Genomic DNA, 57,671 nt, shown 5'->3' on the forward strand with positions numbered 1-57,671 from the left:
CTAAATTTGCGTTATGGCTCGGAGTTGTACTTGCCGTTGTTGGCATCGTCCTATTATTTTTCATTTCCAGTCTAACAGCGTTTGTAGGTTTTCTAGGACTGTTTCTTTATTTAGTTCCTTATACGATGTGGACGAAAAGAAAAACCATCTATAATACAGAAGTTGGCAGCTTATCAGGCGCCATTGCACCATTAATTGGCTGGGCTGCCATCGCACCTGAGCTTATCCATCCCGTTTCCATCGGGTTATTTATGTTAATGTTTCTATGGCAGCCCCCACATTTCTATGCGATCGCGATAAGAAGGTTAGAAGATTACAAAAACGCAAAAGTACCGATGCTACCGGTGATTAAAGGCATCCGCCGTACAAAAGTTCATACGTTCATTTATTTGGTACTATTACTTGCCTCTTCTTTCCTATTTTTATCATTCAGTAAAATTGTTGCCTTCGCCATGTTTGGACTAACTCTTGCTTGGATAATCATAGGATTTATCAGCTTTCGTAAAGTGGAGGACTATAAATGGGGAACAATGATGTTTGTTTTTTCTCTCAATCATTTAACCATCCTATTTTCCCTGTTAATTATAGTTTCATTTATCTAAACGAGTTCACAAATGGATAATATAGTCAAAAGGGGATTTATAAATGAATAATCACACATCCAGTAAAAAAAATTATACAGGCATCGTTGTAACGCTTACGATCGTGATTAATGGGTTAATTGCCCTGCTTTTCTTTATGCCGAAGTTTGATCAATTCAGTCATTTAGAGGTAACATTTTTGCCCTTGCTGAATGCTGTCCTGAATAGCTTCACATTCATCTTTTTACTAGCAGCGCTGATTATGATTAAACAGCGAAACATTAAAGCACATAAACGCTTTGTGTTGGCTGCTTTTACAACAACCTTTTTCTTCTTGCTCTCGTACCTTACCTACCATGCGATTGCTGAATCGACGCACTTTGGGGCAGATGGATTTATTATGTATCTATATTACTTTATTTTAATTTCACATATATTACTATCCATTGCCATTGTTCCACTAGCCTTAATTACTCTATTCCGTGGTTTGACCCGGCAAGATGAACGTCATAAAAAAATCGCCCGCTGGACAATGCCCATCTGGTTATATGTAAGCCTAACAGGGGTTATTGTTTATTTAATGATCTCGCCTTATTATTGAAAAAGGGATTTTTCAAGTCCATGGGCACGGACCGGTCAGTGACTAAATTTTCAAATGTGCAAATATGGACTGATTTCGCAATTAAGCGAAATTATGTGCAATTATTCCAAATAGAATGCAATAGACATTTTCGTGCAATTAAGTTTTTGTAAAAAAGTATTGAATCGATAAAGTGAAAAAGGTATAATAAAAATTGTCGATTCAGACGGGGCATTAGCTCAGCTGGGAGAGCGCTACACTGGCAGTGTAGAGGTCAGCGGTTCGAGCCCGCTATGCTCCACTAATACAGAAATGTTTAAAGCCCTTGCTATGCAGGGGTTTTCCTTATGTAACTCATTAACGCAATACATGTAAAAAACCACTTGTCGACGAATTGTTGACCAAAAATCACCTTAGCGGGTACTTCAAAATCTATTTATAGTGAAAACAAGCTGATCACCTATTAGATATAGGTGATCAGCTTGTTTGATTTATATTCCTTCCCCTTATTAAAGTTAACTTTCAGCAGTCACAAGTAAAATCAGAAGGCTTTATCATTAAGCATTCACCGGTTCACGAGTCCGGCTATCGCCATTCGTTGTCATTAAAGTAACTACAATCAATACGATAATAGCGACCGGAACCGCTATAACAACACTGTTGATTTCAAACGGTTTTTGCAAAATAACTTCCCACGTTAATGTTGTAACAACACCTGCAAGCATGGATGAAATCCCGCCAGCTGCATTCACGCGTTTCCAGAAGAATACGGCGAGCAACGCTGGGGTTAAACCGGCTCCATAAACTGTGTAGGCATACATTTGTACACTAAGTACTGTTGGGAAGTAGCTGATTAATAGATAAGAGAAAACGCCGAGTGCTACGATAAAGATTCTTGTCATGCTTAGTAGTTTTTTATCGGAAGCCTCTTTATTAATATAATTTCCGTAAATATCATACGTTAAGTTTGTTGCAGCTGACAATAAATAAGAGTTTCCTGTCGTAATGATAAAGGACGCTGCAGAGGCTAGCAAGATTCCGCCAATCACTGTAGGCATTGCAAGCGTTGTTGCCATTAATGCCATGCCTGGATCAATATTCGGGAAGATGGAACGAGAGGCAAACGCAATAATCGAGATCGATGGCGAAATGATAATCATGGCGATTAGCCAACCGATTTGTCCCTTTTTAGCTGAACTATCCCCTTTAGATGATGCCAAACGTTGATACATGTTTTGGTCACCTAGCAGTAGAAATAGAGATGGCAGCAGGAAACCCAACAGTTGAATCGTTGTTAGTCCGCCAGTCGCTGTCATGTGAGACTCAGGCACATTAGCAACTATGTCTCCCCAGCCGCCTGCTACTGCGATGATCGTTGGTACGGTGATAATAAGTCCTCCCACCATTAGGAACCCACTAATTGCATCGGTTTGGGATACAGAACGAAGCCCGCCAACCATTGCTAGGAAGATAATCATAATACCGCCAAGCAAGGTTCCTAGTTCCACTGACATCCCTGTTGTTAAGTTTAAAATAAATCCGAAACCTTTCATTTGGTAAGAAACAATACCCACATAGGCAAGAATAATAATCACACTTGCAAGGTTCCGTGATTTACGGCCATATTTGGCTTGAAGAATGCCGGAAACCGTAAATTTGCCGAATTCGCGGATTTTTGGTGCGATAACATAAAGAATGATGATACCAATTAAAGTAGGAAGCATCAAAAATAGTGCCGGCCATATTCCATAGCTGAAGGCCATTGATGTTTCTCCGCCAGAAATACTCCCACTACCTGTCCATGTAGCAAGCAGAGTTCCCATTAAAACAAACGGTCCTAAACTTTTCCCCGCCAGAACGAAGTCTTCACTTCCTGATATTTTTTTCGACATAAAGATTCCAATTGCGATCATTACAACGGCGTAAAGTCCAATATACCAAAGTAACGTTGGATCATTTTGTAATTCCATAACTATACACTCAACTCCCAAGATAATAAAATTGAATTCGTACATGCTAGTCTAGACCATTATTTACGATTATTTTTCGTGTTATGTGAGCTCTGTAAACACAACGTATTCTAACCTAACATACTTTTAAAGATTGTGAAAATAGCTATCTCATTCGCAAAAATATCATATTTATCGGTTTTTTAGTATGTAAATATTTTCACAAAGTGTTGTAACACTTTGATCACATAGGTTCCAGAAATAGCGTAACTCTTGGGAAATTTCTAATAAATTTCTAAAAGACTCTTAAAAGTCGCAAAAAATTAAGTCCAAAGACCTAAAAAAGCCTGCTAGCTTTTATAAAGCTAGCAGGCTAATATTTATTAAATTAATGCTTTAACACGTTGTTTAATTAAATTCATCAGTAACGTCTTCCCATCACCTGTTCCAATCGATTCAGGGTGGAATTGGACCCCTTCGATCGGTAAATCAGTATGGCGAATCCCCATAATTTCACCTTCTACAGTGGCAGCCACCACTTCAAAGCACTCCGGCAATCCGTCAAGGTCAACGATCAGTGAATGGTAGCGCATGGCTTCCATCGGATTACTTAAGTCTTGATAAATCCCTTGTCCGTCATGATGGATTTGTGACGACTTTCCATGCATCAACTTATCGGCCCGAATGACTTTTCCACCAAAGCTTTGGGCAAGTGCCTGGTGACCAAGACAGACCCCAAATATCGGTATTCGGGTTTTGTAGTAGTCAATAACATCCATCGTGATACCTGTCTCATCTGGTGAACAAGGTCCAGGTGACAGAAAAAGCAGATCCGGCTTTAACCGTTCAATTTCTTCTATCGTCACCTCATTATTGCGTCGTACGACAATGTCTTCCCCAAGCTCTCCTAAATATTGAACGAGGTTATATGTGAATGAATCATAATGATCGATCATGTAAATCAACTCAGCTCAGCTCCTCTTCACTCATCTTCTTAACTCTTTACTTCACAAGCTCGTGGACTTCTTGATAGAAGCGATCCAATGCTTCCGCTTCGGCTCCATTTTCAAGTTCTTCAAGCTTGTCTTCAATTAACCTTATGATTTTACTTCCGATAATCACTCCATCTGCATGCTCACGTACGAGTTTTACATGTTGATTCGTCGAAATCCCGAATCCTACAGCCACAGGCACAGAACTGTGCTCTTTTACTTTTTTAATAAAAGTCAGTACATCTGCAGACATGTCATTTCGTTCACCTGTTACCCCAAGGGTCGATACACAATAAAGAAAGCCTTTCGCATCCTCAGCAATTTGCTTGATGCGTGTATCGGAGTTTGGGGCCACTAGTGAGATAAATTCAACATTACGATCAGCAGCAAGCTTCCGTATCTCCTCGCTTTCTTCATATGGGAGATCAGGAATAAGAACACCTTCTGCCCCATTTTCATCAAGCAACTCAAAGAAACGCTGGTAGCCTAGCTGCAGAACAGGATTAAAATAAGTGAAAATTACGACAGGAATCTCTACACCCGCACGTCGCAGCTGAGGCACAAGTTTAATGGCCTTCGTCAACGACATGTCATTTTTTAAGGCACGTTTTGCTGCTCGTTGAATCGTAGGACCGTCTGCTAGTGGATCAGAATAAGGAATTCCAAGTTCAAGCACGTCCGCACCCGCTTCTTGCAAACGCAAAGCAAACTCAATCGTAAGCTCAGGGCTTGGGTCGCCAGCTACAATAAAAGGAATAAACAAATCGTCCGTTTTCGTTAGTTTTCCTTGGAATGATGTCTTCGTCAGCATGTTATTTCTCCTCCTGAAAGTGCTCCATTAATGTGGACATATCTTTATCTCCGCGGCCGGAAAGGTTGATTAAAATCGTTTGATCCGAACTCATTTCTCCGGCTTCCTTAAAAGCTTGTGCCAACGCATGGGCACTTTCAATCGCGGGAATGATTCCTTCTTGTTCCGTCAAAAGTTTCAAAGCATCTAGTGCTTCCTGGTCTGTAATCGACTCATACCTCACCCGTTTCGTTTGGAAAAGATGGGCATGTTCAGGCCCAATCCCTGGATAGTCAAGCCCTGCTGAGATGGAATAAGGCTCGGTAATTTGTCCATTTTCATCCTGCATTAAATACGTTAGTGAACCGTGAATCACACCAGGATTCCCTTTGGTCAATGTAGCTGCATGCTCAGGCGTATCAATGCCTTTCCCTGCAGCTTCCACGCCGATCAATTCAGGCGAACCTTCGAGGAAAGGATAGAACATCCCCATCGCATTGCTTCCCCCGCCAACACAGGCATAAATGCGGTCAGGCATGTTCGTTTCCACTTCTAAAAACTGCTGTTTTGATTCATCGCCTATCACACGCTGGAAATCCCTAACCATTTTTGGATACGGATGCGGTCCGACGACAGAGCCGATTAAGTAGAAGTGATCCTCACAATTCGCAACCCAGTAGCGAATCGCTTCATTAGTTGCATCCTTCAATGTGCCATTCCCGCTTGAAACCGGAATCACTTTCGCTCCAAGCAGCTTCATACGGAATACATTCAGCTCTTGACGACGGATATCTTCTTCCCCCATATAAACCTGGCATTCGAGTCCGAACTTAGCTGCTACTGTGGCCGAGGCAACACCATGTTGACCCGCTCCTGTTTCAGCGATGATTTTCTTTTTGCCCATTCTCTTAGCCAAAAGCCCTTGACCAATCGCATTGTTCATTTTATGGGCACCTGTATGATTTAGATCTTCACGTTTTAAATAAATTTTAGCGCCGCCTAAATGTTCCGTCATTTGATCAGCAAAGCTTAAGGAAGTAGGGCGTCCGGCATATTCCTTCAGTACATTATGATACTCTTGAACGAAATCAGGATCACCCATTGCTTTCGTCAGCTCTTCTTCCAGCTCTTGTAATGGTCCCATCAACGTCTCTGGAACATACTTGCCTCCAAAATCCCCAAATCGGCCTTTAACGTCCGGAAAAACTTGCAACATGATGCCCCACCTCTTTCATTACGGCTTGAATTTTATTAATATCCTTCTGTTCATTCGTTTCAATTCCACTTGATACATCGATTCCTTCTGGCTCATGTGTCATCAGCTGATCGATATTCTCAGGTTTAATCCCGCCTGCGATGAAACAAGATACATTTTGGTCGCTAGCCATTTCCTTATAACTTTGGATCGCATCCCAATCAAACTGAATGCCAGTTCCACCGTAGGCACCGTCTACTTTCGAATCGATGACGTAGCCATCTGCTACTCCTTGAAAAAGATCCATCTGCTCTCCCCCGTTTGCTTGATGATGAATCACCTTCCAAACGGGCAGCCCGAAGGATTCTTTGATCTTTAACACTTCAGAAACGGTCTCATTGCCATGAAGTTGTATGACATCAAGCGGCGCAAACGCCAACACTTCATCCAGCTGGTCAATAGAAGGATCGACAAAGACACCGACGAGCTTCTGCTTTGGCCTGACCCTACTAATCCACCTGCCGACCTGCTCCGGCCGCACGTAACGCTTTGTCTTATTAACGAAAATAAAACCGAGGTGTGTGGCTGATGAGGAGGCCGTTTTTTCAACATCACTAAGAGACCGATTCCCGCAAAATTTCACTAACGGTTCATACATCACACATTCACCCCATTCATCAGCTTTCCAACTGCTTGTTTAATATTGTCCTGGCGCATGAGGGACTCACCTACTAATACCGCTTCCGCACCATAACTTGCGACCTGCTTCATATCGTCATGAGTGAAAATTCCACTTTCAGAAACGAGCAGCGACTCCTTTGGAACAAGCTCCGCCATCCGCCTCGTTTGCTCAAGTGATGTTTCAAACGTGTGCAAGTTACGATTATTAATCCCTACCATCTCTGGGGTAAACTCCTTCAACAATCCTTCGAGCGTTTCCTCACTATGCACCTCAACTAGCACTTCTAGTCCCGCTTCATATGCCTGCGAATAAAGTTCATGTAATTTGCTCGCTTCCATCGCTTCCCCAATTAACAAAATGGCATCAGCCCCAATTAACTGACTTTCAGCGACCTGAACCGGGTCGATAATGAAATCCTTCCTCATCACCGGTACATTCACAGACTTTTTAATATCAGTCAAGAAATCACGATGTCCTTGGAAGAAATGCTGATCCGTAAGCACGGAAATTGCCTGCACACCCGCATCTGAATACTGCCTCCCGACCATCACGTGGTTAAAATCATCCCGAATAATCCCTTTTGAAGGAGAGGCTTTCTTCACCTCAGCAATCAACCCTGCAGCATAAGGAGACTGTTTCAAGGAGTGATAGAATGATTGCTTTGTTACTTGCGCTTGCTCTGGCAAGTATATCGTTTCAATTTCTTGTTTTTTGATAGCTAAAATGGTTTCAAGCATACTGACGATTCTCCTCTTCTCCCTGAATCGATGCGAAATACGTTTGTACGCTTCCGCTCTTAATCGCATCTTGAACACGTTTTACGCCGTCCGTTAAGTCGGAAGCTTTTCCTGCCACATACAGACCTGCTGCAGCGTTCATCGTTACGATGGTCATGGCACTCTCATTGGCTTCGCCTATGATGACTTGCTTAATTAAATCGGCACTTTGTTGACTATCAGTAATTTGAATATCCTCAAGCTTTCCTCTTGATAAGCCGAGTTCTTCAGGTGTAATCGTAAACCTATGAACCTCACCATCTTTTAACTCAACTAAGTCAGTGACACCCGTCATGGTGATTTCATCCAATCCATCCCTGCCGGTAGCCAATAACACGTGCTTAGAGCCTAGCTTGTTTAGCGTTTCTGCCATCTTTTCAGCGTAGGCCGTATCATAAATGCCAATGAGCTGACGCTTGGCGTTCGCCGGATTGGCCATGGGACCTAGGAGGTTAAAAACCGTGCGAAAACCTAGTTCTTGCCGTGCTGGCACAGCGTGCTTCATCGCCTGATGATAGTTTGGGGCGAACAAAAAGGTCATCCCTTTTTCCGAAATCGCCTTGGCTCCCTGCTCCGGGGTCGTATCAATCGGGATGCCTAAAGCTTCTAACACATCAGCACTGCCGCTTTTTGACGACACTTTACGGTTGCCGTGCTTAGCGACTTTCACATCCAGTGCTGCTAATATGATCGAAACGGCTGTCGATATGTTAAAGGTGGAGCTGCTGTCGCCCCCTGTTCCGCATGTATCAACGATGTCATTTTGCTCTAACTCGAGTTCCGTCATGTTCGCGCGCATCGCCCGGACGAAGCCAGTCATTTCCTCAACGGACTCTCCTCTGTGACGCATGACAGAAAGCATACTCATGAGCTGCCCTGTCGATACTTCCCCTTTCATGATTTGGTTCATTGTTACATAGGCTTCTTCTTCTGTTAGGATATCTCCCTCTACTATTCTGCTCAATTGTTGTTTCATTTCATCTCAGCTCCTTCTCTACTCTGCTCAAATAAATACTCTGCTAACTCAATCGTTCTTTTTAAAGCACTCGCTTTATTCAATGTTTCCTGATATTCAGCTTCTGGATCCGAATCGGCTACAATGCCAGCCCCTGCCTGAACGTACACTTTCCCATTGACGAGTGTCATTGTTCGGATTGTGATACAGGAGTCAATATTGCCGTCAAATCCTAAATATACAATTCCTCCGCCGTAAAGATGACGTGGAGTTGGTTCTAATTCCCTTAAAATTTGCATGGCTCGAACCTTTGGTGCTCCTGACAGCGTTCCTGCTGGAAAAGCTGATATTAGGGCATCAATAGGTGAAATCTCTTCTTTAAGCTGGCCTGTCACCTTGCTAATGATGTGCATGACCTTTGAAAAACGTCCGATCGTCATATAATCATGGACGTTTACGGTTCCGTATTCGGATACCCGCCCGATATCGTTTCTGGCTAAATCAACAAGCATACGGTGTTCGGCTTGCTCTTTCTCATCAGCAAGCAACTCCTCAGCAAGTGCATCATCTTCCTCTTGTGTAGCACCACGTTTTCTCGTACCGGCGATCGGATGGATCTCAAGTTCACGACCCTGTACCTGTAACAATCGTTCCGGTGAGCTGCCAATGACTTCAACGTCCTGAAAGTGTAAATAGAACATATATGGGGAGGGATTCACTTTTCTTAAAACCCGATAAAGTTCAAAGCCGCTTCTATTTGTTATCGCCTCAAAACGCTGGGATAAAACAGCTTGAAAGATATCACCCGCTCGGATGTACTCTTTGATGTTTTTTACGTCCATCTTAAAGGCAGGCTTATCATAATTACTTGTCAATTCAATCGAGTGTGATTGTTCATCATCGTCTTCATCTGCCAACATTAAATCCGGTAAAAAGCTTTGTTCTTTTAACGCCCGTCCTACGGATTGCAATCTTTCTTTTGCAGAATTGTAGACCTGCATTTCATCTGATCTATCATCAAGCCTTGCATAGGTTAAGATCGTCGTTTCCTTTGTTTTATGATGATAGGCAATGAGCGTCTGGCAAAATAACAGATGATAATTGGATAGGTTAACCTCATCATCAAGTGCCTTATCAACAGGTTCATAATCGGAGATCCCATCATAAGCGATATAGCCTACAGCTCCACCCTTAAATGGCAGTGGCACTTCTGCCGGTTTTACTCGGAGGGCTTCCACAGTGTCCTCAAAAGCCCCCTTCAAAGAGGATCTGCCCTCCTCTTCCCCTGTGTGAAAATCATGGATGATGAATTGATCTTCATTTTGTTGAATATCAATCATCGGATCTAAACCAATGAACGAAAAATTAGACCATGGTGATTCAGGGTCTTGACTCTCAAGCATATAGACTGCTTCTTCTTTTAAGGCGTGAAACATGTGAATTGGTGTTAGCGTGTCGGTATAAAACGTTTGGGTAATTGGAATCGTGTGGTATTCCTTTGTGCTTTCGAGGAACGATTCCATTGTGGTCATACTCATATATGCTCACCTCTCCATAAAAGTTTTTATGGAAAATGAGATGTTGAGGGGCAAAAAATTAGTGGATGAAACATTTTTAAAAATTGGCTCAGACCATCGAAAAACCCTCATCGTGCAGGTCCTGTCGATCCCTTAGCTCTCTCTGCTCTTCTCATCCTAATTTCCTCAACTCATCTAATCTCATTCTCTACTCTTCGTACTTTCAAATAGTGTATTAAATTCTGATAATAAAGTCAAACACAAAGAAATAGCCTAACAACCATTTATCCCCACCTCAGGTCATCCAGATTCTGGATGACCTGAGGTGGGGATTTTTGTAATTTTTGACTATACGCTTTCCTCTGCTGATTTTCTAAATCCGTGAAAACGGCGGAAGCCACGATTGGTATAATATTCTTGAGAAGCACTCGTAGCAAGCATCTCAATTCTTGTACTTGGGTAACATTCATGTGCCAAATTAATTAATTGTTGTCCAATCCCTAGCTTACGGTAATTTTCCATAACTAGAACTTCACAAATATATAATGTAATCGCACCGTCAGTCAGCCCACGTAAATATCCAATTACATCGTTTCCATCTAAAGCTACTAACGCTGGATCTGAATTAAGTAAAGCTTGGATCGTTTCTTGACTTTTTCCAGCTAGATTGTCCCATCCTTCTTGTTCAAGTAAAGACTTGATCACATCAAAGTCATTCTCCTGAAACGTGCGAATTACAAAATTATTCATTGGATACTCCCCTTTTTAATAGATATTATAAACCACTGACCCGCATCTTCCTTCTTTCAAACCCTTTTCTTTAGTTAACTCTTTATGAGTTTGAAATGTTGCCTCCTATACCACCTAATCATATAACGATAGACCCCCTGACTTGGTTTCACATGAACGTCATTAATCTATTTATATTTTTCTTAACAGCAAGTTTAGTGGTTTTTCTTCTGTTTAAACATTTGTGCTAAAATATATCCTAGACATGTAGATGTTGCTTAATGTAGGGAGTGTATGAATGTGAAAGTCATCAAAAGATTATCTGTTGCGATTGCTTTTGTTCTATTAGCAGGTTGTTCATCTGGGCCTGATCTTTCTCTAAGTCATTTGAAAAACCTTTACCCTGAAACCTTTGCTGCTCCAATCGAGGCTTTGTCAGAAGAAAAACAACAAAAATTAGGGTTGCCTCAAGAATTGCCTTTTAAATTGCAATCACTCGAAGCTACGGTCGAAGAGGATGAAGTCGAAGTCGTTTATCAATCAAAAACTGCGAATAAGGCTCTTGTTCGTACAATTTTTAATCCTGGCAGCGACTTAGAGGAATCCGAATTACAAATCCCTCTTGATTCAGGGATCGTTGCGGGTGTTCAAGAACGAGAAGATCACGTTTTCATCGAATGGTATAGTGGGGAGAAAGATGTTATTTATCAACTCGAATATTCATCGGAAGCGAAAAAGGAAGAACGCTTGAAACAAGCCATGGAAATAACCAATTCTATAGAATAACCTAATCCGTCACCTTATTCGTGACGGCTTTCTTCACTCTTAAAGTTAGTTTAACTATCTCGATTTCTGGATAAATGAAGATTAGCGTAGAAAAGGAGATGAGTATGATGAAGGAAGAATACACTACTTTATTTGAAGAACTGCCAATCAACCAAACATTGCTTAACAATCGTTATGTAGTTGCACCTATGACGAGAATTAGTGCCGAAAACAACGGGAGAGCCAATGAAACAATGAAGAAATATTATGAGCGCTACGCCAAAGGTGGATTTGGGACAATCATTACGGAGGGAATTTACCCCGATGAAAAATATTCTCAAGGATATCATAACCAGCCTGGTCTTGCGAACGTTGATCAAATGAATTCTTGGAAGCCGGTCGTAGAAGGCGTCCACAAGCATGGAGCTGCTTTTATAGCACAGCTTATGCATGCCGGATCGCAATCTCAAGGCAACATTCATGCGAATGATACTATATCTCCATCTGCCGTACCGCCAAAGGGAGATATGATCCCCCTTTACGGCGGAGAAGGTCCCTATCCAACCCCTATTGAAATGACCCACGCGAACATGGAGCAGGTCAAACAAGGGTTTGTTACGGCCGCTATTAATGCCAAGGAAGCAGGCTTTGATGGCGTAGAAATCCATGGAGCGAACGGTTATCTGCTAGATGAATTCCTTACCGATTATATGAACCATCGCGAAGATCAGTACGGAGGAGCTACGGAAAATAGAGTCCGCCTTCTAACAGAGATCATTATTGAAGTAAGAAAAGCAGTAGGGAAAGAATTTATTGTTGGCATACGGATATCACAAGGGAAGGTCACAGACTCTGATCATCGCTGGGCCCTCGGAGAAAGTGATGCTGATACCATCTTCTCAAGCTTAGATGATACCCCTCTTGATTATATTCATGTCACAGATGCTGATGGAACCAAGTCGAGCTTTGGAGAAGGAAGTAAATCCATCGCTGCAGCAGCTAAACAGTATAGCAGCTTGCCAATCATAGCAAATGGCCAGTTACAGGACCCAGCTATAGCTAGTTCCTTAGTGCAGGAAGATAAAGCAGATTTAATTAGTCTAGCTACAAGTGCTTTACAAAATCCAGACCTTCCTAACCGAGTGAAGCAAAATGCAGCAATCACCCCTTTCGATTTTGAATCGATTATGCTTCCAAAAGCTTATATTAAAGAACACGAATTAAAAAAGGAGATCATATAAGAACAAAACACCAAGAAGACTGTCTTCTTGGTGTTTTGATTATGAAAATCGAAATAGTGAGTTTTTTAGAAGAAGGCTCCTTTAGTAAAGAGTGTTGTTTTTGTATAGGAAGACGGCAGAGGGAAATATGCGAACTGTTAATCCGTCCTTTTCTACAGGTCAAAAAATTACTTTAAATAGCAACAAACTTTTAGAAACCAACCTAAAAGATGCTCCAACTGCTGAGTTTACAGATATGAATATCCTATAAACAAAACACCGATCCATATACTAAGGAATATGGGTCGGTGTTTTACACTTCACTTGAAGGTTTCTCATAGCCCTTCCCTACAATTTGTACCTGTTTTAAATTTCCAATACTGTCGAAGTCAATTGCCAACGTATCTCCCGTTTTCGCGAATGCAATTAATCGTTCTTTCAGTACTAGAAACTCACTTTTCCCTGCATCCTCCTGAACCAATATTGCATATGAACCGTCATAACGATCCAACTTGTATCTATTCACGGACATGTCCCCTTCTACCGAAATTGTATGAACGTTCGAAAAATTCCCTTCTAAGTTTTATATACCCTTCTCCTTCTTCGATAAACGTGTCGAAGATTGTAAAAAGCAATCTTCTCCTCTAGACAAACAAAAACATCGATGATATGATCAAACTACCGACCGTTAGTTAGTGAGTGAGTGAGGGGTTCAAAATGTCAAAACAAAAAATTATAGATGTCAGTCTTGAGTGTTTTGCTTATCATGGCTATGAAAATACAAGTCTTACAGATATTGCTTCCAAAGTAGGAATCAAGAAACCGTCTCTTTACAATCACTTTTCCAGTAAAGAAGAAATTTTCCTTGAAGTATTGAAGGAAGTAGCTGTTAAAGAATCCGAACATTTCCAAGCCTTTACGAGACAAACTGGTGATCAACCCGTCAAACAGCGACTTGAGAAAGTCTATCATTTCTATGTTGATCACATGGCAAACTCAACCGAAGGCACGTTCTTTAAGCGTTTTACTTTCTTTCCGCCTGAAGACTTCTCCGATGAAATTAAACAAGTATTTCTTCAAGTAGAAGAACAGGCGAATGACATTATCCGCCCTATTTTTAAGCAGGGGATGGATGAAGGAACATTGCGCCATCTGCCCATTGATGAAACACTATCTGCTTTCTACACGCTGATCGATGGACTATTTTTGGAAGAAAATTTCTACGATAAAGATACACTGGCTAAGCGAGAGCAAGCCAGCTTTAAAATATTTTGGCTTGGGGTGCAAAAATCAAGCGAGGAGGATTAACTATGGCCTGGATCTATTTATTCATAGGGGCCCTGTTCGAAATTGGCTGGGCCGTTGGGCTGAAAATGTCAGAAGGCTTTACAAGACCCATTATTTCCGGGTTTACACTATTATCAATATTCATTAGCTTCTTTTTATTTACAAAAGCATTAAAAATGATCGACATCGGCACAGGATACGCCATCTTCACAGGAATTGGCGCTGCCGGTACAGCCGTAATCGGAATGGCATTTCTTGGCGATATCAAAAGCGCTGGAAAGGTCTTTTTTATTGCCGTTTTAATCTTTGGGATTATTGGGTTGAAAATGTCAGATACGCCAAAGGTGGAAGTTCTTACTGAGGAGGGGTTATAATGTCTTGGATCTTTTTACTTCTTGCCGGTACAGGTGAAATGTTCGGCATGTTATTCCTCAAGCTTTCAGATGGATTTCGCAAACGAATCCCGACTTTGCTGGCCATTGTTTCAGGTGGATTAAGTTTATACTTCCTATCCCTCTCGCTTAAAGAATTACCTATTGGCACGGCATATGGGATCTGGACAGGAATAGGGTCTGTCGGAACAGTGCTGCTTGGTATTCTATTATTTAACGAAAAGGCAAGCGTACAACGGCTCTTTTTTATTGGTTGTATTATCGCCGGTGTTGTCGGGTTAAAGCTTGTTTCTTAATCGGGCAATTTTTCTACTAGATATACGCAAAACGTATTGCAATCGTCCTAGATAGCAAGTAAAATAAAAAAGGAAAATTCTAGCGATTAGACAAAATCCGATCCCTTTCCTGAAACAATTGATAAAATAAGGTAGATTTCGATTCATTGCATTATCTTTCACCATTCATTGTAGGGATCTCTTACAGGTCATACGTCTATAGAGTATAGAACACATTATTCCTTGGAGGGCTCTTTAATGAGAAAAGTACTATTTGCAATCTTGCTACTCATTGTCTTTTCATTCGGGTTCGTCGGTTATACTGATCTTCAATCAAAGCCGACAATGACTGAACCTACTGAAGCGGAACAGTATTAAGAGGAAACATTAACATAGTAAAACCCGCTATCTGGCCGTCCCAGACAGCGGGTTTTCTTATTGTGATTCTTTTTCAGGTAGATCTAACTTACGATCTTCTCCCCACGTCTCTTCTAAATAATCATCACGTCCGGAGTTTCCACGGTAAAATTTATATCTTAACTCATTTTTCTTATAATAATCCTGGTGATATTCCTCTGCCCGATAGAATTCTTCTGCAGGGCTGATAGGTGTAACAATTTCCCCTTCAAAACGTCCTGACTCAGCCATCTCTTGTTTAGACTGCTTTGCTAGCTTTTGCTGCTTTTCAGAGTTGTAAAAAATGGCAGTCGTATATTGATAGCCTCGATCAACAAACTGTCCTCCATCATCAGTAGGATTAATCTGCCTCCAAAACACATCTAACAATTGTTCATACGTAATCACATCTGGGTCGAAGTACACTTGGACAGCTTCAAGATGCCCTGTCCCGCCAGCCGATACTTCCTCATAGGTAGGATTCTCTGTCTCTCCCCCTGTGTAACCGGAAACTACTTCTTTTACACCTTTAAGCTTTTCAAAGGGCGGTTCCATACACCAGAAACAACCGCCGGCAAAGGTAGCCACTTTATAATCATCCGGTATATCCTCTGCTGAGACCACTTCACTTTCATAATTTCGTTTTGTCAAGTACGCATAGGCTTCTGGAATAACGAGCGCGCCGGCAATGACTAGGATTCCTGATATCACAAACCACTTGATACGCTTGCTCATATGATCACCTCAATGAATATGGTTACTTTTATCATAGCATGCATGCAGGGGTATAACGAGGGAACTGCTTATTCCTCTTCATCTAGATTCAATCCTTCTATATGCTTTCTCTCCATTTGATGCTTGATTTTTCGATATGACTTCGATTTAAAAATAATGTCAAAATCATAGTCAGCTGGGTAAAGTTCGCTAGCTGGGATGTGCAGCTTTAGCCGCTTATGGTTAATCGTTTGCTTTAATTTGGACAATATAGTTCCCTCTTTCATCCGGTCCTTTGTAAGCGATGAATTTCCTTCTCAAGTAACGTTAAATCGGCAATCGACCAGGCGTATAAGCTAATGGTAGGTGCGATCATTTCCTTCCCATTCATGAACCGCTTCAATTTTGTACAATGATCGAGGAACGCTACGAGGCGAGCGAACTGATCAGCTCGAATAAACATTCCCTTCTTCGCTTGTTCGATCATATAAGTGACATCACTTAATGAATGAATAGGAACGTTCCCGCTGCCAGTTATAATCGCTTTTGCCTCTTCAATTTCAAGATGTAAATGGCTAATTACTCTCTTATTTCTTGACGGGACAATTGCTAAAATTGTCTCCTTGCCTTCGTTCGTTAGTGCGTAACGAGCTGTTTCTTCTAAAATTTCCTTAAACTCTAAACTCTGATATGTTTTCGTATTCAATGTAGATGCCTCCTATTTTTTATAAAGCCATAAAAAAAGCCACGATAAGCACAAAGCTCATCGCAGCTCATGTATGGATTGTAAGGAGAACGAAAACGCCCGGATGCGTTCGTTCATGTGCTCCACCATTTAGAAAGACACAAAAAAGCTATGACTTAAGAAAGCCATAGCCTTAGACACTTCTTTCATTTCTGCTATGATTATGCTTGTTCTTACTGTTTCTGAAAAAATGGAAACACAAATCCGACCTGCCTCAAAGCACGTCTTTTTCGCATTTCTTCAGAATGTATCCAATTAATGGGATTAGTTAAGAACAGCCACACTCATAATTCATTCTCCTTTAAGAAAAGAATTTAATGGAAGGACACATCTGTTCTCTTCCTATAGAATATGCAATTTTTTTTAAAAAAGTCAATCTTTAAAAATGGTATCAAAATCGGCATCGTAACTTTTGATAGTCTTTGCGGAAAGTGATCGCTCTATAATCCTTAATGCATTCTGATTGTCTTCTCCCTGTTCTGATGCCACACAATCCCTTGGCACCCATAGATCATACCCTCGCATATATGCATCATTGGCAGTGAATAAAACACAAATATCACCCGTTACTCCTGTTAAGATCAGATTCGATACTGCCAACTGCTCTAAAAGAATGCTGAGCTGTGTGCCAAAGAACGCGGAGTGCTTTGGTTTAATGATAAAGTAATCATCTTCTTCAGGGAGAATTTCATTAATCACAGGCTCTCCTCGCCCTTGCTTACACTCTTTGATTAGTTCTGTCTTGTTATCCTGCCATAAACCGAAATTATCATTAACGTAAATGACAGGCATCTCTCTTTGTTTAGCCATGGACTTTAGCTTTTGCAAATTAGCCGTTATGGCTTTTGTATTTTCAAGAAGGTCCTCTCCTCCATCGAAATCCATTTTGTTTATCATATCGATCATCAGCAATGCAGTTCGTTGCGACATACTATCTCCTCACTTTTCTTCATATTTAGGAGGCCCGGCTGGAACTTGCCTTTTGTGTTCTGTACGCTTGTGAATATCTTTGAGACGCTGTTCATCATCGGGAGCAATAGTCTCCCCTCGCAAATAGGTATCAATCGCTTCATAAGAAATGCCCATCTCTTCTTCATCAGATTGTCCTTCCCAAAGTTCAGCGCTCGGTTTTTTCTTAATTACAGAATCTGGTACATGTAAATACGCGGCCATTTCCCGTACTTCCTCTTTTCTCATATGAATAAGTGGAACAAGATCTACTCCACCGTCCCCATATTTTGTGAAATAACCGGTATAATCCTCTGCAGCATTGTCTGTTCCTATGACTAAATAACCATAATTATTAGCAACAGCGTACAGTGTACTCATCCGCATCCGAGCTTGAAGGTTTGCCCCTCCTAATTGAGATTTTTCTTCTTTCCAATCCCCTTTCTCCACCAGCTTATTTTGTATAGATGAATAGGTTTCTTTATAAGCATCGGTTAGTTCTATACCTACATATTCAAGATTAGCCTTCTCCACAGTAGCAACAGCATCCGTTTGATCTTCCACCCGCTGATTAATCGGTAGAATCACTCCGAGTGACTCGTATGGAAACGCACGTTTAATTAAATTAGCGACGACTGCAGAATCGATTCCGCCGCTTACTCCAACAAGGGCTCCTTTCGCTCCTGCTTCCTTAACCTTTGTTTGAAGCCAATTGACGAGGTGTTGGGCTCTTTTTTCCATATCAATAATAACTCCCTTCAATTTTCGATCTTTATTTCACTATGTTCCTTTCTGTAAAAATAGGTAAACATATGTTGCCTCTCAATAAACAAATAGCTTTAAAAACAAGGTAAATTAAGTAATAATGTAGAAATAGATGACTAGTTAGGAGTGATTCACTCATGATCGAAAAAGAAAACCACGTGCTCGTCATTTTTCCACATCCTGATGATGAAGCTTTTGGCGTCTCAGGCACCATTGCTTCCTATATAAATCAAGGGACCCCACTCACCTATGCTTGTTTAACACTTGGCGAGATGGGCAGGAACCTTGGCATGCCAGCATTTGCTACCCGTGAAACACTTCCGAACATTCGACGTGTTGAACTGCAGAAAGCGGCTGAGGCTATGGGAATTACCGATCTTAGGATGCTTGGATTACGCGATAAAACATTAGAATTTGAAGACGATGACAAAATGAACCAGCTTGTCAGTGATTTAATTAATGAACTTGATCCATCCTTAGTGATCAGTTTTTATCCTGGCTATGCCGTTCACCCTGATCATGAAGCAACAGCAAGAGCTGTCGTCCGTGCTTTAGAACGAATTGAGCCTGCAAGACGACCAAAACTGCACGCTGTGGCTTTCGCAAATAACACAGAAGAGGAACTGGGTAAGCCAGACGTTGTCCATGACATAACAAAAGTTCAAGAGCAGAAGCTGAATGCCATGCGTGCCCACATTTCACAAACGGCAAGGATGCTCGAAATGCTCGATGAGGGGATCCAAGCAAATGACCCGGAAGCATTAAAGTGGGTCACGAATGAATCTTTCTACAACTATACATGGAACGATTAACGTTAAAAGCTGATCCTTAGGATTAGCTTTTTTTCTCCTAGATGTGATCCATCCTTTTTATTAAAACGATTGCTCTGCAGGAGGAAAAGAACGTCACACCATTGCCACAGCCATTTGCAGTTACACATGTTATGATTGAGGCGGTTAATTTGAAACGAGGAGATTTTATCATGAAAAAAATTATATCATCCATAATGTTAGTTGCACTAATTACTATCCTTGCAGCATGTGGATCCTCTAGTGAGGGTGAAGAAAATAATGCAAGTGAAAATAAGGAACCAGTGATGACAGAAGTCGAAGTGAAATTTGAGGAAGAACCTCTGCCGGTTAAAGAAGAATCTGTGATTAAAGCCGTCGTTACACAAGGCGAAGAAAAAGTGACCGGCGCCGATTCTGTGGAATTTGAAATATGGCATACTCAATCTGGACAAGAAAAATCAGATACGATTGCAGCCGAACATACAGAAAGTGGTGTGTATGAGGCTGCCTATACATTTGATAAACCAGGCACCTACCAAGTGATCGCTCATACGCAGGCACGAAGTATGCATGTCATGCCTCAAGTTGAAGTGCAAGTGAAGGGTGACGAAGCGGCTAAAGAAGAAAGTGGTCATGATCAAGGAAAAGAGGGGCATGCTTCTAAAGAAGATAGTCATGGTCACGGGCACAGTAATTTTATGGTCCATTTTATGAAAGATCAAGAGTTTAAAGCAGCTGAAGATTCCACTCTTACGGCACATATTAATCATAAAGAACAACCTTTCGAAGAGGCAATGGTAAAGTTTGAAATCAGCTCAGCCCAACTAGACAAGCATAAGTTCATACCAGCTGAGGAAACGAATCCCGGTGAATACACATCCGCCTATACTTTCTCATCAGCTGGGGAATATACAGTCACCATTCATTATGAAAAACCTGACCAGGAGATCCATGGTCATCAGGAAGAAACCATCCAAGTAAGTGAATAGTCCCTTAAGACAAAAAAGTCTGATCCAATATTGGATCAGACTTTTTTTAGAATTAGATTTCAGCATTCTGTAATTTTTTCTTCTTCGCCATTTTTTCACGTTCGTTTTTATTAAGATATTTCTTACGAAGTCGTACCGCTTCAGGTGTAACCTCGCAATATTCATCATCATCCAAGTACTCAATCGCCTCTTCAAGAGTTAGCTGACGAGTCTTTTTGATAGTGCTCGTCGTATCCTTGTTCGCGGAACGTACGTTAGTCAAGTGCTTCTCTTTCGTAATGTTTACGGTTAAATCATTTTCACGATTGTGCTCGCCTACGATCATCCCTTCGTAAACCTCTGTACCAGGCTCTACGAAAATTGTACCGCGATCCTCGAGGTTCATAATACCATAGGTAGAAGACTTCCCTTTATCAAGAGAAACAAGGACTCCCTGACGACGACCGCCCACTTGCCCTTTCGTTAGTGGAGCGTAGCCATCAAACGTATGGTTCAGAATTCCGTACCCACGAGTTTGCGTCATAAATTCAGTAGAATACCCGATTAAACCACGAGAAGGAACGAGGAATTCAAGGCGAACCTGCCCGTTTCCATCGTTGACCATATCCTGCATTTCACCTTTACGGATTCCAATTGACTCCATAACAGCACCTTGATAATCTTCTGGCGTATCGATTTGAACACGTTCCATCGGCTCACAAGTTACCCCATCAATTTCTTTCAAAATAACTTTAGGCTTGGAGAGCTGAAGCTCAAAACCTTCACGACGCATATTTTCCACAAGAATCGATAAGTGTAATTCCCCACGACCTGATACAGTAAAGGCATCAGGAGAATCTGTTGGTTCAACACGCAAGCTTACATCAGTTTCCAGCTGTGTCAACAAACGTTCTTCAATTTGACGGGAAGTTACATACTTGCCTTCGCGGCCTGCAAATGGGCTGTTGTTCACGAGGAACGTCATTTGAAGGGTTGGTTCATCAATACGTGGAATTTCCATTGCTTCTTGGTGGGTTGTTGGACATACCGTTTCTCCAACGTTAATGTCTTCCATACCAGCAAGAGCAATAATATCTCCAGCTCTAGCTTCTTCAATCTCGATACGCTTCAAACCAATGAAGCCGAACAGCTTAGACACGCGGAAATTCTTTACGGATCCATCCTTCTTCATAAGTGACACTTGCTGTCCTACTTTAATACTCCCTCGGAACACACGCCCTACTCCTATACGTCCAAGGTAATCGTTATAATCAAGGAGCGTAACTTGGAACTGTAGCGGGTCATCCTGTGAATCGACAGGGGCAGGAATGTTATTCATAATCAGCTTAAAGATCGGGTCCATTGTTTCGTTCTGATCTTCAGGCTCATCCCCAGATGTACCGTTCAATGCGGACGCATAAACAACCGGGAATTCAAGCTGTTCATCATCTGCGCCGAGTTCGATAAATAGGTCAAGCACTTCATCGACCACTTCCTGAGGACGTGCATTCGGACGGTCAATTTTGTTCAAGACAACGACTGGTGTTAGTTTTTGTTCCAGCGCTTTTTTAAGAACGAAACGAGTCTGTGGCATACATCCTTCGTAAGCGTCAACAACTAATAATACACCGTCTACCATTTTAAGAATACGTTCAACTTCCCCACCAAAGTCAGCGTGACCTGGTGTATCAAGAATGTTAATTCGTGCATCATTATAATTGATCGCGGTATTTTTCGCTAAAATTGTAATGCCGCGTTCCTTTTCCAAATCATTAGAGTCCATAGCACGGTCATCCACGTGTTCATTCTCACGGAATGTACCAGAATAGCGAAGCATCTGATCCACAAGCGTTGTTTTTCCGTGGTCAACGTGTGCGATGATCGCAATATTACGAATATCATTTCTGTGTTGCATGAAGCACACACCTCTTTCAAATCACAAATTATTCAACCTGTCTATTATAACACACCAAGAGATTTGTCGATACCTATTATGCACTTATTTCAATTGTCGTACACATGGAGAATAGAAGATTATAGTATATTTCCTTTCTTATCATCTGGTTTCGCAGTACAATAAGAAGCAACTGTTTTATAGGAAAAGGTGAAATCAATGAAAACGAAGCGCCAAGGAGAGTGGCTTGAGGTCACAATTCCAAAGAAATGGGATACATTCACGATTGAACGGATTTTGAAAAAAGAATGGAAAGTGCCTAGGAAACTTCTTCATAAATATCGTTCCGAACGTAGCGTAACCTTAAATAATGAATCGAAGCATTGGAAGCTGACACAGGTTTACACAGGAGATGCGCTTCGGATTAAACTGTTTGAACCTCAGCCGTTAGAGGTGATTCCAACGTACCTTGAGATTAACGTGTTGTATGAAGATGACCATCTACTTGTCGTTAATAAGCCGGCTGGCATGGATACACACCCCAGCAAACCTGATCAAACGAACACGCTTGTCAACGCAGTCGCATTTTACTTCCAAGCAAGTGGAATTGAAGCGACACCCAAATATGTGCATAGACTAGATCGGGATACCTCGGGAGCGATCTTATTCGCTAAACATGACCTTGCAATTGCTATGCTCGGTGAGCTGTTGAAGAAAAGAGAAATCAGCAGGACGTATTTAGCCTGGGCCCACGGTAAAATTAAACCCTCTACAGGTTTGGTTCAGCAGCCAATCGGTAAAGACCGCCATCATCCGGCCCGCAGAAGAGTATCATCTGGAGGGCAGGATGCCGAAACATATTACGAGTTGTTAAAGTATGATGCTCAGCAAAAAGCATCCCTTATTAAATTAAAGCTTAGTACTGGCCGAACACACCAAATCCGCGTTCATCTAAGCTATCTCGGGTATCCTTTGCTAGGAGATGAATTATATGGAGGTAAGCCTGCTGGTTTTGGCAAGCAAGCCCTTCATGCCGCAAAATTAAGTTTCACCCATCCTTTTACGGAAGAAGTAATAGAATGTCTGGCTCCACCTGAAAACGACACGAGCTTATTTACATTTGAGCATGTTCAGGCATTAAATCTGGAGAATTATTGATTTAGGATTCTGACCAGAAGACGGATGATTCTAACTAAAATTCAGTTTATTCTTTCAAAACTTTCGAAGATTCTACCCAAAATCCAAAAGATTCTGTCCTAATCCAAAGCGATTCTACCCAAGTTAGGACAGATTCTTACTTAACGAAGAAAAGCCGCACATCCTAATAAGAGGTAAGCGGCTTTTCTTCTCCAATCTGCTTCAAGTTTTCTAAGCGCACCTTCAAAAAGTTCCGCATATGCCTTTCAAGAAACAGCTTATTAGCCAGTCTCCCAAGCAGCCCTAACGGAGCCTCAAATTGAAGGATATCAGTCATCCTTGTTCCCCCTCTTTCTTCTGCAAAAAGGTGAACATGTGTTAAAGAGGAAAACGCACCTTTTCCCATAACATCAATGAACTGGTAAGGACGGTCCATCGACTGAATACGCGCCGTTAACCTCTGCTTCACACCTAAATGAACGGCTTCCCACGTGACAGATTCTCCCGCTTCGATTAGTCCTTCTGTGACCCCTCCGATCGCTCGTTCCTTCGTATGGGGCACGGATTTTGGATGCAATGAAATGTCTCTTGCTAAATCAAAACATTCATCGATGGGGAGATCAATCCAAATCGATAACTTGAGAACCGGCATCCTTACTCCCCCACCTCTTTTTTTAATAAGTACTTTAGCCCGCCATACAGGGCAACTGCTCCTGTAGCAACAATGGATGCGCCATCCATTAACAAAATAGGAACTTCGTCATTCCCTACGATGAACCAATTCATAATCGCCAGGAACAATGCACCTATAAAAAAGATAATCGCTACAGAAGAAATAATGATACGGTATTTTTTCGGTGCTTCCTTTAAAGCCCAAATGAAAAATACCGCTGAAAGCAATGCCCCTGTGCTAGTAATCAATGCTTCGATCAGCGTCACGGGCGGACTGGTAAGTATTTTAGTTTGATAGAAAAAGGTCAGTGCACCTATCGCAAGGGCAACTGACCAAGTGATAAAAAACACACGCATTAAGCTAAACTCCTATTCTGTTATCTGTTTATAAAGGTTATCGTATTTATCTGCACATGTGAGGTCGAGATCGGTTAACCCTTTGGCCTGCCATGAAGTCAATTTGAGGGTGACCATTTTGTAATCAATGCTGATAAACGGATGATGTTGGATATCCTCTGCATATTCAGCTACATTGTTAACAAACTGAATCCCTGTAAGATAATCCTCAAATCGATAGCGCTTCACAATAAATTTGCCATCAAGCTTCCAACCATCTAATCCATCTACTCTCGCCTGCTTTTCCTCGTCAGGTATCCGCTGTTCCATGCTGACTCCTCCTCTTGGCAAAAATCCTACTGTACTCTTACATTACACGATTTAGATTTCCTTTAAGATGTAAGTTCCAAAAATTCCTCAACATCAGCGATACATAGATTCAGTGCATACTCCCAGAACTCCGGCCCCTCAAGATTCACATTCAAATGCTTCATCGCTAGATCCTCCACTGTCATGCGCCCCGTATCCTGTAGTAAAGCGATGTATTTTTCCTCAAAATCACTGCCTTCTTCGAGCGCTTTCGCATACACCCCTAAGCTGAACAAATAGCCAAAGGTATAAGGGAAATTGTAAAAAGGAACATCTGTAATATGAAAATGAAGCTTTGAAGCCCAAAATGTTGGATCATATTCGTCTAGACTATTTACATATGCCTCTTTTTGAGCCTCTACCATCATTTCGTTTAAACACTCAGTTGAGACTGTACCTTGTTTACGTTCCTCATAAAATCTCGTTTCAAACAGAAAACGCGAATGAATATTCATAAAAAAGGCCACCCCACGCTGAACTTTATCCTCAAGCAGTGCTATTTTTTCCCTTTCATTCGAGGCATTTTTCACAGCGGCATCTGCCACTATCATTTCAGCAAACGTCGATGCTGTTTCAGCGACGTTCATAGCATATCCTTGGTTCATGATCGGTAACTCGTTCATAACATGCTGATGATACGCATGGCCAAGCTCGTGCGCAAGTGTCGCGACATTAGAAGGTGAACCAGAATAAGTCATGAAAATCCTTGTCTGTTCACTGTGAGGGAAGCTTGTACAAAATCCTCCCGGCCGCTTTCCAGGTCGATCCTCAGCTTCGATCCACTGTTTTTCGAATGCCATTTTAGTAAACTCAGCTAGTTTAGGGCTGAACTTTTCAAACTGGTCAATGATAAACTGTGCTCCCTCGTTATAATCCATCTTTTGCTCGCTCTCACCAATTGGCGCCCCGACATCATACATACTCAATTGCTCAAGCCCTAACAAATTCGCTTTTCTTTGTAAGAATTTCCGATAATGCCCTTTATATTTAGAAATCGTCTCCCACATGGCTGTTATAGTCTTCTCACTCATCCGATTATATTCAAGCGGTTCTTTCAGCACATCATCCCATCCGCGATGCTTGTAAGTTTGCAATCTAAAGCCGGACAAGTGATTAAGCGTTTCCGTAAACAAATCAGACTGTTCGACCCATGCTTGTTGTAATTTATCAAAAACTTCTTTTCGCTTCCCTCGATCTGAAGTGCCCAGTTTATTAGCGGCCTGTCCAACTGACAATGCTTCTCCATCTACCTCAATTCCCATTTTCCCAACAACCGTATCATACATTTGCCCCCATGCATGATACCCATCAACTGCCAAATCATTGATCAATGCTTCCTGATCTAGATCAAGTTTATCTTTCACCTTTTCTCGACGTTCTCTTAAAACAAATGCTAAATTAGCAAAGGGAGGTTTTTTAAGCATGACATCCCACACATGTTCATCAATTTGAATAAACTTTTGATCGAGTTCAGTTAATACATTTCCATACTGAGCCTCAAGCTCGCTCCTCTTCGCTACCAATGTACCTGCAGCCTTATCCTCAACATTTTGCGCAGAAAGACAGCTGACAAACGCTCCAAACTCACTCAAATGCATGGCAGTTTCCTGAAGCTTATCAATAATCACAACCAATTGATCGGTTTGTTCTGGGCTTTTCGGTGGTAAGAATTGATGAACAAACTTTCCAAGTTCACTTAAAAGGTTTTCAGTTACTTCTATATAATTCTGTAATTCACTTGAACTACTTCCTCCACTGAAGATCGTATCTAAATCCCATGTCGGTTCATAATTTGCCATTTCGACCATCCTTTTTCTATCGAATTTTCTTCACGTATGTAGTTTTTGTAGCCTGTTTAAATATACGATTCTATTATATCAGAATTTTCCAAACCAAAGAAAGTTTGTTCATATTTTGCAGTCTGACTTACTAGGAACAAACTGAGTAGATGTTATAATTTACTACAGCCTAATCTCTCACATATGAATTTTTATAAGAAAGGATGATCTTATGCGCTATAAACGTCATGAAACATTACGATATCAATTTAAAGATCCCATACCAGCCAGCTTTAAAATTATAAAAATTGATGACCACCATGTTGATACCGCTCAAGGAAATGGACACATTATTAATATGAGTCCGGGTGGTCTGCGGTTAGCTACCAATTTAAAACTTCCAGCCAAACAAAAAATACAACTCTTTGTTGAGACAACGATACTTAATCACTCACTTCACTTTATTTCAGATGTCGTTTGGACAAAGGCACTAGGCAGCGCACAACATTACGGGCTTACCTTTATCGATGACCACCATAAAGAAATCATGAAAATCCTTAAGGAATACCAGAAAAAGCAACAAAATAAGCCCCTACACGGATAGAAAGCGGCAAATGCAATTCACCGCGATGGTTGATTGATCAGCAATTAGGAATGTTCCCGTCTCAGGTATAGTTTACGGTTTCTAACCTGAAAAAAATCCTCCTCTATAATTAAATATAGAAGAGGATTCCTCAGGAAGTTGCAGATTTTACATTTGTTTTTCTACAGCATTAAGCAAGGGATGATCTTCACTTAGTTGAGATATTTCCTGTAATGCACCTTTATAGCCTTGTTCTTTAATTAATGATTGAAGTTCTACAGCCTCGGGATCCTGATCTTGTTTATATACCAACACGGCTGCAATCACCTCAACTAGGTGGGTGGGGATCTCTTTATTCCAATCTATATATTCAACTGCAGGACGAACTAAACGATCTTTTGGTCCAAGTTTGCGAATCGGAGCTCGACCGACGCGGGTTACTTCATCTGACAAGTCGGGATTCGCAAATCTTGATAAAATCGTTTCAATATACTTCCCATGAGCTTCCTTTGTAAAACCGTATTTTTTAATGAGAACATCGCCAGACTCGTGAAGTGCCCCTTTTATTTTAGAAAGAATTCGACTATCACTCATCGCCTGATGGATTGTTTGATGGCCATAATAATCGCCTAAATACGCAGCTGCAGCATGTCCTGTATTTACAGTAAACAGCTTTCTTTCAATATAAGGTGTCAAGTCCTCTACAAGTGTCAACCCAGCTATTTCTGGTTTCTCCCCTTTTATATCAGTGGAGTCCACGACCCACTCAAAGTAAGGTTCAACGGTCACTTTCAGTTTGTCTTCATGGGTTTGATCAGGCACAATGCGGTCCACTGCTGCATTTGGAAACCCTGTCAATTGAGCAACACGGGATTTCTCTGCTCCTAAATGCTCGAGGACATGCTCCTTAAGCAAGTCGCTTCCTCCAATCATGTTTTCACATGCAATCACATTTACAGATTCTGTTCTTTCTTTTAACCCTTCAGCAATAACAGGTGCAACCATTGGTAAAATGTGAGGGCCAACAGCTGTTGTAATTAAGTCTGCCTTCGCGATCATAGCTGCAACGTCTTCCTGATTGGTCACACTATTGATTCCTGATATATTTGTCACCTCGAATGAGTCCTCTGAGCCCGCCAGTTCAACAGTGTACTTGCTTCTTTCATTAATCTGATCAATTAGCTCACCATTTACATCAACAAATACAGTTTGATATCCCGCCTTAGACAACAAAGCTCCAATAAATCCCCGACCTATATTGCCTGCACCAAAATGAACAGCCAGCATTTAATTCACCTCTTCAAAAATAGAAAGAATCGCTTCTTTAGACTCAGCCTGAAGAATCTTTTCAATATTCTCTTCTTCCGAGCACACGAGAGCAATCTGTGATAAAACTTCTAAATGCTCGTCGCCTTTTCCAGCAATGCCGATCAACAATTTAACAATATTGCCGCCACCAAAGTCCACACCCTCAGGTACAGTCACAATGGTAATCCCTGTTTCTTTCACGGATTTCTTGCCATCCTCCGTACCATGAGGTATGGCTACAAAATTCCCCATATAGGTTGAAGTCACTTCTTCACGTTCAAGCATTTGTCCGATGTAAGCCTCATCTACATATCCTTGTGAATGGAGGAGACCCCCAACATAGCGGACAGCTTCCTCTTTACTATTGAACTGCTCATTTAAAGCAATATTACTGGTCGTTAAGATATTTTCAGACATGTTCATTCTCCTTTAATTTGTAAGTTTATTTCTTAAAAAGTTGTAAAGTTTATTGGAAAAATAAGTCTTCATTTGTTCTTCATCATCAGATTCCAGTACCTTTGTACATTCCTTATCTTCCACTATTAATGAACTTAAATAACTTAATACTTCATTTCCCCCGCTAGATAAATGACTTGGGGCGAGCATCAGAATAAAGCGATCACTAGCCATCATCTCACCATCCATGCCGAGTACACTTGCTTCCTTTTCCAAAGTAATCATCATAAAGCATGGTTGTACAATTTCCCTTAATTTGGTGTGATAAATCGCTAATTTCGTCTCAGGGATTCCAAGTCCGCCGACTTCTTCCCTTTCCAATAAGGCATCAACCACCTTCGTTGCATCATGCAGAACTTGACTCCTCCGCAAATGCTCACAGGCCTCATTAAGGGCAATTTCTTTATCCGTCTCACTCGTTCGTAACACAGCTAGATGTTCGATAATCTGGGTAACCGTTGTAGCATAATGTTGAATGGATTCCACAGATTGCTGTATGGACTGAATCGATTCATCCTTTACTTGAAGCGGGGTGGCCAATTTAACACGTTTCATTCGCTCATTCATTTTCACTTTTCGAACCGCATGCTGCACTTTATGAATGTCTTTCAACGGCAGCATCGGGTTGACAAGTACATAATCTGTAAAGTCACTGAGCGGGATCGTTGAAATCATTAGATCATAACTTTGATGATCTAACTTTTCTAAATCAAATAGCGAGCGATGCTCTACTTCCTCAATTTCATAAAATTGCTGTTGAAGCTTCGCGGCAAGAATTTTAGCCGTACCCATTCCACTTGAACAAACGACTAACACGTGAAGCCCTCGCGTACCTTTCTTGTTCAGAAGAGCTGATGCAAAATGCATAACAATGTAAGCTGTTTCCTCTTTTGGAAAAGTCATGCCCGGAAACACGTGCGCCGTGCCATCATGAACAATTTCAAACAAGTCTGGATAATCCTGCTCGATTTGTTCCGTCAGTGGGTTTTGGATATCCATTTGCTGTTGGATGCGGTAAACACTCGGCTTTAAGTGAACAACTAAATCATTAAGCAGCTGGTTCGATTCGTGAAGGTCGTGATTGACAGCTTTTGAGACAAACTCGATAAGCTGCTTTGCCTTAAAAGCAATACTGAGGCTGCTATCCTCAATAAGGGCATCTGTATCATAACGAACTTTAGCCCCCATTAAGTGCATCGTGATATAGCCTGTTTCCGCTTCAGGAATCTCAATATGAAAAAGATCCTCAAGTTTTTCTATAAGCTGCACAGCTACTTTAAACTCTTTAGAATTCCGTAATGAATGAAAATACTCCTCATCCATTCGAATAAACTCTCCTTGCTTCAAGCGTTCCATGGCCAAAGCGATGTGAACCACTAGACCAATATAAGCTTGATCAGTCAAGTTATAATTGAGCGAGGGGCGAATGGTCTCTATCGTCTGTTCAATCAAAGAAATCTTGTCTCTGCTTACTAAACCAAGCAAACGCTCTGACACCAAATCGAGGGAGCTATCCTGTACGTTTTCACGGAGCAGCTTTATAAAATCTAATTCATTCATGTGCTCCATGATTAAGAAGCTGATCGCTTCTCGTATGCGTGACTCACTCCCTTTCACCTCAACCCCATACCCTCTTTTTCGGACCAAATCTAATTGAAAATCATTTAACATTTGTTCAATTTTATCAAGATCATAACTAATAGTGGCAACAGTAACCTCTAAATCGCTGGCAAGAGCAAATAATTTGATGGGCTGTTTTATTTCTAGCAGCTTTGAAAGGACGAGTACTTGCCGCTCTTCTGGTGTATAATCAACACCATCTTGTTTGTTGATCGATTCTTGCATCCTCTTTCGATTTTCCTGATTTCCTTCGATGATCACACCTTTACCCGCGGTTTTTTGTAATAAAAGTCCGTGATCCCTTAGGAGTGTTTCGATGCCCTGGAGATCGCGGTGAACCGTCCGTGTACTAACGTCCAGCCACTCGGCGATTTCTTTAATAGCTATCGTTTCATTGGAAAGTAAAAGCAGTTCAATCATCTTTCTTTCCCTGGCAGATATATACATCATCTTCCCTCCTTTCTTAAAAAGGTGAAGAAAGAAGAGTCTGAGCAATGTCAGACCCTTACAATGAGTGTTCAAAAAGTTGTCAGATGAGAAGGCTGACTAAGATCGCCACGACACGCGAGCAACGTCGACACTAGCACGTCCTGTGCGTCGCAAGAAGGTTGAGGCGGCGTAGCTTTGAGCACAAGGAAATCTTCCCCGAATTGGCATCGCACGAAGGAAAAGTGCCCTTCTTTTCCAAGGAAAGGACTTGCACAGGACGTGCTGACTTCTACGTTGTGCACAAGGACGTGCACGGTTTTAGTAGAAGTTCCGCTGCTGCTTGTTGATACGTAAGTAGCGAGGCCACTTCAGAGAATATCCTTCTTCGCTGCCTTGCACCGAGGAATTTACTTCTTGAATAGGCTTGTAGACGCAGGGGCACACGCTCTTCAAAAGCAAGCCAACGAAAGATTCGCCTCTTATCATTTGGTGACTTTTTGAACATCCCCTTAAAATTATTCGTCGGACTTTAATTCCTCAACCAGTTCATCATACTTAGGACTATTTAAGAAATTATCAACTGAAATATGATGAGCATTTGGAACTTTTTGCATAGCACGCTCCGTTAAATCTTTGTGTGTAATAACAATGTCGACATCAGAAGGCAAGTCATTGATTGCCATATTTGTTACATCGATAGCAATGGACGCTTTTTTGAATTTGTTTTTTAACAATGAAGCTCCCATAGCACTTGATCCCATTCCAGCATCACAAGCGAAAATGATTTTATCTACTTCCTCTTGATTCACGGATGGAGGTCCTTCAGTAGACTGTTGCGACTCATTTGGTTCTTGTGCTGAAAGTTGATCGGCTACACTGCTCTTTTTACCTTTCATTTCTTCCATTTGTGCTGTTGCGGCAGTAATATCACTTTCTTCCTGCTTCCCTGCTTTTAATATAATCGAAGCAATGATGAAAGTAACAGCGGTAGCGACAAGCACCCCTAGAATCACTCCAATATAATCTCCTTTAGGCGTCAATGCTAATAAAGCAATAATACTTCCTGGTGAAGGAGTAGAAGTAAGTCCTACCCCAAAGGCAGCAAATGTAGCTGTTCCTGATACACCACCAGCCATAAGGGCAAGAATCAAGGAAGGCTTGGAAAGAATATATGGGAAATAGATTTCGTGAATTCCACCAAAGAAATGGATGACAGCAGCCCCAGGAGCCGTTTGTTTCGAAATCCCTTTACCAAATACAGTAAATGCAAGAAGAACTCCAAGTCCAGGACCAGGGTTGGTCTCAAGTAAAAACAAAATTGACTTGCCTAATTCCTCTGTTTGTGTCACAGCGATTGGACTTAAAATTCCATGGTTGATCGCATTGTTTAAAAACAATACTTTTGCAGGTTCAATAAATAGGTTAACTAATGGCAATAGTCCCGCGTTTACCATTACTTCTACACCTGCACCTAAAGCTAAAGTGATTCCGGAAACAACGGGTCCAATTACCTTTAAACCAATGACCGCTAAAATGAATCCAGCAATCCCCGCAGTGAAGTTATTAACAAGCATTTCGAAGCCTGAACGAACTTTTCCTTCAAATAGGCGGTCAATCTTTTTAATAGCGTATCCACCTATAGGCCCCATTAGCATGGCACCCATGAACATAGGAATCTCTGCACCTACAATGACACCCATTGCAGCGGTTGCACCGACAACTCCTCCGCGAAGACCGTGCACAATACGTCCACCAGTAAAAGCAATTAATAATGGCAACAGATACTTAATCATCGGGTCGACAAGTGCTGCTAATTCCTCATTGGGTGTCCAGCCTGTCTCAATAAATAAGGCAGTAATGATCCCCCAAGCAATGAAAGCCGCAATGTTCGGCATAATCATACCACTTAAAAAACTGCCAAACTTTTGAACTCCCGCCCTTATTCCAGACTGTTTATTTTGATCTGACATTTTGTTTCCTCCCTCTTTTTCTTTACTCTTGTCTATATCTTTATAGTAAAGCGTTTGCAGAGGTTACATCAATACAATCTAAATGCATGTTTGGCAAAGGAGATGTTGCCATTTTTTAATTTAGAGCCAGTCGGAGGAGATAGCTCCTGTACCCTGCCACAATTAACTTGTAATAAAAATGAAATATTATCGTCATAATAATGAAACCTTATACCATTTTTAACCGTCTAATAAGTATAAGAAAACTGTTGAAGTGTTTATAGCTATTATTGTTTGGGTACCTTACTATCAACAGTTTTTAACCAACAAAAGTTAATATCCATAGAAAGGGGTTCTTGCAATGAGAAAACGATCTGAATACGATTCTACAGATTTCATCTATGGTTTCGGTGGTTCTGCTGTTCTAGCAAGCATTCTTTATCTTCTTATCTATATTGTTTAATATGAATGAAACTATACGGCGAGCCTCTTCTTTCACAAAAAATGAATGAAGGGGATTTTTTATTGACTATAGAAGGAGCGTCTGGATTGAGCATTCAAATACCAACTATTTTGCTAGTGGGGTTCCCCATATATCAGTGGAGCCAGAGCTAGTTAACAAACAAAAAAATAATATAGAACAGGTAATAAATACTCTTCAAACTTTTCAACCAACTAAAATTGCTGTAGAAAAACCTTTTTTAGTTGAGGAAGAACTAGATCGTAATTACCAAAAATATAGAAGGGGTGATTTTTCACCAGTGTATGATGAAGCTGAGCAATTCGGTTTTCCGCTTGCCAGCCACTTTAGTCACCCGCGTCTATATCCTGTTGATGACATCGTTGATATGTCATCTCCATCCTTAAACCAAGTTTTTGAATGGGCTAAAGAACATCAACCTGATTTGTTTCAGGAAATCATTGGCGTACAATCACGATTGAAAGAGATGGAAAACCACTCAACTCTCATAGACAAGCTACACTATCTCAATGACCCAGCGTACATAAAGGAATTACAACGTGTCTATGTGAAGCTTGCCCGAGTCGGTGATCGTCAACATCAAATTGGGGTTAGATGGTTAAAACAATGGCATGAAAGAGATTTAGCCATATCAGCTAATATAACGAGGTTAGTGGAATCTGATGATCGCCTTCTCGTCATTATCGGAAGCGATCACTTACATCTCCTTCACCGCTTTTTAACAGATAGCGGCGATTATCATATAGTGGATCCACTTGACTACCTTCCGAAATAAAATTACATAAAATGGATGACCTGAGGTGGAAATTATCCCCTATTGTCTTTGTCTTTTTCTTCGATGATTATTTCCTCTTCTTCGTGGAACTCTTTGTCTGTCTGACCTGTTATATAATCAAAGGGCGTATAGGAACTATCTACGCGTTCTTTTTTAATAAATATTTTATATGCAACGATCGTAATTAACACAAATACAGCAATCCCTACAATGAGTAAACCGATACTGTTGAGCAACAAATAATCGCCTCCCCTTCATTACTATTCATTTTCCCTGCACATCCATAATAAAACAGACTTACTGGCTTTCTTCAGTAAGTCTGCTTGAATACTACTTATCATCGCGATCTTTCTCTTGCATAACTTCAAGGGCAGACCGCTTTTTACTCTTTTTCTTCCATCGCTTAATATGGATGGTTGGGGGTTCATAATCATCAGATGCTCTAATATCTGTGTTGGACGCTTTTATAAACGACCATGCTAGTAAGAACATAATAAAGATCAGTGGGAACCCTCCAACAATACTAGCGGTTTGCAACGTGTCTAATCCCCCTAAGAACATGAGAACCATCGGCATGATGCTTAAGGCAAAAGCCCAAAACAGACGGTTCCATCGAAGCGGTTCCCCTTCGACGCTCTTCTGAACAACAGATGCTAAAATATAAGAAGAGGAGTCGAATGTTGTCGCTAAAAAGATAATCGCGAGGATCGTAAATACAAGCACCATAAACTTCGCTAGTGGAAGCTGATTGATGATCTCGATAATTGTAGCGGGTGCTCCATTCGCATTCATAAAGCTAACGACGTCAAATTGACCTGTGAGCTGCATGTACAAACCAAAGTTCCCCATAATTCCGAAGAAAAGAATACAGCCAATGGTACCGTAAATCATTGTCCCTAGAATCATTTGCCGAATGGTTCGTCCCCTAGAAATACGGGCTACAAACAAGCCGACAAACGGTGCATATACAAGCCACCATGCCCAATAGAATATTGTCCATGATTCTGGAAATTGTGTTGCTTCAAATTGTGCCAAGTTTCCAAAAGGCTCCATCCAAGTTGCCATTTTAAAAAAGTTGTCTAATAAAATCCCTAGGGAATTAAAGGTCGTTTCCATAATAAAACGGGTAGGTCCCAAAATGAAAATAAAGGCAAGGAGGAATAAGGCCAGCCATATATTTATATCACTCAGTACCTTTATTCCGCGCCTTAGTCCTGAATAAGAACTAATTGCAAAGATAACTGTGCACAAAAGCATAATTCCAGCTTGAAGTCCTAAGGTTACATCTAAACCTGTTAAATCACTGATCCCATGAGCAATCATCGGTGCTCCAAGGGCCAAGGTTGTCCCTGCCCCGCCTAACAATCCGAACATAAAGAGAACATCAATAATATTACCAATCGGACCGTCCACAGTTTTCCCCAAAACCGGACGTACCGCTTCACTTACCTTAAGTACAGGTTTTTTTCTAACATAATAGAAATAGGCAATAGGGAGCGCTGGTAATGTATAAATAGCCCAGGCTATAGGACCCCAGTGAAAGATACCATATGCGGTAGCCCATTGAATTGCTTCCTTTGACTCAGGTGTTATACCAAATGGAGGACCTTGATAGTAATAAGCCCACTCGATGACGGCCCAATATAAAATACTTGATCCAATTCCTGCTGCAAACAGCATAGCAGCCCAGGAGAATGTACCAAATTCAGGCTTTTCTCCTTCATCACCAAGTTTAATTCGCCCATTTTTACTAAAAGCTACAAATATTAGGAAAGCAAAAATAATAAGACCCATGATCATGTATAAAGCACCAAAGTTACCCGTCATGAACGTATTTGCTTGACTAACAAATCCCTTTCCGGCCTCTGGAAATAAAACAAGGGGCACCGTAACGGCTAAGAGTAATATAAGCGCCCCAATAAACGTAGGCCAATCAATCATTTTCGTATTCAATATACATCTTCCTTCCATCTGACAATAACCAGTAAAGGTTTTGTCGTTATTTAGGAGGCAAACACTTGGAGAGGTCGTTGAGGGGACAACACGTTAAACATTGCAATGAGTAGAATAACAAATAGCATAACATTCGACAAATGAGTTCAGTAATATAGTTATACCCTATTGGCAAAAAGATTAACAACCATTTTCGACAACACCCATTTTTATTTGACATCCTTTGGCTATTGTTTAATGATTAAAAAAAGCACAAAAAGCGTAACCCCTCTAGAGTTACGCTTTAGCCCGAATACCTACTTAGTCTGACACCATCAGTGGTTTATTATTCTGATCTACTAAAACAAATAGGTGGTTTTCTTAATGCTGAAAAAATTAAAAAATTGGGATGGATTTATTGATCCGCTTTACATACCTTCTTATACTGCCATGCCAATCGCTTGCTGGTTACTGTTTAAATCATCTGCATGGAAAGATGTAGAGATTGTCCTGCTCATTTTAATTATCTCATTTCTTGTGTTTGCTGGCACTGCTGAATCTAACAGTGATGAGCACAAACACCGTTTTTTTGGCTACCTTTATTTGAGTTCTAGCGTGATTTTTGCTTCAACAGGCTTATATATTTGGCTACTGTAGACCAATTCAAATAAAGAAAAGCCAAGGGAGTATCACAGGAATCATAATAATCATCGTTACAATAAGCCAATTATTTCGATTCTCGCTCGTCAATTGTTTGCGATAAGACATGCCCCAAGCCAATAACAGAAGAATTGTCATCAGGATACTCCGAACATGAACATCCCCGTCCTTATTGTTTGTAAATATATACACTCCGCCTTCAATAATAATAATCAAACCCACAATTGTGTTGAAAGTATGGGTAAACATTTTACTCATTCTATTTCACCTCACTGAGAAAACAACCGTAATGATGGCTTAACATGAACAAGTATATCAAATTTTAAAACGATTCGTGAACAAAAAAACAGCCAGACTCAAATTAAAGAGGTCTGGCTAGTACTTTTGAAAGAGTTCTCTCAGTGAACGGGTCATCTTAAAAGGGGGAGCCCCATGCTTTAAGACCTCCCAATGATTTTTGTAGAACAATACTTTAAGCAGTATCGCATTCTCAGTTGATAAAGTAAGCCCACCAATGACCGTTGATCGGCTATTTGGTTCTTCTACAGCCGCGCTGCTTTTTAAAGCTGCTAAAAACTGGCGGATCTCTGACTCCTTCTTTATTGTGAAGGCTTCATCCTTGCCTTCATAGTTATACAACTTAATTTTCAAAGGCCTCTCATAGTCACTCCAATCATGAGGTGTCACTTTATCTTGATCAAAGGATAGCGGGTTAAAAAAGTATGTATTGTTTACGTACACAATAGATAATCCAATAAGGACGATTCCTATAATAAAGTAAATCTTTTTCTTTCCCATAATTCACCTCAATCTTCCTCATCCTATTACAAAAGCCCTTTACATTTTGTGGAATATAGTCTTTAAGATTATATGTACCCTATATACGATCCATCTGCTTTATTCGTTTCATATAAAAAAACTTTTTTACAAAAAGTTGAAAACTACCCATATTGTATAAATGAGCAATCTAAAAAAAAGCCTGAGAATATTCCATCCCAGGCCTTTGACTTGTTTAAGATATTGTCTTATAAGATTCTGTGGCTTCCCCTGAGAACCCCAGTGATGATAGACTTGATGGGCATTGTTTCTTTCACCACGATTCCCGCTGTTTAGTACAATGGACTTTGCTCCTTGAGGACGTGCCGATGCTCTGTGTACTCCAATAATAAATTCCCAATTGACGTCAAACGGCTCTTCATCTCTATTTAAGATGCAGTATAGCCTAACGTTTCCATAAGCTCAGCTAGTTCCCTTGTATCCTATAACACCGCAGGTACGAATCAATTGGGTTGTTCCTGCTTTCTAAGTTCAATTCGTCTAATTTTGCCAGAAGTCGTTTTTGGCAGTTCTTCAACAAATTCGATTTTTCTCGGATACTTATAGGGGGCTGTTAATTGTTTGACATGGTCTTGGAGATCTTTAATGAGCGACTCTGTCCCTTCATAACCGTCTTGTAAAATAATAAATGCCTTCACGATGTTACCGCGAACTTCATCGGGGCTTGCGACGACAGCACATTCTTGGACAGCGGTGTGCTTAACAAGTGCATCTTCCACCTCAAACGGACCAATGGTATATCCAGAACTAATAATAATATCATCACTTCGCCCTTCAAACCAAAAATACCCATCCTTATCTTTCCTTGCCTGGTCACCTGTAACATAATAATTTCCTCTTTGTGCTATTTTCGTACGTTCTGCGTCTTTATAATATTCTTTAAATAAAGCAGGAGTATTTAGATGAACAGCTATATCTCCTACTTGACCAGCTTCAACTGGTTGCCCCACCTCATCAATAATGTCAACGAGGTTCCCTGGAGTAGGACGCCCCATTGAACCAGGACGGACTTCCATATCCTTCATAATACCGACAAGAAGTGTATTTTCTGTTTGACCATAACCGTCTCGAACAGTGATATTAAAGTGATCTTGAAACGTATCAATGACTTCTCTATTCAAAGGTTCACCTGCTGAAACAGCACTATGCAAATACTTGAGGCTGTACTCATCTAGATTATTTACCTTCGCCATTAACCGGTATTCTGTCGGCGTACAGCACAAAACGTTAACATCGTGTTGGTCGAGCATGCTTAAATATGTGTTAGGATCAAATTTACCTTGATACACCAGTCCTCTCGCCCCTGTTCCTAAAACAGAGAGAAACGGGCTCCATACCCACTTTTGCCACCCTGGACCAGCTGTTGCCCACACTGTGTCACCATCTTTAATGGCTAACCATTCATACGCAGCGGTCTTCAAATGAGCAAATCCCCAACCGTGTGTATGAACGACACCCTTTGGATTCCCGGTTGTCCCAGAAGTGTAGGAGAGAAAGGCCATATCATCCCGATGTGTATCTGCCACTTCAAGGGAATCATTCTGCTCCTCCATTAAATCGTCCAAGCTCAACCAACCTTCTTTAGAACCGCCACTTGTAAATGCCTTCACATTCTCCATTTCCTTTACGCCATCAAACTGTTCCGTAAAAGGGTGATGGCTGACAACAGCACTTACCTCTCCGTGAGATAGACGGTAAGCCAAGTCCTTAGCTCGCAGCATTTCAGAACTAGGGATCAGGACAACTCCAATCTTCAAAGCTGCTACATACACTTGATAGGCTGAAATCAGCCTTGGTATCATAACGAGAACCTTATCTCCCTTTTTCAAACCTCCCTCAAGGAAAGCGTTTCCAATTTTATTTGCATTCTTTATCAACGTTTGGTATGTAATCTCTTCACGCTCACCTGATTCGTTAAGCCATAGCAGCGCTTTACGATCAGTTTCTTGGGCAAACCTTTCCATTTCCGTAACGATGTTGTATTGATCTGGTGCGATTAATTGATCTTGATTCATTGCCATTCCTCCTCAAAATATGAGCGGTTATTCAATTGTTTTCAAATAAAGTATATCAAATTTTCAAAAATATTAAAACAATAATACCCCTTCGATGTGGCCTATTATCTATAAAGAAAGCCGCTAAAAAGTAGGATTTTCAGCGGCTTTCTTCATCTATTATGCTAAACGTTTAAAGTTTTGACCCAAAATTTCATTCATAGAGTGAACAGTTATGAATGCTCTCTCATCTATCCTTGTCATATACTTCTTTAGTCTAGTAAAATCTTTCCGGTTCATAATGGTAGTAATGACCTCTTTATCCTCTTGATTAAAAGCACCTCTAGCATAATGAATCGTGGCACCACGACCCAAACCATGAACAATAAAGTTTCGGACTTGTTCAGTTTCCTTGCTGATAATCACAATTTCTTTGTTATTATCAAACTGCTGCAGAGCATAATCAATCACCAATCCATTCAAAATCACCCCAAAGAATGCGTACATTCCGGTAGTGGGACCGAAAATAAAAATGGAAGAAACAGCTATTGCTATATCAGAGAATAGTACACCCTTTCCTACATCGATAGAAAAATACTTATTAAGAATCATAGCAAAAATGTCAGTTCCACCTGTAGAGGCTCCTTGATGAAAGACAATAGCCATGCCAGAAGCTGCTATAATTTGTCCAATGATCAACTGGATCAGCAAATCATCACTTAACGGCTGCTGCATCGGGAAGAAGGCCTCAAGACCCCACACCATAAAGGATAATGCAAAACTTGCGTAAATGGTTTTAGCGCCAAATTGAAAGCCTAAAAAGATAAAACCAACAATAAACAGTACAATATTTAACAGGATCATGATTAACCCAAGAGATAGATCTGGAAATACTTTATTTAAAACAATGGATAATCCACTGACTCCACCAGTAGCCAAGTCGTTTGGTGAAAGGAAAAAGTGAACATTTATTGCTACTCCTAATGACCCAAGGTTCATGAGCAAAAAAGAAAGTATTTTTTTCTGCATCTAAAAGCCCCCCTTACATAACGATGTCTAATTTTCAACGAATGTTTTTTAGTACAATCGGGATTATAGAGGGCTTTAAGTAGTTTGTAAACAGCTTTGATTTAAAAAAATGCAGTTTTTTCATGTAAGCGTTTGTTAACTCATTTTTCTCATAATTACAATTCATTTATTGATGAATGGGTACAATTCGACAGTACTGTATATTTCCCGGGAAATGTGTAATATTTTCTGGATATTTCATGGGTGTGGTCAAACCATCAATATAAGTAAGAGGAATTATCAAAATGTCCATAATGAAGAAGATCCGTTACGAGTATCACAACGGATCTTCACTCCCTAGAGTTAATATGGCAGGCAAACCGTGACACATGTACCTTTACCAAGTTCACTCTGGTATGCAATGGTTCCATTTAAATCAGTCACCATTTTCTTTGTCACCATCACACCAAGGCCTGTTCCTTTTTCCTTCGTGGTAAAAAACGGCTCACCTAACTTTGCTAGCTGTTGATCACTCAGCCCCTGCCCATCATCCTTAACTGATAGGACAAGTTCATCGCCTTTATTATAAGCAGCAACCCGTATATCTCCATCTTCCTCTGTCGCATCAATAGCATTACTTGCTAGATTCAATAATATCTGTTTTAACCTTTTAGGCTCTGACTCGAAAGATTTCTCCACAATATCACATGTAAAGGATAAATCGACATTTTTTCCCGTTGCCTCTGGGTCCAGTAACCTAAGAACATAGGATACTACCTCTTCAATGTCAATCTTCTCTAATTGGATGGAAGACTTCGGTTTAGACAGCATCATGAAATCCTGGACTATCGATTCAATACGATTCACTTCATCCAATATGATCTCATAATAATTATCACGCAAATCTGGATTGACAGCACCTATCTGTAAAAACCCTTTAATTGCCGTAAGTGGATTCTTGATTTCATGAGCCACACCTGCAGCCATTTGAGTGATCGTAGATAACTGCTGTGATTTCTCCTTCAGTTGCCCCATTTCTTTATATTTTGTTATATCCTGATGGGTTCCAATAATATATTCGTTCCCCTCACTTATAATAGGAAAGCCTTGGGTTCGAATCCACTTTTCTTCCCCTGAAGTCGTTGTTATTCGATATTCTACCTGGTGCTTTTGTTGTTTCATCACTGAGAAAGCGCTAAGGATCTTGTTATAATCGTTCATATGAACAATGTTTTCTAAAGAAGACCAACTAGCAAGTATTTCTCTTCTTTTCATGCCGAACATCTCGTTAAAAGCTGGACTAACATAATGAATTTTTTGAAATTCAGTGTCACATATCCAGAATACATCATTAATATTATTTGCCAATATAGAGAACCGTTTCTCTGATGCTTGTAGGGCTAGAAGCTGCTGTTTATACAATGTAATATCTTGTCCAATTATCGTAAGGCCCTGCGTAGTAGGTAGAATAGTCAATTTTACTGTAAGGTCATATTTATTTAGGTCACCTTCCAATTCTACGGTTTCCTGAGTATCCATTGCCCTTAAGCAATGTTGAAAAAAGTCAGAATGATCATCTGCGGAAACTACATCCCACAACTTCTTATTCAGGTTCATATGATAGGAAAGCCCGGTTAATTTCTCCATTTTATCGTTCGCATAGATCAGTTCCCAATTGTTATTCACCATAGCTAATCCGTGTGGAAAGTGATCGGCCACTTGAGAAAATAACTCTTTTTCAGGCGAAACTTGATTAGTCGCCAGCTGGTCGGTAAGAATTGTTTGATGAAAAGCTATATTTGACGGGAGTTCTGTCATGTGGGCGGATAAATCAGTATCTTTTTGTAATAGCTCTTCATCGCCTTGTAATGAGGAAGAGTTACCTGCATGTACTTGTGAATTAGGAAAGATTAGTGCTCTTTGGTCGTTTTTCAAATGGAAGATCTTGCAAATAAAGATACGATACTCATTTGCAACTCTCATATCAACTGAAAAATCTACCTCTTCCGTTTGAGAAGACTGATAAATCATTTGATGGATGTCCGGACGATTTGAACTGCGGAACAAAGAAAACCATTCACATAAAGAAAAGTGAGTTTGGTCAAGCTGCAACGCTTTACGCATTTCATCATTTAATGCAACAGTCTGGTAATGGACATTAATCAGACATGCCGGAGTACCACTTGCTTCTAGAATGTCCAACATTTCTCCGCTATGAACATGGTCAGAATACCTCTCTCTAGTCACCAATATTAAGACCTCTTTCCTTTACCATCCATATTTTCCAACATGGGTTTAATTATAACGCATTAATGTAAAATTTTGAATATCATCATTCAATTTCCATGTGAAAAAATAAGGACAGGTAACTTTTTAACATCATACGAGTTGTTGCGCTAAAATATGACCTCAACTGATACTTTTATCCTTCAATACTTCGCCAAAGTGTTAGTGAAGCATAGCTTCTAAGAGGTTCCCAGCCCACACTTTGTTGATCCATTTGTTCGTAATCAGGCTTATTATCAAGCTCAAAATAACGTTTTAATGCGTTTTGAATACCTATATCAGCCCTAGGAAATAAATCTTCTCTCCCAACCCCGAACATCAACCAATTTTCTGCCGTCCATGGGCCAATGCCTCGAATTTTTACAAGTTTTTTCATTACCTCCTCGTTCGACTGTTCAGCTAGGCCCTGCAAATCTAACTCTCCCCTGGTAATTAGGCGTGACGTATCTATAACATATTCCGCTTTTCTTTGACTAAACTGCAATTCTCTTAGCTGGTTATAATCTAATTCAGCAATGACTTCTGGCTGTGGATAAAACCATACACCGTCCCTTTGAAACCCAAATTGCTCAACGAACCTTTTTGTTAGTATATGGGCAAACTTGATATTTAATTGCTGATGGATAATCACCTTCATTAAACAATCATATAAGTGAAAATCTTTTACAATAGGGGTCCCAGGATAGTTATTAAATAAGCTTTTTAGGCTTGTATTTAAAAAGTGCCTATGTATCTCGTCCAAATCACGATCCCACCGAAATAATTTATAAATGTGTTCGATTAATTCCTCCTTGTTCTCTTCACTCTCCCCTCGGATTTCAAACACAGGACTTTCGACTGTTCCATGACCGATCACACGGACTACATATGGCCGATCACCTAATTTAACAGGTACATTCACCCATCTTTCTTTTCTATTCAAAGATGTTAACGGGTCCATAGACCATCTCGCTAATGTATAATCAAAATCATATGTACTAACTGCTTCAACTTCTATTTTCCACATATTGATCCTCCTCAAAAGATAAAAGGCTAAACGCTTTGATTAGTTCTTACTAAGTATGTATGACTACGAAAAACTGAATATCCTTAAGACCTTCTATACTCAATTCGACTTTAGTCCCGTATTATCCTTTTAAACCAATGAAATGAAAAAATGACCCGACTAATAATAAGTCAAGTCATTCTAACAGAAACTATAGACCAGTGATGGGAAATGGCAAAAGTTTTTTCATCATTAAGTCGTTTAAGCTTCCAAAGTGATACCCTCTCTTTCGCAATTGCACGATCAACTCGTTTAATGCATCTGCGTTATCTTTTGAAACCGTGTGTAATAATACAACTGCTCCCGGGTGGATTTGACCTAGTATACTTTGATAAGCATATTCCCAGCCTTTTTGTTTGTCTGTTTCCCAATCTACAAATGCAATCGACCAAAAGGCGTGAATATAGCCTAGCTCTCTCGCCCACTTTAATGTTTGCTCATTAAACTTACCTTTTGGCGGGCGCACATATGTCATCGTGTCTTGATCTGTCAATTCCTGAACAGCCTCCTCCACCTTAGAGAGTTCCTTCTTCATTTCTTGTTTAGATAACTCGGTAAAATCCGGATGGCTCCAGGAATGGTTCCCAATAATATGGCCTTCGTTAGCCATTCTTTGCACCAACTCTGGGGCACTATTGATATAGTGACCTGTTACGAAAAATGCAGCAGGAACTTGTTGCTCCTTTAATATGTCGAGCACTTTCGCTGTATGCCCTTGTTCGTACCCGTTATCAAAGGTTAAATAGATCATTTTTTCATCTGAATGATCAACGTAAAAACCATCATACTTCTCAATTAATGGACCATAACTTCCTACTTCAGGAATCTTTCCATCCTTACTCTTTTTATAACCCCAGCCTTCAGCAAAAACTGTAGTTATCGGCATCGTAAGTAATGTAAAAGCTATAAACAAGGTAAATAGTCGTCGCGGCATAACGATCACTCACTTTTTCCTTAGTATGTGAAAGTCATGAACAATTATTGATAAAAACCGATTGGAAATCATCCCCATTAACTTAGCTAAATTAAAGCACCAATGAAGCAACCCATCCAAAAATAAATAACGGAATATTAAAATGAAGAAAGGTTGGCACACACGTATCCCATATGTGATTGTGCTTACCATCTGCATTTAACCCTGATGTTGGCCCAAGTGTGCTGTCTGAAGCAGGTGAACCTGCATCACCAAGTGCACCAGCGGTTCCAATTAAGGCAGCTATGGCCATTGTTGAAAAGCCTGCGCTAATGCAAATAGGTACAAATAAAGCTGCAAGAATAGGTACAGTTGCAAAAGAAGAACCAATTCCAATTGTCACGACCAGACCGACAAGTAATAAGACAAAGGCGATCAACGCTTTATTATCCCCTAAGTAATTTGAACTTGCATCGACCAGTGCAGAAACTGACTCGGTTTGAGTTAATACATTGGCGTAGCCCGCTGCTACAAGCATAACAAAAGCAATGGTTCCCATCATGGCGATCCCCTCTGTAACGACACGATCACCTTTTCTAAACGGTACCACCTTAAAAATAAACATCAGTGTTAATCCAGCTAGCGCCGCCAGGACAAGGTCTTTCCAGTAGGCTTGAATAAATAAAGTTACAATAATGGCAACAAGGGTCAAACCATGTTTCCTGCTAAAACGTTCGGCTGTGAATTTTTGCAAGAGCTGGTCGGTTTTCTCTTCATGTTCCTCCGTTGGTAATGGTCTTTTGTTTTTACGATACGTAATAAATACAGCAAATAACAAACCAACAACCATTCCTAAACCAGGGATGAACAAGGATTTGGCGATCGTATTAATGGTGATGGACACTCCATTTGATTCCATTGCCTGTTGAATTGTTTGGTGAAAAATATAACCAAAACCAATCGGAATCATAATGTACGGAGCTTTAAGCCCAAATGTAAGGGCAGTAGCAACCGCTCGCCGGTCAATCTGCATACGATCAAACATATGGAGTAAAGGCGGTATTAATATAGGAATAAAAGCAATATGAACAGGGATAACATTTTGTGATAAACTTGCTATTCCTGCAATAACCAATACTGTAAACGTGCGCATGTCCTTAAGTACACGCAGCAAATAGCCGACTAACATGCTGGTAATTCCTGAGTAGCTGATAGCTACAGCAAATGCTCCAAGCAGAATATAGCTTAAAGCCACGCCTGCCTGGTCCCCCATACCGCTTACAAGTACTTCTAAAGAACTAACTAAAGATTCACCATTCATTAATCCAGCTATAAGACCCGCTGCAAGAATGGCGATGATCACATTGACTCGAACTAAACTTAAGATGGTTAGAGCGAGTACAGATACAATAACAGCTAATGCCATCATGATCGCTCCTCTCTATGCTGTTTTCTTTCTCTTTCTTACATTAACGATTTATCATAATAAAGCAATGGAAACAAAAAATCAACCCTCATCTTTTGATGAGAGCATCGGCTTTTGGAACCAGTCCATATCCGTTTCACTAAAAAAATTTGATATACGACCACTTGGCATAAATATGATTAGATCTTTTGCTCAAGCTCTTCAAGCATTTTAATAAGCTGATCAATATCCTCTATCGATGTTTCTTCTGGATCCATCTTATCGACACGATTCATAAAGGCAGATAAGCGTCCTTTAAGATCACTCAATTTCTCTTGTTGTGACATTTCACTGAACTCCTTCCATGTTCATGTTTGGTTTAAGACTGCCTTGCCTATCATAGTACAAAGCGTATCATGTGTCTAACCATGATCTATTGGCTAAGCATGCTATAATACAGTTTAGAATAGTAAGTGTTCAGACGTAGAGGAGGTAATTCAAGTGGAACTATTCGGAACTAATATTTTGGAACTCATCACAAATAGCACAACCATTACCATTATTGTCTGTGCCATCATCCTATTTATTGCTGTGATTATTATCCGAAAAGTCATTCGCTCGTTCTTTTCGCGTACTTCCTTTATTGAAGAACGGAAAGAGCAGACGCTTGAAGCAATGATCAATTCGATTATTAGTTATATCGCCTTGATTAGTTTTATCATCGTTGTATTATCGCAACTTGGAGTTGACATTGGGAGAATCCTTGCCGGTGCTGGAATTATTGGGGTTATTATTGGCTTTGGTGCTCAAAGCTTGATAAAGGACTTCTTTGCAGGACTTTTCCTCTTATACGAGGAACAACTGCATAAAGGCGACTATATCACACTAAACAACATGCATCACGGTACCGTTGAAGATATCGGGCTTCGTTTTCTCAAAATTAGGGAATGGAGTGGAAAGCTGTTAACGATAAGCAATGGACAAATCCATACGATAGAAAATTATAACTTCGAATATATGCGTGTAATCGAGAATGTCACGACAAATTTTCGTGAAGACCCAAGAACAGTTTTTAATGCGTTAGAGAAAACCTGTGAACGCTTAAATGAAGAGCTGGCCATATACCTAAAAAGAGATCTCACTAGAAAAACGATCGAGCCCTTCCAGGTGTATGGGATGACTTCATTAAACGATCACTATCATGGTTATCAATATACAATAACAGGTGTTGTTGAAGACCTTGTTTACTGGACGGCATCGAAAGAAACGCGCCGTATCATAGCCGAGACAATGTACGATCATAACATTGCCATGGCGGAACAGCGCGTTCAAGTGCAGTCTTATACCACTAAAGAGGAGTAAAACTTATTACTTTAGTTCAAATGAAAAGCCGACATGATCTTGAATTGGGATCCAGGCCCCAATTCCTTGTCTTGTGACGTTTTTTACTTCCAAACTCTTCTTCGAGCCTTTCAGCTTTATATAAACGTCGCCAAAGGCCACTTCACCTTTTTCGTTAATAGCAGGGGCGTAAGCATGGAGAATCCCTGTTTTATTTACTGGTACAGAGTAAGTATTCTTCTGCTTTGTACCGGCTCCAATTACTGTATGAAAAGACAACGGAAGCTTCGTGTTTTTCTGGGCTTCCAATAAAATGAGCTTCATCATTTGCTCACTATGGCTGATTTTTGATGTCAATCCACCTTTAATATGCTTTTCTTCCTTTTGCTCATAGCTCATTTTCTCAGGCTGATTGCCACCGTGATTGTCTAGTTCATTCACATTAATCTCTTGATACTCCCAATTAATGTTTGATTCTTTTGACTCGTAGGCTAAAGGCCATCTTCCTAAGAAAATTTCAGCCCGGTAACCTAACGCAAAAGGGGAAGGCTTGAGCGTTGTTTCATTTAAAATTTCGATTAATTGCGGATTTGTAATACGCAATTCTGATTCTTCCATCAACTCATCTGTTAATTCTTCAGCCTCTAATACTTCCTGATCATCGGTTGAATTAGGATACGTATTATCTTTCGAAATGTTTAGAACATGGTTTGGTATAGTTGAGTTCTTACCGTTTTCCTTATCCTTAGCTTGTGTATCTAGGGGGGTGGGAATCAAAGAGATAAAGCCAATAAGAACGATAAGTCCCAGCCACTTAAATTTCATCCTGCATGGACCACCTTTCATTTTCCTATAGCTTGTGAAAATTGGTCCCGAACTATTCTACATTATGAAATCATTTTCTCCATGACTCGCTTCGCCTTTGGATCAAAAAATTGAATCGTTGGTCCGATTAATACAAGGATAATAACTGTGCCAAGGCCAATGGGGCCGCCTAATCCAAGGGCTAGAATCAATGCAAATGCCTCTGTCATTGTTTTTGCGGTTGTTAATGAAAAGCCAAATCTTTTCTGCAATGCCACCATAAAGCCATCAATGGGATTTAGTGAATATTTTGGCTGTAAATACAAGGAAACACCAATAGCAATCACGAGTACACCTGTGATTAAGACAGCGAACTGTGTGAGAAATCCAGTAAACGTCACGTGTCTAAAGCCGGTAATCAGCCAGAAATCGATCATTTTTCCGATCACTAAAATGGTAATTACCGCTAACAGGTCTGGTCGTTCTTTTGCGATCAATGAATTCGTAACGATTAAAATCGCTCCGATAATAATCACCCAGTTACCAACAGTTAATCCGATGGTCTCTGTTAACCCAACATTCATCGCATCCCATGCTCCTGCCCCAAGTTCTGCCTTAATCGTTAAGGTAATTCCAAGTGAGATAATAATTAAGCCAGCTATATAAAAAAACATCTTAATGAGAAAAACCTTCATTTTAACACCCCTATGTAGAAAAGTGAAACGCTTGGAAAGACTCGAAAAACAGATGCCTATAAACAAAAAAAGAGCTCCATCCTGTTCGTTTCAGGATAGGCTCCTTTATTTTACCTGCTTAGTTGAATACACTCAAGCGTTTCTTCTATTTCTATACTGTCTTTAACGGATTGAACCATGGAACAATTATTACTGGATATATCTAAATTTTTCAGCAGCTTATCCTGGTTTAAACGGTAGCCCTTGACAACAAAGTGCAAACTAATCTTTTCAATGCGATTTGCTTCTTCTGCATTTCGTTCCACATCCGCTCGCACAATAATATCCTCATAGTCGATCCTCTGTTTATCAAGGATTTTCCTATAGACACTTAAACTGCAGCCAGCGATTGATGATGTCATTAATTGGTATGGACGAAAACCGTACGCTTCATCACCTGATATGTCTAACTCTCCATACTCAAAGGACGTACGAATCCCTTCTCCTTTAATATAAAATTCCATTGTATCGTTCCCCTTTCAATTTTTTTCTCTTACCTATATAATAACCTTTTTCACCAAGTAAATAACATACCGATTATATATCCTTGCCTGTGGGGTTCAATTTCGTTTACTATAATATGGATGTTTAAAGTGATAAGGAGGGTGGAAGCTGTGGTTTCGATACGAACGAGGTTTTGGATTCTAATTGGACTTGTAACAATTTCCGGCTTTTCTCAAGGGATGCTGCTTCCATTGTTGGCCGTGATCCTTGAGAAAAATGGAGTATCTTCCTCTATAAACGGTCTTCATGCTACAGGACTATACATAGGAATTTTGCTATCATCGCCATTTATGGAAAAGCCGCTTCAGAAAATAGGCTATAAGCCACTCATTTTAATTGGCGGAGCTCTCGTTTTCGTTTCCCTTGCATTGTTTCCTTTTTGGCAAGCTTTATGGTTTTGGTTTGCTCTACGTATGCTTATCGGTATAGGTGATCAAATTCTTCATTTTGGAACGCAAACATGGATTACTGCAACTGCTGCTAATGAATCCCGCGGGAAAAGCATTGCTTACTACGGATTATTTTTTAGTGTAGGTTTTACGTTAGGTCCTTTGATGACCAACTTACTGTCAGTCAGTATATATGTACCTTTCCTTTTGAGCGCATTATTAAGCCTGATTGTCTGGAGCACCATGTGGTTTGTACGTAATGAAATGCCTGAAAATGATGGTGCCGCTGTGTACAGCACAAGTTCTATAAGTCGATTCAGACAAGCATTGAAGCTAGGATGGGTTGCTTTTCTACCACCGCTCGCCTATGGTTTTCTTGAAGCCACTCTTCATGGAATCTTCCCCGTATATGGGATGAGAATTGGACACGATGTAAATATACTGTCTTTTATTATTCCATCCTTTGCTGCGGCAAGTTTATTTTCGCAAATACCGCTTGGCGCATTAAGTGATAGAATTGGCAGGAAAAAAGTCATTCTTTCGGTCGTTGCAGGGGGGATGTTTGTCTTTTTATTTGCAGCCTTTTTTGAGAGCTCCACTGCCTGGTTGTTTGCGACATTTGCCCTAGGAGGACTTTGTGTAGGCTCGCTATTTTCATTAGGAATATCTTTTATGACGGACCTGCTCCCACGGGAACTACTTCCAGCTGGGAATATTATGTGCGGAATGTCTTTTAGCCTGGGAAGTATTGCGGGTCCTTTCCTATCTGGAGTTTTTATCGATCTATTCCCTGGTCTCTCGTTTTTCTATATTATTGTGGCCCTGCTCGCGGTAGTGTTTATTTCAACCTTGTTGAAGCGTGAACCTCAAGTCCAAGGAGTGAATGTATAAATTCCCCAATACAGAAGAGCAAAAGCACGGGGGCCCGTAGAAAAACCGGCCTACTTGTGAGTAGAACGGTTTTTTTGTTGGCTAATTCCGTAAAATAATGTAAACCAAATAAACGATATATCCAATCGCCAAAACCAGTCCTTCTGTTTTGCCGATTTTATAACTTGTTCTTGAGAAAATGAATAACAATGCAGTCAGTAAAATCATGATTATCACATCAGCAAACACTCTTCCACTAACAGCTAGAGGGGAGATCACTGCTGAGGTACCAAGTACAAATAATATGTTAAAAATATTGCTGCCTACAACGTTTCCAAGTGCGATCTCGCTTTCTTTTTTAAGTGCAGCAGAGATGGATGTGACAAGTTCGGGAAGAGATGTCCCGATCGCAACGATTGTTAAACCGACTAACGTTTCACTCATTCCAAGTGAGTAGGCAATTTGTGTTCCGTTATCCACGACCAGTTGGCCGCCAACAACAATCGCTGCTATACCTATCACAGAATAAGCTATATTTTTCCCCCAGGTTATGTTTTCCGGAATAGGCTCACGATCTGAGTCTTTCCGACTTCTCAAACCAACCTCGATCACATAATACATGAATATCGCTAAAAATAATAAAAAGATTAAGCCATCACCACGTGCGAGCAGGTTACTTCCTCCCCCCTGCAAGACCGTATCAGCCATAAGAATCAATAATACAACACTTGCAAGCAATGTGAATGGAACTTCTTTTTTAACCGTTTCTCCTTCTACTTTTAACGGATATAAAAAGGCCGCTATTCCTACAACAAGGGTGATATTAAAGATATTACTTCCAACTACGTTCCCCAACGAAACGTCAGCACTTCCTTCGAGCGCAGCAATGATACTTACCGTTGCCTCAGGAGAGCTCGTGCCAAAGGAGACAATCGTTAAGCCGATTAGGATCGTAGGAACGTGAAGCAACCTGGCAATATTAGCAGACCCATCAACGAATAGATCTGCTCCTTTGATTAATAAAGCAAAACCAACAATTAGTAAAAGATAAGCCATCTGTGTTTTCTTCCTTTTTCCAGTTTAGTACTCTTGTTCCCTAAGGTTAATCTAATAAAACCTGCAAATTGATTCGCTAGCGAATCATCTTTATTTAGATAAAGCTTTAATAAGGACTTCTAAATTCTGTTTCATCAAACTAAAATAATCTTCCTCATTTGAAATATCCTCATCTGTTAATACCGAAAGATTGTGAATTCTTAATGGTTCAGCGCCAATTTCGTTTTGCACGATTTCAGAAACTTTTGGTGTTACATTTTGTTCAAATAAAACATAATTCAACTGGTTCTTCTCGGCAGTTTGAATGATCTCTTCAAGTTCTTTCTGTGAAGGTTCACTCGTAGGACTTAAGCCCGAAACAGCGATTTGCTCTATTCCGTATGCTTGCTCCCAATATCCATAAGCAGCATGTGAAACTATAATTTTATCCTTAGGAGTGTTTTCCAATTGATCATGAAATTGCTGATCTAGTGTAAGCAGCTTTTCCTCAAGTTGGTTGAAATTCTTGTTGAACTGACTTTCTGACCCTGGTTGCAATTCTATAAGCACTTCTTTTATATTCTCAGCCAATTGAATAGAGCGAATTGGATCAAGCCATATATGGGGATCTTGGCCCTGATGGTCATGGCTATGTCCCTCTTCATGTAAATGAGCCTCTTCTTCAGATTCCTTTCCCTCTTTGTGGGAATGACTTCTCTCAGCTTGTTCACCTTCTCCATGAGAGTTCTCTTCATCGTCATGATTATGGACATGCTCTTCAAGTTTCACTCCCATTGAGGCTTCTAAGATCTGTACACCTTCAGGCTTAACAGACTCCGCTATCGTTTCGGCATACGATTCAAGTCCGGCTCCACTGTATATAAACGCGTCCGCTTCAGCTATCTTTATCATTTCTTTTGTTGTCGGCTCATAGGTATGAGGATCAGTGCCTGGTGGTAAAATTGAAGTCACCTGTGCTGCATCTCCAGCGATCTGTTTCGTAAAGTACTGTAATGGATAAACTGTCGTATTAATTTTAAGCTGATTGTCTGCTGAATCTTCATTGGGCGTTTCATTTCCACAAGCAGATAAAACTAATGTAAGTAAAAAGATAAGTCCTATATATTTCTTCATTGATATTCCTCCCCCTCCTCATCCCTATTCCAAAACGAATTATATCGTAATGATTACCATTTGTAAATAGTAATCATTACTTTTAATTTCCAAACTCCAAAAGAAAAGTCTACGACTCGGCGATCGTAGACTTTTCTTAATTACATTGCGGGCATTTTCCATAAATCTCAAATTTATGGTTTTCTATATCATAGCCGTTAAGATGTTCATTTATGGTCTCCATTGGGCAGAACTCAATCGATTTCGTTTTGCCGCAGTCCGTACAAATAAAGTGGTGGTGATGACCATGAGTATCACAACCTAAACGAAAGTGTTTTTCACCGCTGAGCTCTGTAGCTTCAAGGATTTCCTCATCTGTTAATAAATAAAGATTACGATAAATCGTATCATAGCTCACACTAGGGAAATCTTCTTGAATTTCTTTTAAAATTGTTTTGGCAGCGATATATTGATCTTGGTTTACGAAGATTTCAACAATACGCTCCCTTTGCCGTGTGCGTTTGTACCCTTTTTCCTTTAGGCGTTGCAAAGCTGTTTCCACATTCATATCGTTTCACCCTTTGTATAGAGTTGAATTCTAACCTTCTTGTAAAGGATCGACATCATTAGTATGATAATCGCAGTCAACACAATTGTACCTCCTGGCGGTACACTTAAATGATAAGAGGAGTACAAGCCAAGAATAACCGATAGTTCCCCAAACGCAATCGATAGTCCAATGGTTTGTTTAAAGCTTGTAGCAATTCTTAAAGCAGCCGCTACAGGCAATGTCATTAATGCAGACACGAGTAAAATTCCGACGACCTGCATGGCTGATGCGATAACGAGCGCCACCATAACAATAAATAAAAGATGAACCCACTTGCCATTCACTCCCGAAATGGAGGCATGTTCTTCATCAAAAGAAAGTACAAACAATTCTTTATAAAAAAGTATAACAATAGATAGAACAATAATGGTAATAATTAAAACAGTCCACATGTTTGTACGGCTGACAGCGGTCACACTGCCAAATAAATAACTAAATAAATCTGTATTGAAACCGTCCGCTAACGAAATTAATAGCACACCTAAACCAATTCCGCCAGATAAAATAATCGGAATCGCTAATTCTTCATAGTGCTTATACACTTTACGCAGCTTCTCAATTAAAATAGCACCACCGACTGAAAACACCATTCCCATATAAACGGGATTAAGGTCATGAATACCCGATACCTTTTTCTCAAGTAGAAGACTGGCTGCAATTCCCGTTAATGTAATGTGGGAGAGAGCGTCAGCAATAAGCGAGAGACGTCGCACCACGATAAAGACACCTAACAGCGGTGCTACAATTCCGATAAGTATCCCCGTAATCGCGGCATTTTGTAAGAATTCATATTGAAAAAAACTTTCAATCATAACTGGTTCTCCTCGTGTTGATAGTTATGTGTGAGCTGTTGCACAGAATGTCCATATAAACGGTTCAAGGCCTCATCATCAAATTCCTTGTATTCCTCAGATGCCCCGTGGAAGTGTACTGTTTTGTTCATGCACACAACATGAGTAGCATGTTCCGTTATCGTTCCAATATCATGTGTCACCATCAGTAGGGAGATGCCTTGTTCACTATTTAACTTTGCTAACAGGTCGTAAAAGTCTGTGACATGCTTAGCGTCTACTCCTACTGTCGGCTCGTCTAAAATCAGCAATGAAGGATCACTGACAAGTGCTCTTGCGATAAATACACGCTGTTGTTGGCCGCCTGACAGTTCACCTATGCTGTCATAGGCGTATTCTTCCATCTCAACGACGCGCAATGCTTCGATTGCCTTTTCCTTATGTTTGCGATTAAAGAAACGGAAAGCGCCAATTCTGGAAACGAGTCCCGTTTTTACTACTTCCAGGACCGTCGCAGGGAATCCCGAATTAAAGCTATTCGCTTTTTGGGAAACAAATCCTACTTCCTGCCATTTATTAAAATGACGCAGCTTACTCCCGAATAAACGAATATTACCTTCATCGGGTTTAACTAAGCCAAGCATTAATTTAATTAAGGTAGATTTTCCTGATCCATTTGGGCCGACAAGTCCTAGGAACTGTCCTTTATCAATAGATAAGTCAACATCCCGTACAACCCATTCTTTATCATATTTAAAGGAGACATGGTCCACCTCTAAGATTTTTTCTGTATCCATACACAATCCCTCTCGTAATAAGAATGATTACGAATTACATTATAATACGTATGTAGAATGAAGTAAACGAATAATTCATAACCATTACGATTTAATAAAAACGTTTTTAGCAAAATAAAACTTGCTCATGAAATCTAGAATCTTTAACCACAAAAATCGCCGAACTCAGTCGGCGATTTGTTTTCATAAATATTTGTTATACCTACGTTCTAAATAATCCTGAAAGACTGAAAAAATCAGCGTTAACGTCAAGTACACCATTGCTGCCAATATATACATCGTTAACGAATCAGTCGTTCTCCCTGCAACGATTTGAGCCTTATTCAAAATCTCTGGAACAGAAATCATCGCCGCTAAAGATGTTGCTTTTAATATATCAAGAAAGACATTCGCTAAAGGCGGGATGGCGATTCTTGTTGCCTGTGGCATGATAATACGACGCATCGATTTCCAATAAGAAAAACCTAAAGCACGTGCAGATTCCCACTGCCCATGATCGACACTGTTTAGTGAGGAACGATTAATTTCTGCGATATAGGCTGCACTGTTCGTCGCAAACCCTATAATCGCGGCCATAGAAGCAGATAGTGTGATTCCTACAACAGGAAGGCCAAAATAGAGTACAAATAAATAAACAAGAATGGGCGTGCCCCTCATCAAGGTAATATATAGACGTGCTGGCCATCTAAATAAGCGATTGCCCGACCCCCTTGCTACAGCTAAGAAAAAACCGATCACCAAGCCGAGGAGCATGCCTAGGATCGCTACCAACAAAGTATAGGGCACACCTTCTAGCACGAACGGCAAGTTCTCCCATGCACGCTCTGGTACGAAAAGCTTCTCTAAATTAACATCATTTATTTCAATACCAAACATAGTGGAACCCCTTATAGGTCTAACCCTTCAATCTCTCGAATATCGGCTTCTGGTTTCTTAGAAGCATCCTGTCCACCAAAGAATTCTTTTGAAAGATCTGTTAGTGTCCCATCTTCTTTCATTTCATTTAGGGTTTCATCTACCTTTTCTTTCAGTGTAGCAGCCTCTTTAGGCATGACGATCGCTGACTCTGTTGGATGGAATCTTAAATCAGGATGAAGCTGTACTGGGATCTCAGGCAAGGCCTCTAGTGCAAGTGACTGCAAATAATAATCGTTAATGATGAAATCAGTACGTCCATTAGCTACATCACGAAGGTACACATCATTGGCTACATTCCCATAGGTTTTTGTTTCTGCACCAAAATGCTCAGCAATCTGAGCAAAAACAGTTGTTGCTCCACCGCCGTGTTTCTTTCCTTCTAAGTCTTCTAATGTCTCAATCCCTGAAAGGTTAGACTCACGGACAATCATTGTTGAATAGGAATACTTATAGGGTTCGCTGAAAGCAAATTCTTTCTTTCTGCTTTCCGTAATCTCCATATCGTTGATGACCATATCAATTCGTCCGCTGGTAATAGCAGATAACAGTCCGTCGACGCCATACTCCTCAAATGAAAGCTCTAAATCTAAGCGTTTTGCTACTTCACGCATCACTTCCACGTCATAACCTGTAAGTTTATCGGAGTTCTCAGGGTAATAAGAAGTTGGAAAAAGTGTTCCAGAAGTACCAACAACAAGTTCCCCTGCTTCTTGGACTTCACTCCATTTAGAGTCAGCTGCATTGTCTGACCCACTATTTTCACTGGAACCTTCTTCATTTTCGTTTGTACCACATGCTGCCAGAACAACAGAGAACATGAGGATAAGTATAAATAAAAGACCCTTTCGCATGGATATATCCACCTCTCTAAGTTTAAATTTCATACTTACTCAATATAGCAACTTGACACATGTAATATCAACCCATCAAACTTGGCTTCCCTAATAAAAATATGTTGTAACTTTCTGAATTTGTTCAAGCTTATTTATAATAATTATTCTTGACTTACACCGAAGGCATGATAAGATAATAACATATACAATATTATAATAATTATAATCTATATCGATAGCATGTACAATTACTTAACAGATTCACCTGGGATTAATTATGATTACTATTATCAATTAGATACAAGGAGTTGAGAATATGTCTTCTGAAGTACGCTCACAATACAAAAAAATTCCAGGGGTGTTCAGCTCTTCCATTATTGAAAAACTAAAGGAACACTTTGAGTTAGTTGCCGCCCTCTTTAGTGGTTTACTTATATTGACAACTTGGTTTAGCGCTGATCACCTTTCACAAAGCACATACATCACTTTACACATTATTGCATTCATTATAGGCGGATACGCAAAGGCAAAAGAAGGAATAGAAGAAACCTTTCGGGATAAAGAGTTAAACGTGGAATTACTTATGATTCTCGCTGCTATCGGTAGTGCCTCCATTGGTTATTGGACAGAAGGTGCCATTTTAATTTTCATATTTGCTTTAAGCGGGGCACTTGAGACGTACACGATGAACAAGAGCCAGCGAGAAATATCTTCGCTTATGGCCCTACAGCCTAATAAGGCATGGAAAGTTACTAATGATGGCTATATAGAAGTTGATACAGATTCACTCATGGTAAGCGACCATATTTTGGTTAAAGCTGGTGAACGTGTGCCCTCAGACGGGAAGATCGTTAAAGGAGCGACATCTATTGATGAAAGCGCGATTACGGGAGAGTCCCTGCCTGTGTCCAAAGAAAATGGTGCAGACGTTTTTGCTGGTACAGTGACGATTGATGGCAGCATCACTGTCCGGATTACTAAACCATCGACGGATACAGTTTTTAAGAAAATAATGGAGATGGTCCAAACCGCTCAAAGCGAGAAATCTCCATC

General features: G+C 40.4%; 61 protein-coding genes and 1 tRNA gene (2 of these 62 cut by a window edge). 17 read left to right on the plus strand and 45 right to left on the minus strand.

Features of this window, described 5'->3' with window-relative positions; all coding sequences use genetic code 11:
• The 3 genes from cyoE to MUO15_RS07890 all read left to right on the plus strand — a co-directional run.
• Nucleotides 1-602: the 3' portion of a heme o synthase gene (gene cyoE, locus MUO15_RS07880; protein WP_245034989.1), read on the plus strand. 313 nt of this gene lie to the left of the window's left edge; only the last 602 of its 915 coding nucleotides appear in the window; the start codon falls outside the window, past its left edge; it ends in the stop codon at nucleotides 600-602.
• Nucleotides 603-645: 43 nt separating this feature from the next.
• Nucleotides 646-1,182 (plus strand): DUF420 domain-containing protein, encoded by a 537-nt coding sequence (locus tag MUO15_RS07885; RefSeq protein ID WP_245034990.1) that lies wholly within the window; start codon nucleotides 646-648, stop codon nucleotides 1,180-1,182.
• Nucleotides 1,183-1,389: 207 nt separating this feature from the next.
• Nucleotides 1,390-1,462, plus strand: a tRNA-Ala gene (locus tag MUO15_RS07890).
• A gap of 256 nt (nucleotides 1,463-1,718) precedes the next feature.
• On the opposite strand, the gene MUO15_RS07895 is transcribed toward MUO15_RS07890, so the two are convergent.
• The 9 genes from MUO15_RS07895 to MUO15_RS07935 all read right to left on the minus strand — a co-directional run bounded on the left by MUO15_RS07895 (nucleotide 1,719) and on the right by MUO15_RS07935 (nucleotide 10,767).
• Nucleotides 1,719-3,131, minus strand: coding sequence for a sodium:solute symporter family protein (locus MUO15_RS07895; RefSeq protein ID WP_245034991.1), 1,413 nt, complete (start codon nucleotides 3,129-3,131; stop codon nucleotides 1,719-1,721).
• A gap of 362 nt (nucleotides 3,132-3,493) precedes the next feature.
• On the minus strand, nucleotides 3,494-4,075 hold the full coding sequence (locus MUO15_RS07900) for an anthranilate synthase component II (RefSeq protein WP_245034993.1): 582 nt from the start codon (nucleotides 4,073-4,075) through the stop codon (nucleotides 3,494-3,496).
• A gap of 37 nt (nucleotides 4,076-4,112) precedes the next feature.
• Nucleotides 4,113-4,913, minus strand: a complete 801-nt coding sequence (gene trpA / locus MUO15_RS07905) for a tryptophan synthase subunit alpha (RefSeq protein ID WP_245034994.1) — start codon at nucleotides 4,911-4,913, stop codon at nucleotides 4,113-4,115.
• 1 nt (nucleotide 4,914) lies between these two features.
• Nucleotides 4,915-6,108 (minus strand): tryptophan synthase subunit beta, encoded by a 1,194-nt coding sequence (gene trpB, locus MUO15_RS07910; protein WP_396266328.1) that lies wholly within the window; start codon nucleotides 6,106-6,108, stop codon nucleotides 4,915-4,917.
• Complete coding sequence (locus tag MUO15_RS07915; protein ID WP_245034995.1) at nucleotides 6,083-6,745, minus strand: phosphoribosylanthranilate isomerase; 663 nt, start codon at nucleotides 6,743-6,745, stop codon at nucleotides 6,083-6,085. The genes trpB and MUO15_RS07915 overlap by 26 nt, the downstream gene beginning before the upstream one ends.
• Nucleotides 6,745-7,506: an indole-3-glycerol phosphate synthase TrpC gene (trpC, locus tag MUO15_RS07920; RefSeq protein ID WP_245034996.1), complete on the minus strand. Its 762-nt coding sequence runs from the start codon at nucleotides 7,504-7,506 to the stop codon at nucleotides 6,745-6,747. Before trpC ends, MUO15_RS07915 begins: the two co-directional genes overlap by 1 nt.
• On the minus strand, nucleotides 7,499-8,521 hold the full coding sequence (trpD, locus tag MUO15_RS07925; RefSeq protein ID WP_245034998.1) for an anthranilate phosphoribosyltransferase: 1,023 nt from the start codon (nucleotides 8,519-8,521) through the stop codon (nucleotides 7,499-7,501). The genes trpC and trpD overlap by 8 nt, the downstream gene beginning before the upstream one ends.
• Entirely contained in the window at nucleotides 8,518-10,032 is a 1,515-nt protein-coding gene (trpE, locus tag MUO15_RS07930) for an anthranilate synthase component I (RefSeq protein WP_245035906.1), read from the minus strand. Before trpE ends, trpD begins: the two co-directional genes overlap by 4 nt.
• Before the next feature lie 333 nt (nucleotides 10,033-10,365).
• Nucleotides 10,366-10,767 (minus strand): GNAT family N-acetyltransferase, encoded by a 402-nt coding sequence (locus tag MUO15_RS07935; RefSeq protein ID WP_245034999.1) that lies wholly within the window; start codon nucleotides 10,765-10,767, stop codon nucleotides 10,366-10,368.
• A gap of 279 nt (nucleotides 10,768-11,046) precedes the next feature.
• Between MUO15_RS07935 and MUO15_RS07940 the strand changes: the two genes are divergently transcribed.
• Nucleotides 11,047-11,532, plus strand: coding sequence for a hypothetical protein (locus MUO15_RS07940; protein ID WP_245035000.1), 486 nt, complete (start codon nucleotides 11,047-11,049; stop codon nucleotides 11,530-11,532).
• A gap of 104 nt (nucleotides 11,533-11,636) precedes the next feature.
• Nucleotides 11,637-12,752, plus strand: coding sequence for an oxidoreductase (locus MUO15_RS07945; RefSeq protein ID WP_318036209.1), 1,116 nt, complete (start codon nucleotides 11,637-11,639; stop codon nucleotides 12,750-12,752).
• Between the two features lie 292 nt (nucleotides 12,753-13,044).
• On the opposite strand, the gene MUO15_RS07950 is transcribed toward MUO15_RS07945, so the two are convergent.
• Nucleotides 13,045-13,257 (minus strand): hypothetical protein, encoded by a 213-nt coding sequence (locus MUO15_RS07950; protein ID WP_245035001.1) that lies wholly within the window; start codon nucleotides 13,255-13,257, stop codon nucleotides 13,045-13,047.
• Nucleotides 13,258-13,448: 191 nt separating this feature from the next.
• Here MUO15_RS07950 and MUO15_RS07955 point away from each other — a divergent pair, with 191 nt between their 5' ends.
• The 3 genes from MUO15_RS07955 to MUO15_RS07965 are packed head-to-tail and all read left to right on the plus strand — an operon-like array spanning nucleotide 13,449 to nucleotide 14,706.
• Nucleotides 13,449-14,039 (plus strand): TetR/AcrR family transcriptional regulator, encoded by a 591-nt coding sequence (locus MUO15_RS07955; protein WP_245035002.1) that lies wholly within the window; start codon nucleotides 13,449-13,451, stop codon nucleotides 14,037-14,039.
• A gap of 2 nt (nucleotides 14,040-14,041) precedes the next feature.
• The gene (locus tag MUO15_RS07960) at nucleotides 14,042-14,392 is read left to right on the plus strand and encodes a DMT family transporter (protein WP_245035004.1); all 351 of its coding nucleotides are present in this window, start codon (nucleotides 14,042-14,044) and stop codon (nucleotides 14,390-14,392) included.
• Nucleotides 14,392-14,706 (plus strand): DMT family transporter, encoded by a 315-nt coding sequence (locus MUO15_RS07965; RefSeq protein WP_245035006.1) that lies wholly within the window; start codon nucleotides 14,392-14,394, stop codon nucleotides 14,704-14,706. Before MUO15_RS07960 ends, MUO15_RS07965 begins: the two co-directional genes overlap by 1 nt.
• Before the next feature lie 414 nt (nucleotides 14,707-15,120).
• Here MUO15_RS07965 and msrA read toward each other — a convergent pair whose 3' ends face one another.
• The 5 genes from msrA to nadE all read right to left on the minus strand — a co-directional run bounded on the left by msrA (nucleotide 15,121) and on the right by nadE (nucleotide 18,229).
• On the minus strand, nucleotides 15,121-15,816 hold the full coding sequence (msrA, locus tag MUO15_RS07970) for a peptide-methionine (S)-S-oxide reductase MsrA (RefSeq protein WP_245035007.1): 696 nt from the start codon (nucleotides 15,814-15,816) through the stop codon (nucleotides 15,121-15,123).
• Nucleotides 15,817-15,884: 68 nt separating this feature from the next.
• Entirely contained in the window at nucleotides 15,885-16,064 is a 180-nt protein-coding gene (locus MUO15_RS07975) for a DNA mismatch repair protein MutS (RefSeq protein ID WP_245035008.1), read from the minus strand.
• Between the two features lie 14 nt (nucleotides 16,065-16,078).
• The gene (locus MUO15_RS07980) at nucleotides 16,079-16,501 is read right to left on the minus strand and encodes a hypothetical protein (protein WP_245035009.1); all 423 of its coding nucleotides are present in this window, start codon (nucleotides 16,499-16,501) and stop codon (nucleotides 16,079-16,081) included.
• A 411-nt stretch (nucleotides 16,502-16,912) separates the two neighbouring features.
• Entirely contained in the window at nucleotides 16,913-17,470 is a 558-nt protein-coding gene (locus MUO15_RS07985) for a cysteine hydrolase family protein (RefSeq protein WP_245035010.1), read from the minus strand.
• A 9-nt stretch (nucleotides 17,471-17,479) separates the two neighbouring features.
• Nucleotides 17,480-18,229, minus strand: coding sequence for an NAD(+) synthase (gene nadE, locus MUO15_RS07990; RefSeq protein WP_245035012.1), 750 nt, complete (start codon nucleotides 18,227-18,229; stop codon nucleotides 17,480-17,482).
• 161 nt (nucleotides 18,230-18,390) lie between these two features.
• Here nadE and bshB2 point away from each other — a divergent pair, with 161 nt between their 5' ends.
• Both bshB2 and MUO15_RS08000 read left to right on the plus strand, forming a co-directional pair.
• Nucleotides 18,391-19,065 (plus strand): bacillithiol biosynthesis deacetylase BshB2, encoded by a 675-nt coding sequence (bshB2, locus tag MUO15_RS07995; RefSeq protein WP_245035014.1) that lies wholly within the window; start codon nucleotides 18,391-18,393, stop codon nucleotides 19,063-19,065.
• Between the two features lie 170 nt (nucleotides 19,066-19,235).
• Nucleotides 19,236-20,033 (plus strand): FixH family protein, encoded by a 798-nt coding sequence (locus MUO15_RS08000; RefSeq protein WP_245035015.1) that lies wholly within the window; start codon nucleotides 19,236-19,238, stop codon nucleotides 20,031-20,033.
• 52 nt (nucleotides 20,034-20,085) lie between these two features.
• On the opposite strand, the gene typA is transcribed toward MUO15_RS08000, so the two are convergent.
• Nucleotides 20,086-21,927: a translational GTPase TypA gene (gene typA / locus MUO15_RS08005; RefSeq protein WP_245035016.1), complete on the minus strand. Its 1,842-nt coding sequence runs from the start codon at nucleotides 21,925-21,927 to the stop codon at nucleotides 20,086-20,088.
• Between the two features lie 198 nt (nucleotides 21,928-22,125).
• Here typA and MUO15_RS08010 point away from each other — a divergent pair, with 198 nt between their 5' ends.
• Nucleotides 22,126-23,064, plus strand: coding sequence for an RluA family pseudouridine synthase (locus MUO15_RS08010; protein ID WP_245035017.1), 939 nt, complete (start codon nucleotides 22,126-22,128; stop codon nucleotides 23,062-23,064).
• A gap of 163 nt (nucleotides 23,065-23,227) precedes the next feature.
• Here the strand turns inward: MUO15_RS08010 and MUO15_RS08015 are convergent, their stop codons facing one another.
• From MUO15_RS08015 to MUO15_RS08030, 4 genes are all read right to left on the minus strand, one after another.
• Entirely contained in the window at nucleotides 23,228-23,695 is a 468-nt protein-coding gene (locus MUO15_RS08015; protein ID WP_245035018.1) for an SRPBCC family protein, read from the minus strand.
• 2 nt (nucleotides 23,696-23,697) lie between these two features.
• On the minus strand, nucleotides 23,698-24,072 hold the full coding sequence (locus tag MUO15_RS08020) for a hypothetical protein (protein WP_245035020.1): 375 nt from the start codon (nucleotides 24,070-24,072) through the stop codon (nucleotides 23,698-23,700).
• 12 nt (nucleotides 24,073-24,084) lie between these two features.
• Nucleotides 24,085-24,381 carry a 4a-hydroxytetrahydrobiopterin dehydratase gene (locus MUO15_RS08025; protein WP_245035021.1) on the minus strand — a complete coding sequence of 99 codons (297 nt, stop codon included), beginning with the start codon at nucleotides 24,379-24,381 and terminating at the stop codon, nucleotides 24,085-24,087.
• A gap of 62 nt (nucleotides 24,382-24,443) precedes the next feature.
• Nucleotides 24,444-26,219: a M3 family oligoendopeptidase gene (locus MUO15_RS08030; protein WP_245035023.1), complete on the minus strand. Its 1,776-nt coding sequence runs from the start codon at nucleotides 26,217-26,219 to the stop codon at nucleotides 24,444-24,446.
• Between the two features lie 211 nt (nucleotides 26,220-26,430).
• Between MUO15_RS08030 and MUO15_RS08035 the strand changes: the two genes are divergently transcribed.
• The gene (locus MUO15_RS08035; protein WP_245035025.1) at nucleotides 26,431-26,802 is read left to right on the plus strand and encodes a PilZ domain-containing protein; all 372 of its coding nucleotides are present in this window, start codon (nucleotides 26,431-26,433) and stop codon (nucleotides 26,800-26,802) included.
• 147 nt (nucleotides 26,803-26,949) lie between these two features.
• Here MUO15_RS08035 and MUO15_RS08040 read toward each other — a convergent pair whose 3' ends face one another.
• From MUO15_RS08040 to MUO15_RS08055, 4 genes are all read right to left on the minus strand, one after another.
• A complete protein-coding gene (locus MUO15_RS08040) occupies nucleotides 26,950-28,068 on the minus strand; it encodes a mannitol-1-phosphate 5-dehydrogenase (RefSeq protein ID WP_245035026.1) in 1,119 nt (372 codons plus the stop codon).
• Nucleotides 28,069-28,506 carry a PTS mannitol transporter subunit IIA gene (locus tag MUO15_RS08045; protein ID WP_245035027.1) on the minus strand — a complete coding sequence of 146 codons (438 nt, stop codon included), beginning with the start codon at nucleotides 28,504-28,506 and terminating at the stop codon, nucleotides 28,069-28,071.
• Nucleotides 28,507-28,518: 12 nt separating this feature from the next.
• Complete coding sequence (locus MUO15_RS08050) at nucleotides 28,519-30,612, minus strand: BglG family transcription antiterminator (RefSeq protein ID WP_245035028.1); 2,094 nt, start codon at nucleotides 30,610-30,612, stop codon at nucleotides 28,519-28,521.
• Nucleotides 30,613-31,109: 497 nt separating this feature from the next.
• Nucleotides 31,110-32,564 (minus strand): PTS mannitol transporter subunit IIBC, encoded by a 1,455-nt coding sequence (locus MUO15_RS08055; RefSeq protein WP_245035030.1) that lies wholly within the window; start codon nucleotides 32,562-32,564, stop codon nucleotides 31,110-31,112.
• Nucleotides 32,565-33,142: 578 nt separating this feature from the next.
• Between MUO15_RS08055 and MUO15_RS08060 the strand changes: the two genes are divergently transcribed.
• On the plus strand, nucleotides 33,143-33,799 hold the full coding sequence (locus MUO15_RS08060; protein WP_245035031.1) for a DUF5694 domain-containing protein: 657 nt from the start codon (nucleotides 33,143-33,145) through the stop codon (nucleotides 33,797-33,799).
• Between the two features lie 32 nt (nucleotides 33,800-33,831).
• On the opposite strand, the gene MUO15_RS08065 is transcribed toward MUO15_RS08060, so the two are convergent.
• Both MUO15_RS08065 and MUO15_RS08070 read right to left on the minus strand, forming a co-directional pair.
• A complete protein-coding gene (locus MUO15_RS08065) occupies nucleotides 33,832-34,038 on the minus strand; it encodes a DUF3951 domain-containing protein (RefSeq protein WP_245035032.1) in 207 nt (68 codons plus the stop codon).
• Between the two features lie 91 nt (nucleotides 34,039-34,129).
• Complete coding sequence (locus tag MUO15_RS08070; RefSeq protein ID WP_245035034.1) at nucleotides 34,130-35,752, minus strand: BCCT family transporter; 1,623 nt, start codon at nucleotides 35,750-35,752, stop codon at nucleotides 34,130-34,132.
• Between the two features lie 363 nt (nucleotides 35,753-36,115).
• On the opposite strand from MUO15_RS08070, the gene MUO15_RS08075 reads away from it, so the two are divergent.
• On the plus strand, nucleotides 36,116-36,388 hold the full coding sequence (locus tag MUO15_RS08075; protein WP_245035035.1) for a hypothetical protein: 273 nt from the start codon (nucleotides 36,116-36,118) through the stop codon (nucleotides 36,386-36,388).
• 6 nt (nucleotides 36,389-36,394) lie between these two features.
• Here MUO15_RS08075 and MUO15_RS08080 read toward each other — a convergent pair whose 3' ends face one another.
• From MUO15_RS08080 to MUO15_RS08120, 9 genes are all read right to left on the minus strand, one after another.
• Nucleotides 36,395-36,649, minus strand: coding sequence for a hypothetical protein (locus MUO15_RS08080; RefSeq protein ID WP_245035036.1), 255 nt, complete (start codon nucleotides 36,647-36,649; stop codon nucleotides 36,395-36,397).
• Between the two features lie 117 nt (nucleotides 36,650-36,766).
• Complete coding sequence (locus MUO15_RS08085) at nucleotides 36,767-37,189, minus strand: hypothetical protein (protein WP_245035037.1); 423 nt, start codon at nucleotides 37,187-37,189, stop codon at nucleotides 36,767-36,769.
• A gap of 482 nt (nucleotides 37,190-37,671) precedes the next feature.
• The gene (mbcS, locus tag MUO15_RS08090; RefSeq protein WP_245035038.1) at nucleotides 37,672-39,243 is read right to left on the minus strand and encodes an acyl-CoA synthetase MbcS; all 1,572 of its coding nucleotides are present in this window, start codon (nucleotides 39,241-39,243) and stop codon (nucleotides 37,672-37,674) included.
• A 159-nt stretch (nucleotides 39,244-39,402) separates the two neighbouring features.
• Entirely contained in the window at nucleotides 39,403-40,251 is an 849-nt protein-coding gene (locus MUO15_RS08095) for a YitT family protein (protein ID WP_245035039.1), read from the minus strand.
• Nucleotides 40,252-40,593: 342 nt separating this feature from the next.
• Entirely contained in the window at nucleotides 40,594-42,477 is a 1,884-nt protein-coding gene (locus MUO15_RS08100) for an ATP-binding protein (protein ID WP_245035910.1), read from the minus strand.
• A gap of 175 nt (nucleotides 42,478-42,652) precedes the next feature.
• Nucleotides 42,653-43,522, minus strand: coding sequence for a DNA-3-methyladenine glycosylase family protein (locus MUO15_RS08105; RefSeq protein WP_245035041.1), 870 nt, complete (start codon nucleotides 43,520-43,522; stop codon nucleotides 42,653-42,655).
• 190 nt (nucleotides 43,523-43,712) lie between these two features.
• Nucleotides 43,713-44,495 carry a delta-lactam-biosynthetic de-N-acetylase gene (pdaA, locus tag MUO15_RS08110; RefSeq protein WP_245035042.1) on the minus strand — a complete coding sequence of 261 codons (783 nt, stop codon included), beginning with the start codon at nucleotides 44,493-44,495 and terminating at the stop codon, nucleotides 43,713-43,715.
• A gap of 91 nt (nucleotides 44,496-44,586) precedes the next feature.
• The gene (locus MUO15_RS08115) at nucleotides 44,587-45,900 is read right to left on the minus strand and encodes a Na+/H+ antiporter family protein (protein WP_245035912.1); all 1,314 of its coding nucleotides are present in this window, start codon (nucleotides 45,898-45,900) and stop codon (nucleotides 44,587-44,589) included.
• Between the two features lie 179 nt (nucleotides 45,901-46,079).
• Nucleotides 46,080-46,226, minus strand: a complete 147-nt coding sequence (locus MUO15_RS08120) for an SE1561 family protein (RefSeq protein WP_245035043.1) — start codon at nucleotides 46,224-46,226, stop codon at nucleotides 46,080-46,082.
• A gap of 154 nt (nucleotides 46,227-46,380) precedes the next feature.
• Here MUO15_RS08120 and MUO15_RS08125 point away from each other — a divergent pair, with 154 nt between their 5' ends.
• Nucleotides 46,381-47,241: a mechanosensitive ion channel family protein gene (locus MUO15_RS08125; protein WP_245035045.1), complete on the plus strand. Its 861-nt coding sequence runs from the start codon at nucleotides 46,381-46,383 to the stop codon at nucleotides 47,239-47,241.
• A 6-nt stretch (nucleotides 47,242-47,247) separates the two neighbouring features.
• Here the strand turns inward: MUO15_RS08125 and MUO15_RS08130 are convergent, their stop codons facing one another.
• The 3 genes from MUO15_RS08130 to MUO15_RS08140 form a co-directional block, all read right to left on the minus strand.
• The gene (locus MUO15_RS08130) at nucleotides 47,248-48,045 is read right to left on the minus strand and encodes a YfkD famly protein (protein ID WP_245035046.1); all 798 of its coding nucleotides are present in this window, start codon (nucleotides 48,043-48,045) and stop codon (nucleotides 47,248-47,250) included.
• 62 nt (nucleotides 48,046-48,107) lie between these two features.
• Complete coding sequence (locus MUO15_RS08135) at nucleotides 48,108-48,719, minus strand: YczE/YyaS/YitT family protein (RefSeq protein WP_245035047.1); 612 nt, start codon at nucleotides 48,717-48,719, stop codon at nucleotides 48,108-48,110.
• A 110-nt stretch (nucleotides 48,720-48,829) separates the two neighbouring features.
• Nucleotides 48,830-49,222 carry an OsmC family protein gene (locus tag MUO15_RS08140; protein WP_245035048.1) on the minus strand — a complete coding sequence of 131 codons (393 nt, stop codon included), beginning with the start codon at nucleotides 49,220-49,222 and terminating at the stop codon, nucleotides 48,830-48,832.
• Nucleotides 49,223-49,372: 150 nt separating this feature from the next.
• On the opposite strand from MUO15_RS08140, the gene MUO15_RS08145 reads away from it, so the two are divergent.
• Nucleotides 49,373-50,542, plus strand: coding sequence for an MFS transporter (locus MUO15_RS08145; RefSeq protein WP_245035049.1), 1,170 nt, complete (start codon nucleotides 49,373-49,375; stop codon nucleotides 50,540-50,542).
• Nucleotides 50,543-50,623: 81 nt separating this feature from the next.
• On the opposite strand, the gene MUO15_RS08150 is transcribed toward MUO15_RS08145, so the two are convergent.
• From MUO15_RS08150 to MUO15_RS08180, 7 genes are all read right to left on the minus strand, one after another.
• A complete protein-coding gene (locus tag MUO15_RS08150; protein ID WP_245035050.1) occupies nucleotides 50,624-51,577 on the minus strand; it encodes a calcium/sodium antiporter in 954 nt (317 codons plus the stop codon).
• Between the two features lie 90 nt (nucleotides 51,578-51,667).
• Nucleotides 51,668-52,690 carry a metal ABC transporter solute-binding protein, Zn/Mn family gene (locus MUO15_RS08155; RefSeq protein ID WP_245035051.1) on the minus strand — a complete coding sequence of 341 codons (1,023 nt, stop codon included), beginning with the start codon at nucleotides 52,688-52,690 and terminating at the stop codon, nucleotides 51,668-51,670.
• Nucleotides 52,691-52,826: 136 nt separating this feature from the next.
• The gene (locus MUO15_RS08160) at nucleotides 52,827-53,237 is read right to left on the minus strand and encodes a Fur family transcriptional regulator (RefSeq protein WP_244752134.1); all 411 of its coding nucleotides are present in this window, start codon (nucleotides 53,235-53,237) and stop codon (nucleotides 52,827-52,829) included.
• Nucleotides 53,234-54,091, minus strand: coding sequence for a metal ABC transporter permease (locus MUO15_RS08165; RefSeq protein ID WP_245035053.1), 858 nt, complete (start codon nucleotides 54,089-54,091; stop codon nucleotides 53,234-53,236). Before MUO15_RS08165 ends, MUO15_RS08160 begins: the two co-directional genes overlap by 4 nt.
• Complete coding sequence (locus MUO15_RS08170; protein ID WP_245035054.1) at nucleotides 54,088-54,867, minus strand: metal ABC transporter ATP-binding protein; 780 nt, start codon at nucleotides 54,865-54,867, stop codon at nucleotides 54,088-54,090. The genes MUO15_RS08165 and MUO15_RS08170 overlap by 4 nt, the downstream gene beginning before the upstream one ends.
• A 183-nt stretch (nucleotides 54,868-55,050) precedes the next feature.
• The gene (locus MUO15_RS08175) at nucleotides 55,051-55,743 is read right to left on the minus strand and encodes an amino acid ABC transporter permease (protein WP_245035056.1); all 693 of its coding nucleotides are present in this window, start codon (nucleotides 55,741-55,743) and stop codon (nucleotides 55,051-55,053) included.
• A gap of 11 nt (nucleotides 55,744-55,754) precedes the next feature.
• Nucleotides 55,755-56,636 carry a transporter substrate-binding domain-containing protein gene (locus tag MUO15_RS08180; protein WP_245035058.1) on the minus strand — a complete coding sequence of 294 codons (882 nt, stop codon included), beginning with the start codon at nucleotides 56,634-56,636 and terminating at the stop codon, nucleotides 55,755-55,757.
• Between the two features lie 298 nt (nucleotides 56,637-56,934).
• On the opposite strand from MUO15_RS08180, the gene MUO15_RS08185 reads away from it, so the two are divergent.
• Nucleotides 56,935-57,671: the 5' end (the start) of a heavy metal translocating P-type ATPase gene (locus MUO15_RS08185; RefSeq protein ID WP_245035060.1), read on the plus strand. It continues 1,186 nt past the right edge of the window; the window shows 737 of its 1,923 coding nt (coding positions 1-737); its start codon is at nucleotides 56,935-56,937; the stop codon falls past the right edge of the window.

Source organism: Halobacillus amylolyticus, from assembly GCF_022921115.1.
In the GTDB taxonomy this organism is placed as follows: Bacteria; Bacillota; Bacilli; order Bacillales; family Halobacillaceae; genus Halobacillus_A; species Halobacillus_A amylolyticus.

Bases quoted from the DNA above. Each gene is read 5' to 3' on its own strand.
- MUO15_RS07885 (WP_245034990.1), top strand. From the start codon at position 646: ATGAATAATCACACATCCAGTAAAAAAAATTATACAGGCATCGTTGTA.
- MUO15_RS07895 (WP_245034991.1), bottom strand. From the start codon at position 3,131: ATGGAATTACAAAATGATCCAACGTTACTTTGGTATATTGGACTTTAC.
- trpA (WP_245034994.1), bottom strand. From the start codon at position 4,913: ATGCTGACGAAGACATCATTCCAAGGAAAACTAACGAAAACGGACGAT.
- trpB (WP_396266328.1), bottom strand. From the start codon at position 6,108: ATGTTGCAAGTTTTTCCGGACGTTAAAGGCCGATTTGGGGATTTTGGA.
- MUO15_RS07915 (WP_245034995.1), bottom strand. From the start codon at position 6,745: ATGTATGAACCGTTAGTGAAATTTTGCGGGAATCGGTCTCTTAGTGAT.
- trpC (WP_245034996.1), bottom strand. From the start codon at position 7,506: ATGCTTGAAACCATTTTAGCTATCAAAAAACAAGAAATTGAAACGATA.
- trpD (WP_245034998.1), bottom strand. From the start codon at position 8,521: ATGAAACAACAATTGAGCAGAATAGTAGAGGGAGATATCCTAACAGAA.
- trpE (WP_245035906.1), bottom strand. From the start codon at position 10,032: ATGACCACAATGGAATCGTTCCTCGAAAGCACAAAGGAATACCACACG.
- MUO15_RS07935 (WP_245034999.1), bottom strand. From the start codon at position 10,767: ATGAATAATTTTGTAATTCGCACGTTTCAGGAGAATGACTTTGATGTG.
- MUO15_RS07945 (WP_318036209.1), top strand. From the start codon at position 11,637: ATGATGAAGGAAGAATACACTACTTTATTTGAAGAACTGCCAATCAAC.
- MUO15_RS07955 (WP_245035002.1), top strand. From the start codon at position 13,449: ATGTCAAAACAAAAAATTATAGATGTCAGTCTTGAGTGTTTTGCTTAT.
- MUO15_RS07960 (WP_245035004.1), top strand. From the start codon at position 14,042: ATGGCCTGGATCTATTTATTCATAGGGGCCCTGTTCGAAATTGGCTGG.
- MUO15_RS07965 (WP_245035006.1), top strand. From the start codon at position 14,392: ATGTCTTGGATCTTTTTACTTCTTGCCGGTACAGGTGAAATGTTCGGC.
- msrA (WP_245035007.1), bottom strand. From the start codon at position 15,816: ATGAGCAAGCGTATCAAGTGGTTTGTGATATCAGGAATCCTAGTCATT.
- MUO15_RS07985 (WP_245035010.1), bottom strand. From the start codon at position 17,470: ATGTCGCAACGAACTGCATTGCTGATGATCGATATGATAAACAAAATG.
- nadE (WP_245035012.1), bottom strand. From the start codon at position 18,229: ATGGAAAAAAGAGCCCAACACCTCGTCAATTGGCTTCAAACAAAGGTT.
- bshB2 (WP_245035014.1), top strand. From the start codon at position 18,391: ATGATCGAAAAAGAAAACCACGTGCTCGTCATTTTTCCACATCCTGAT.
- MUO15_RS08000 (WP_245035015.1), top strand. From the start codon at position 19,236: ATGAAAAAAATTATATCATCCATAATGTTAGTTGCACTAATTACTATC.
- typA (WP_245035016.1), bottom strand. From the start codon at position 21,927: ATGCAACACAGAAATGATATTCGTAATATTGCGATCATCGCACACGTT.
- MUO15_RS08010 (WP_245035017.1), top strand. From the start codon at position 22,126: ATGAAAACGAAGCGCCAAGGAGAGTGGCTTGAGGTCACAATTCCAAAG.
- MUO15_RS08015 (WP_245035018.1), bottom strand. From the start codon at position 23,695: ATGCCGGTTCTCAAGTTATCGATTTGGATTGATCTCCCCATCGATGAA.
- MUO15_RS08020 (WP_245035020.1), bottom strand. From the start codon at position 24,072: ATGCGTGTGTTTTTTATCACTTGGTCAGTTGCCCTTGCGATAGGTGCA.
- MUO15_RS08025 (WP_245035021.1), bottom strand. From the start codon at position 24,381: ATGGAACAGCGGATACCTGACGAGGAAAAGCAGGCGAGAGTAGATGGA.
- MUO15_RS08030 (WP_245035023.1), bottom strand. From the start codon at position 26,219: ATGGCAAATTATGAACCGACATGGGATTTAGATACGATCTTCAGTGGA.
- MUO15_RS08035 (WP_245035025.1), top strand. From the start codon at position 26,431: ATGCGCTATAAACGTCATGAAACATTACGATATCAATTTAAAGATCCC.
- MUO15_RS08040 (WP_245035026.1), bottom strand. From the start codon at position 28,068: ATGCTGGCTGTTCATTTTGGTGCAGGCAATATAGGTCGGGGATTTATT.
- MUO15_RS08045 (WP_245035027.1), bottom strand. From the start codon at position 28,506: ATGTCTGAAAATATCTTAACGACCAGTAATATTGCTTTAAATGAGCAG.
- MUO15_RS08050 (WP_245035028.1), bottom strand. From the start codon at position 30,612: ATGTATATATCTGCCAGGGAAAGAAAGATGATTGAACTGCTTTTACTT.
- MUO15_RS08055 (WP_245035030.1), bottom strand. From the start codon at position 32,564: ATGTCAGATCAAAATAAACAGTCTGGAATAAGGGCGGGAGTTCAAAAG.
- MUO15_RS08075 (WP_245035035.1), top strand. From the start codon at position 36,116: ATGCTGAAAAAATTAAAAAATTGGGATGGATTTATTGATCCGCTTTAC.
- MUO15_RS08080 (WP_245035036.1), bottom strand. From the start codon at position 36,649: ATGAGTAAAATGTTTACCCATACTTTCAACACAATTGTGGGTTTGATT.
- MUO15_RS08085 (WP_245035037.1), bottom strand. From the start codon at position 37,189: ATGGGAAAGAAAAAGATTTACTTTATTATAGGAATCGTCCTTATTGGA.
- mbcS (WP_245035038.1), bottom strand. From the start codon at position 39,243: ATGAATCAAGATCAATTAATCGCACCAGATCAATACAACATCGTTACG.
- MUO15_RS08095 (WP_245035039.1), bottom strand. From the start codon at position 40,251: ATGCAGAAAAAAATACTTTCTTTTTTGCTCATGAACCTTGGGTCATTA.
- MUO15_RS08105 (WP_245035041.1), bottom strand. From the start codon at position 43,522: ATGTGGAAAATAGAAGTTGAAGCAGTTAGTACATATGATTTTGATTAT.
- pdaA (WP_245035042.1), bottom strand. From the start codon at position 44,495: ATGCCGCGACGACTATTTACCTTGTTTATAGCTTTTACATTACTTACG.
- MUO15_RS08115 (WP_245035912.1), bottom strand. From the start codon at position 45,900: ATGGCATTAGCTGTTATTGTATCTGTACTCGCTCTAACCATCTTAAGT.
- MUO15_RS08120 (WP_245035043.1), bottom strand. From the start codon at position 46,226: ATGTCACAACAAGAGAAATTGAGTGATCTTAAAGGACGCTTATCTGCC.
- MUO15_RS08130 (WP_245035046.1), bottom strand. From the start codon at position 48,045: ATGAAATTTAAGTGGCTGGGACTTATCGTTCTTATTGGCTTTATCTCT.
- MUO15_RS08135 (WP_245035047.1), bottom strand. From the start codon at position 48,719: ATGAAGGTTTTTCTCATTAAGATGTTTTTTTATATAGCTGGCTTAATT.
- MUO15_RS08140 (WP_245035048.1), bottom strand. From the start codon at position 49,222: ATGGAATTTTATATTAAAGGAGAAGGGATTCGTACGTCCTTTGAGTAT.
- MUO15_RS08150 (WP_245035050.1), bottom strand. From the start codon at position 51,577: ATGGCTTATCTTTTACTAATTGTTGGTTTTGCTTTATTAATCAAAGGA.
- MUO15_RS08155 (WP_245035051.1), bottom strand. From the start codon at position 52,690: ATGAAGAAATATATAGGACTTATCTTTTTACTTACATTAGTTTTATCT.
- MUO15_RS08160 (WP_244752134.1), bottom strand. From the start codon at position 53,237: ATGAATGTGGAAACAGCTTTGCAACGCCTAAAGGAAAAAGGGTACAAA.
- MUO15_RS08165 (WP_245035053.1), bottom strand. From the start codon at position 54,091: ATGATTGAAAGTTTTTTTCAATATGAATTCTTACAAAATGCCGCGATT.
- MUO15_RS08170 (WP_245035054.1), bottom strand. From the start codon at position 54,867: ATGGATACAGAAAAAATCTTAGAGGTGGACCATGTCTCCTTTAAATAT.
- MUO15_RS08175 (WP_245035056.1), bottom strand. From the start codon at position 55,743: ATGTTTGGTATTGAAATAAATGATGTTAATTTAGAGAAGCTTTTCGTA.
- MUO15_RS08180 (WP_245035058.1), bottom strand. From the start codon at position 56,636: ATGCGAAAGGGTCTTTTATTTATACTTATCCTCATGTTCTCTGTTGTT.